Here is a 57,671-nt window from a genome sequence, read left to right as displayed (position 1 = left end):
ACTGTTGTTGAAAAAAATTTATCAAAAGAAAATAAAACGGGTGCTATGATTATGGGAACAAAGGAAACATCTGTAGTAGGAAATCGCTTTATTGACAATAAAAGTAATGTTCATGCACAAGGTATATTACTTTATGATGCAATAAAAACAAACATTTTACAAAATGAGATTGCTAATAATAGAGTAGGTATTTATGTAGAAAAGGCAAAGCATAATACTATTATGAGTAATTCAATTTTTCATAATTTTATCGGATTACAATTTAAAGATACCCGTGAAAATGAATTTACTCAAAATGTAATGATAGGGAATGTTAATGAATCACAAGCTACACAAAGCAGAGAAAATAATATCTATAAAAATTATTGGGATGCTTCTTTAAAAGTAGATATAGACGGTTCAGGTATTAGTAACATTCCATATAAAGTAGATGCCTATTTTCTTTTGTTAACACAAGATATTCCAGAATATCAGTTGTTCTTTCAATCACCAGGGATGCGTATTTTACAAAGTTTCATAAAAATTCCAGATCAATCTTTATTGGTAGACAAAGAATCTAGAATGGAACCAAAAGGTATTACGCAAAAAGGTGAGGAGGTTGCGTTTCAGTATAACATTTTGATTGTAAGTGTAAGTTTGTTACTAATGGGAAGTATATTGTTCATTTTAGGGAGGAAAAATTGATGAGAGTTAAGTATATGTTATTTACTATTTGTTTATGTATGGTATTCGCCGTAGTAGGGTGCGGTAAGAAAGAAACTAAACCAGTTGCTATTAATGAAAAAAATGATAAGTGTGATGTGTGTAATATGGCAGTAATGGATAATCAATTTGCAACTGAGGTTATTTTAGAAAATGGAAAAGCTCTAAAGTTTGATGATATTGGTTGTATGTATAAGTGGATGGATGAACATAAAAATGAAAAAACACAAGAGAAATTTGTAAGAGATTACACTACAAAAGATTGGGTTGCAGTGGATAAAGCTACATATGTATATGATAAATCAATTAAGACACCAATGGCTTATAATGTAATTTCTTTTAAAGAAAAGAAAGATGCGGACAGCTTTGTAGAAAAACATACTGGGAAAATCCTTTCTTCTAAAGAACTAGCAGAACATAAATGGGAAATGAATAAAGAGATGATGGGAAAAGAAAAGAAAGATCATGGTAGTGGACATTCTCACTAATAAGTGATTAATACTATGAAAAATTAGTGAGAAAAAGACAGCCAACTATGGTTGTCTTTTTCATTAGAGAGGTGAATAGCTATGTGGAATATATTACATTCAGAATGGCGTAGTGCAGTAAGGGGTAAACTTGCATACATGTTTTTGTTTCTTTGGATAACTATATTTTCTTTAATATTTGTTATGGAAAGAAATACCCCGGCTTTAGCAGGCTATACTAATGTAACGGGGACAATGGTAAATCTTATTTTATATATTGTACCTTTACTTATGTTAATTATAGGAGCATTCTCTATTGCAGGTGAGGTGGAAAATGGGAAATGGAGACTTTTATGTACGTATCCTTTAAAGAGTACCTCATATGTAATAGGTAAAACTATTGGCCAATTTATAGGGCAAACAGCTATTTTTTCAATAAGTTTTGGAGTAAGTATAATAATTGGTTTAGTAAACGGTAGTAATTTTGATATGTTTTGGGTGGTAGCAACGTATATCTTCTCTGTTTTATTAATTTTTTTATTTTTATTACTGGGAATAACAATCGGTTCTTTTTCTATAACAAGATGGCAAGCTTTAGCCATAAGTATCGTAGTTTGGTTCTTTCTTATTATGATGTGGCCAACGGCTTTAATTAGTGTTCTTAATTTTGTTCCATATTCAATGATTGCACCATTAATAAAAATATTATTGTTTTGCAACCCAGCAGAATTTCTTCGAATTATATTTGTAATTCAACTAGGTGGTGGAGCAATATTTGGGCAAGTATATGATCAGTTGGTCATAATTTTTCAAAGTAAAGCTGTTATTTGGATTCTACTAATATACTGCATTATCTACACAACTGTGTTCTTGTTTATGGCGGGGTGGCAAATGGAGAGGAGAAGAAAAAAATGACAGTATTAAACCTCAAAGAAGTTTGTAAAAGATATAAAAAGAAAATAGCATTATCTCCAATCTCACTTCAAAGTAAACAAGGAGAGTGTATCGTATTATGTGGTGGGAATGGAGCTGGGAAAAGTACGCTCCTTGATATAATCGCTGGAATTACAACACCGACAACTGGTACTGTTCAATTAGGGAATATAGAGTTACAGAAAGATAGAAAACAGTATTTGAGTGACATAGGTTATATGCCAGATGATTTTCATGCACAGCAAGATATGACAGTTCAAGAATTTTTATTCTTTTATGCTGCTTTTCGAAATATAGGAAAAGACAAAGTACAGGCAGTTATTGAATCAATAGGCTTAAATGAGAAAAAAAATGAACGATTACATAGACTATCTAAAGGGATGAGACAGAGGCTATTATTTGGGCAGGCGTATCTTGGTAACCCTAAAATTTTGATATTAGACGAACCAACAAACGGCCTGGATCCGTATTGGGTAGATGAGTTTTTAACTATATTAAAGACTTTAAAAAGAGATGGTACCATGATCATTTTCTCCACACATATGATGGATGTAGCTGCTGAAATTGGTGATCGGATAATCTTTATGAAGGAAGGAAAAGTCATAGAAGAAATAAAAAATGATAGGAACTTAGAAAATTTAACGATAACGTTATTACAAATGCATAGAAGATAAATTGTACATAAAACAGCTACTTTCATTACAGTAGCTGTTTTATGTACAACTTACCATTTGAAAACTAAGCAAATTATCTCCTGAAATTACAAAAATGCAAAAACAGGATTGTTAATCAATCCTTATTTTAAATGACTAATATAAGTTCTAATGAATGAAATAGTAAGATGTAATGCCTGAAGCTAATAATAGGTATTTTCATTTGTCTTATTTCAACATTCACGGCAAGCTTATGGGTTAATAATAAATCCACGGTAAAGTTATGCTTCTTTTAGCAGCAACTTTATGGGGAAAGTCACAATATAGTTTTAAAATACTGAAAATGGTCACATGAAATGTGAGATATTGTACTTGTAAAAGAGGAGGGCATTCCTATGAAAGAAACAGGTATTTTACGAAAAGTAGATAATATTGGACAAATTGTGATACCAAAAGAAACAAACAAAACTTTATAAGTGGATACAAGAGATACGCTAGAAATTTTTGTAGAAGAAAATGTGATTATTCTACAAAAATATACATCGCATGGTACTTGTCCTATCACGGGAGAAATATCTGCAAGGAATGTAAAACTGGCAGGTGGAAAGCTGCCTCTGAGTCCAGAGGGTGTAAAACAACTGCTAGCTGAACTAGAACAATACAAAGTAACGGTATGAGAAGAATAGGGGTAGAACTTGTTGGAAACGAAATTACAAGCATTTCAAAAGGATAGAGGTAAGAACAGGTTATTTTTGCAGGAACAATTGTTACAAGAAGCGTTTCAAAAGAGAAAGGATATCATGTTAATTCTGTTAAAAGGGTCACATATAATAGGAATAATAAGAGGATATGATACTTTTTCTATTTTAATAGAATTTGAAGGGAAGCAACAGCTTGTATATAAACACGCAATCTCCACGATTCGGTTCTAAAATAAAACAGTAGCCCACGGACAGCAAGTAGTCTACAAACAAATATTCTCCTAAATTATTAAAAATTTTTAGTTCCAGAATTCTTATTATATAAGGATTCTTTTTTGTATCAAAAGTATACAAGGTAAGGTAAAAAGATAAGATCGGCGAACACGATCTTATCTTTAGCACAAGGAGTAAAAAAAAGGATAACTATTATATTTTTATTTTGCTTAGATTCTTGCTGATTCTTAAAATTAAAGCCATAATCAACAAGAGTATATATTGAGAAAGTAATTACAAATTTTGTTGTAAATATTTAAAAAATGAAAATAAACTTTCACTTGCCTCTACATATTGAATTAATAGAATTTTTTTATCGAATTTTTTTAATGTCTTGAACAATTTCGTCATAAGGAGTATTTTCGACACCTGAATATTTTTTTAGAACTTTTCCATTTTTGTCAATCAGATAAAAACTTGTACCATGTATAACTTGTGTATCATTTTCTGGTTTAGTTACAAGTGATTGGAAGTTTTCTTTAGCAAACTTTTCAATATCTGTTCTTTTATATCCCGTGAGGAAATGAGTCCTACTTCCATCCATTTCATAGGCCTTCATAAATTCTGTTATTTTTTCTGGTGTGTCTACTTCAGGATCTACACTAAATGATACAAATTCTACATCTTTAATCCCGTCCGTATTCAACATTCTCTGGAGTTTTGCCATATTGGCTGTCATAGGTGGACAAACTGTTTGGCAACTTGTAAAGAAGAAATCAGCTACCCAAATTTTATCTTGTAACTCAGCTGATCCAAATTGCTTCCCATTTTGATCTGTAAATGAGAACTTCTGCACATCCCAATCAAGTGAATTGTTGAGTTTTTCATCTTTGCATGCTCCTAGAGCTATAACTATGAATATAAGTATAAGTGATCTAATGAAATTCATTTTTTTCATATGTATTTATCTCCTTTCAATTTCTATAGATTTTACGGAATGGTTATATGAACTACCCAATACTCGGTAGTATTTACTTTGGTTAATTTTTATTTTTAATAGCCGCCGAATTAATCTTAACAAAACCGAATGAATCCCCTTGTTTCAGGGTATTTATACTACTACTACTACTATGCATATAGCTTCCTCTTTGATGTTTATAGTTCACAAGAATGCTTATAATTAAGATTGTTAGGTATGTTATTAGTACATACATTGCTTCTTTATTTTACGGATTATAATAAAAGGTTAAAGGTAAATTAAAACAAGAAGATATTATCTAGTACTTTGTTATACAAAGCGCAATCTTTGATAAGAAGTATTATATGTAAGGAAAAATAGATAGTTCATTCTAGAACTTATTTACAATTATAGTAATAAATTAATCTCGGTGTGATCCTTGAATTAATATCCTTCATAAGAGTGAGAAAACACCATATATTTGGATAACGTGTTAAAAATAGAGTTAACTATAGTATAAATTAAAGATTAAATTATACATATTGAGAAAATATTTTAGAGATTGAATATTAAGATTTCCCCTATTAAAATTAAATTTGAAATGAAAGGATAATCTTTAAGCATGGCCTTTATGTAGAAAAGAGATAGGACTATTTCTATCTCTTTTTGTTATGCTGTCAGTTCATATATCTTTAATTAATTCTTTAGACACATGTAAAGGAATTTAGATTATGCCTGATATATTCCTTTTATTAAGTTAAATAAGTTAATTGATTCTAGAATTTTATAACATTAGGAGGATAGCAAATGAAAAATTATCAACTTACACAGATTTTAAGAGAAAAAAGAAATATAGACAAAAATTATTATGAATTTTTGCATGAAACAGATCTAAGTATGGGAATTTATGAATTGAAAGCAGGATCTTTAGATATGCAACAACCACATACAGAAGATGAAGTATATTATATTATCAATGGCAGAGCACAACTTGAAGTAGAGAGTGAAAATATTTTTGTGGAACCTGGTTCTATTATTTATGTAAAGGCTAACATGAAACATAGATTTCATACTATTGAAGAAGATCTCACGGTACTAGTTTTCTTTGCACCTGCTGAATACTCTTGCGAAAAAGATTTTTAATTACAACGATAATTGGATAATAAGAAAGGTAAAAATAAATATCTTTTTATCAAGTTTGTTTAAATTAGACAACAACTAATTATAGGCAAGTATGTAATTCCATTAAAGAAAAATAAATTTTTTCAATAAATAATAATCAGTAGAAAAAAACATAAATGTTAAAAATAGTAAATTAATGTTTAAAAAAGGTAAACTTTACGGCGTTTTAATGAATTCTTGTTTGTTTTTCTTAAGTAAAAATATCTAGTTGTATGACTTTTGATTTGGGAATTTTTAGTATTTTTTTACATAAAAATATATTTACGGGAAAATATTTCTAAATATTTCTAATCTATTGAACAATTAAAAGTTTTAGTATACGATTACAACGTGATATCAAGATATACAGAGAAGAAAAGGAGATTACATATGAAAAATAAAAAAATTGGAATCATCATGAGAAAAGGTTATAGCATTCATGGTGATCATATTGAAACTGCAGGAAGAATATCTGATGAACTTTACTTGTTTACGAGTGTACCAAGTAAAACAATGGATGCGCGCTTTAAAGAAGTAATTGTACTTGAAGAGGCTTCTGAAATAGATGCTGAAAATTATATTTTTACAAAAGGAAAAGATATAGGAATTAGCTTTTTTGTCACTTGGCAAGAAACTGATATTGTCTTAACTGCTAAAATTAATGAACGCTTTGGGAATAAAGCATTATCTGTTGAAGCTGCTACGACATCTCGTGATAAATCAAAGCAGAGAGAATTTATGTTAAAGAATTCTATTGCTAGTCCTAAATTTGCAAAAGTTAATTCTATAGAGGATGCAGAGAAAGAAATAGAAAATATTCCTTTCCCTGTAATTATTAAGCCTACTATGGCCGCTAGCAGTGAATCTGTATATTTAGTTAACAATTTAGAAGAATTGAATAATTCATTAGAAAAAATTATTAATCTTTCTAAAACAAATAAAGGATTCTACTTTAACCAAACACAACAATGTGTGGCATTAGTAGAAGAATTTCTGACTGGTGAAGAAATTACAGTTGATGGAGTCATTTTAAATGGAGAATTTTACCTTGGTGGAATTCACAATAAAAATAAAATGATGGGCCCATATTTCGAGGAAGATGAATACACTTTACCGTATGTTGGTGTAGATGAAGACATAGTTGTTAATATTGCTAAAGAAATATGTGGAAAATTAGCTATTGAAAACAGTTTATTTAATGTAGAACTACGCCGAGATACGCAAGGGAATTTTAAAGTTGTAGAATTTAGTACTAGAATCAGTGGCGGGCATGTTTATCGTAATATACGTGATGTACATGGAATTGATTTAGTAGCCGTTAATATTCTTGGTTTATTAGATTGTAAAGGGGATATTATGGAATTCTTCTTAACTAGATCTACAACACCAAAATCTTGTACTTGTATTAAATTTGTATATAGATCTGGAATTATAAAGAAAAATGAATTGGGAATTGTTGCTGAACAGCCAGAGTATAAAGCTTACTATCCTGTAGCAAAAGTAGGATCTGAAGTATATCATGCTCCAAAAGGATTTGATATAACGGGCTTACTTTCATTAAGAGCGCCATATAATGATAAATCTGATGTAGAAAAATTGCGCCAAAGAGCTAGAGTACTAGATAATCAATTAGATATAGAATTAGAAATTCCGGTTCATGCATAAAAACTTAAGTAAATCTGGTTGTTATATTCCTTGTTTTAAATGAGGAATATAACCGCTAGATTTATCGATAAAGTATTTAATAGTATCAATTTAAAACCGAGTAATCAAATGTGTATTATGGAAATGGAGTGGAAAATACTATGAATAAAAAAGTATCTATTTTGGGAGCACCTACTTACTTCGGAGCTAGTATAGGAGGGGTTGACCTTGGACCATATGTTGTAAGATATGGCGGTATGTCGAAACAATTAACTGAAATCGGAATTGATTTTGTTGATCTAGGAGACATTTCTCTTCCTTCAACCAATAATGAAAATTATGGAATTGTCAAACAAGAGTATTCAAATGAAGTAATTGATATATGTAAAAATATTGCTTCGACAGTTGAGAACGAATTGGAAAAAGGGCATTTCCCATTAGTTTTAGGAGGAGATCATAGTATTGCAATTGGTACTGTTACTGGAATTCTTAGAAAAATACCACGATTGGGAGTAATCTGGTTTGATGCTCATGGGGATGCAAATACATTTGAAACATCGATTTCTGGTAATATTCATGGGATGTCTTTAGCAATTCTCTTAGGATACGGTAACGAAAAATTTAAAGATTTTCTAGAGAAAGAAACTAAAATTGATCCAAAGAATATCGTACAAATAGGAATTCGTGATTTAGACCCGGGGGAAGAAGAGTTTCTCAAAAATTTAGGAGTAACAATTTTTACAGCAGAAGATGTGAGAAAACAAGGAATAAAAAGTATTATGGAAAAGGCAATTAAGATTCTCAATAATAATACAGATGCAGTTCATCTAACATTTGATTTAGATGCATTAGATCCTGAATTTGCTCCTGGAGGAGGATTGGCAGTTCCACATGGTTTAAGTTTAGATGATACAAAAGAGGCAATTGATATGCTAAGAAATAATACAAACTTAGTAGCTGCAGAGTTCACGGAAATAAACCCTATATTAGACAAGGATAATATTACTGTCAACACAACAATTGAACTTATCACTGAACTTTTAAGTAAGAAAGTTACTATGTCTAAATAAAACTTTTCCTGGAATTATTTTTAAAAATATAAAAAAACTATAAAAAAAATATAAAAAATAAAATTATATACGAGAATTTAAAAAAAACGAAAAGGACGAGTCAAATGAATAATAAAATCTATGACGTTATTGGAATTGGATTTGGGCCAGCGAACCTAGCTTTAGCAACTGCTATTGAAGAAGAAAATAATTCAATGGAAAGAATTTTTCTAGAAGAAAAAACGCACTATCAATGGCATCCGGGGATGCTTTTAGATAATACAAATATTCAAATTTCATTTTTGAAAGACCTTGTAACTCTAAAAAATCCTAAAAGTAAATTCTCCTTCTTAAATTATCTACATGAAAATGAAAGACTAAGCGATTTTATTAATCTCTCAGAGTTTTATCCGTCACGACTTGAATACAATGATTATATGTCTTGGGTTGCTTCTCAATTAGAAGATCACGTTTATTATAGTCGAACAGTAATTTCAGTAGACCCTATTGTGTCTGAAGATTCTGTCGAATTATTAGAAGTTATTGTGCAAAATACAAAAACTAATCAATTAGAGAGCTATATTACTAAAAATATTGTTTTGGCTACGGGTGGAACACCAAGAACGCCAATAAATATTGAAATGAATAATAGTAGAGTATTTCATTCAAGTCAATTTAAAAACAAAATTAATAACTTTGAACAGAATGATGCTCATAAGTTTTTAGTTGTAGGATCGGGACAAAGTTCAGCTGAATTATTTTTCCATCTAATCAATAATTATCCGAAATCAGATATTACGGCAACGATGAGACCTTTCTCATATAAAGCTGTAAATGAAAGTAAGCTTGTTAATCGTATATTTGATGCTAATATGATTGACTTTATTTATTCTTTACCAGAAAAAAATCGAGATGCTTTATTAAAACACCACAGTGATACTAATTATGCAGCTGCGGATGGAAGTTTAATAAGCCAAATTAATAAAGCTTTATATAACCAAAAATTTCATGGAGAAGATCGTTTTAGAATAAAGCCATTTTTAGAATTAACGGAGATAAAAACACTGTCTGATAAAGTGGTTGTTTATTACAAAGACATAGTTAAACATACAGAAGTTGTTATTGAAGCTGATGCTGTAATTCTTGCTACTGGGTACGAAAGTAAAAAGAACCATCCTTTATTAAAAAATCTTAACTCGTACATTTCAGATAATAGTGAAGTTTCCCGAAATTATCGTTTAGAAACAACGGATAAATTTAAACCTGGTATTTATTTGCAGGGTGTAAATGAAAGCACTCATGGACTGAGTGACACTTTATTATCTAATTTATCTATTCGGTCAAATGAAATTTTAAAAACCGTACAAGAAAATAATTCATTAACAGAAGAAAAAACTAAAAACGTGGTTTCATAATATAGGGGGTCTAAAGATGCATATTGAAAAGATAAATCCACAGATTTTCACAAATGAATATGATATTATGTGTCAACGATTATTTCCGCATTCTAATAAATTGTATGATTCACCATTTGGTGCAATGTGGGGAATCATAGAACCTGGAGAAATTTCTAAAATTCATGGACATCATGAAGTTGAAACTTTTATTATCTTTAAGGGTGAAGGAATAGTTAAAGTGGGTAAAAAAGAAGAACCTGTTACGCAAGGGGACGCCATCTTCATTCCACCATTTGAAGAACATAGTTTGAAAAATACATCAGATGAAAATTTGATATTCTTCACCATATGGTGGGAAAATGCTTTTAGTAAAAAAAATAGCAAGAAGTTAGATTCAGGTAAAAAGAAATATTTAATAACGGCCACACCACCAACGCCTAATGGTGATTTACATGTGGGGCACCTATCTGGTCCATATACAGGAGCTGACATTTTAACTAGATATTTAAAACTTAAAGGAAATGAAGTCTTGTATATGAGTGGGGCGGATGATCATCAAAGCTATGTACCGTTTAAGGCGGGACAATTAGAAAAATCTCCTAGAGAAACGGCAGATCATTTTGCTAATGAAATTGAAAAAACATTAAGACTAGCAGAAATTAATCCGGATATTTTTGTAAAACCTCATTTTTCAACATTCCATATTGAGTTTGTCAAAGAGTTTTTTGAAAAACTTTGGAATGAAGGTAAATTAGTAGAAAAAGAAGTCGACATTCTATTCTGTAAGCAATGCGATAAGCACCTTTATGAAGCTTATGTGAGAGGTAATTGTCCACATTGTGATGAATTATCAGATGGCAACGCTTGTGAAAAATGTGGTAGACCTAATTTATGTATAGATTTATTAAACCCAACTTGTAAATGTTGTGGCAGCGAACCAGAGAAGTCTAAAATTAAACAACTATTTTTCCCATTAAGTAATTATAAAACACAATTAAAACAGTACTACAAAGAATTAAAAATAGGGCCACATCTAACGGCATTATGTGAGAGAATGCTAGATGAGGATTTGCCTGATATTCCTATTTCACATGTATCTGATTGGGGAATTCCAGTTCCGGTAGAAGGATATGAAAATCAAACTATATATGTATGGTTTGAAATGGCACCTGGATATTTATCTGCGACAAACGAATTAATTCAGGATAAAAACCTTTCGTATACGTTAAGAGATTTTTGGAATAATCAAGATACAACTATCATTAATTTCTTTGGATATGATAATGGTTATTTCCATTCAGTGCTTTTCCCGGCTATTTGGCTAGCATATAGTGAAGATATAAATCTTCCTAAAACAATGATAACAAATGAATTTTATCAACTAGAGGGGCTTAAGTTTTCAACAAGCAGGGGACATGCTGTATGGGGCAAAGAATTATTAGAAAATGCTTCACATGATGTTGTAAGGTATTATTTATCTTATAGTAGACCGGAAACAGTTGAAACAAACTTCACTATGGAAGAATTTAATCATATTGTAGATACGAATTTAAACCAAGAATGGGAATCATGGTTACATGATTTAAAATGCAAGTTAGAAGCAGAGTTTGCAAATGGTGCTCCAGAATTAGAGACACTATCAGGTAATTATTTAATGTATTATCAACATGTAAATCGAATTATGAATGAAATTATGAATGCATATGAACCAAATACATTTTCACCGCAAAAGGTAGTTAGATTATTAAACGAATTAGTGAGAATTGCTAAAAAATTCTCGGCAGGAGAAGAATTTTTAACGGTATTAAAGAATAATCAACAAAGAAGAAATACTGCTATTGCGCTAGAATTATATACTGCAAAAATTTTAGCATTATTTTCTAGCCCAATTATGCCTACATTTGGTAAAATGCTATGGGGGGATTTGGGATTTAATGTTGACATGCAGTTGGATGAGGAAGTAAGCTTTTTGCCTGCTGGACAGAAAGTGGATCTTCAAGAGAATTATTTTTCAAAAACAAACGACAGTTTTTATCTTCAGAATATTTGATAATATGAGGAGGTAGTACTTACCTCCTCATATTTCCTAATAAAAAAAATATAGGGAGCTCAAATTATGAAAGAGAAAATAAAAATTGGAGTAGTAGGCCCTTTTTCAGGTCCTAGGTCTGTATACGGACAAATGTTAATTGAGGGTGTAAATCGTGCGAAGCTAAATTATGCTGATAACATCGAATGGGTTTATCAAGATGATAAAGGAAATCCAAATACCATCAAAGATATTTCTAAAAAAATGATTGAATCAGGGGTTGTTGCTGTAATTGGACACTTTAATAGTGCATGTGCTTTAAAAGCAATACCGTTTTATTCCAAAGCGAAAATTCCATTCTTAGTTCCTGCATCAACTAATTTAGAAGTTACGCTTAATAGCGAGAAATTAGTATTTAGGTTTTGTTCTAATGATTTGGTACAAGCTGAAACTGTTATTAATTTTTTGAAAACTAAAGATATTCAAACGATTACGGCAGTTTCTGATGAAACATTTTACGGGAAAAGCCTAGCAGATTTACTGTATCAAAGTGCAAATTCTTTATTTAAAGAAGTTACTAGAATTGAAGATTTTAATAGTGAAAATAATAAGCATAGCGATGCAATATTCTTTGCTGGGACACACTTTAACTCCGCAACTTATCTAAGGGAACTAAGGATGAGAGGGTATAAAGGGATTTTTATAGCTTCAGATGATTCTTATGTAGATGAATTTATAGAATTAGCCCAAGATTATTCTAACGATGCTTTTACCATAAAAGCAAAAGAGGATTATGTAGAAACATCATTTCTTGCAGCTTCGTATCTATTAGAATGTATTGAATCTAATGTAGAAAACTTAATTAATGAATTAGCAACAGGTAATTCTACAATTAAATTTTCAAGCAATGGAGATCGTTTAGGAGCTTCATGGATAATTGCACAAGTTATTGATAAATCTTTTGTTGAGGTGAATTATCATAAAACATTCAGCTGATGTAGTTATTATTGGCGGCGGCATTATTGGTGCAGCTATACAGTATTATTTAACCAAGCAAAATATTACAAATACAATTTTATTAGAGAAAAATTCCTTTAGTAGTGGATCAACAGGCCAATCCGGAGGTTTTATAAGGGTCTATCATAATGATCCGTATCTAACTGAAATAGCAAAAGAAGGAATAAATGATTTTTTTAGTATTAGTGAAGAGGTTAAATTTAAGCAGACTGGAATGTTATATGTTGAGAATGAAACACAACATATAAAAATGGAAAAGCAAATTGGAGAACTTGAAAAATCTGGGCATAAAATTAGTATCCTTTCACCTGAAGTATTAAAGAAAGAATTTAAATTTATAAATTTTCCTAAAAACAGCTGTGTGGCTTACGAGGAACAAGCAGGGTACATTAGCCCATCGTTAGCCACGAATACATGGATTGAAACATCTAGAACTAAAGGTGCATTAGCTTGTGAAGGAATCGAAGTGAAAGAAATTCTAATGGATAATAACTGTGTTGTAGGTGTTAAAACCTCCTATGGGACTATACATTGTAAACATGTTGTTGTTGCAGCTGGAGCCTGGAGTGGAAATATATTAGATACTATAGGCATTAAAATTCCAGTAAGAAGTAAAATTATTCAAATTCATTTCTTTGATGGAATAGGACAAACAGACCATCCAATTTTTATAGATGATAGTACTGGATTATATGGCAGACCTGATAATCTAGGTACTTCTCTAGTAGGATATCCAGTAGATAAGTATGATATTGATCCGGACAAAAAAATGTCAATTGACCCAAATGACTTTGAAAAAATGCTTCAAAATTCAAAAAATAGATTGCCATATCTAAATAAAAAATTATTTATAGGTGGAAGAAGAAGCTTTGATGCATATACATCAGATAATCGAGGAATTATAGAACAATTTCCACAAGCACAAGGCTTAATCGTTGCAACTGGCTGGAGTGGTGGTGGAGTAAAGTTGGCTCCTGGTATTGGTAAGAGAATAGCGAAAGTGATTACTGGAGTATAAGGGGAGAAAAGACTATGAACAATCTCGAGAATATTGAAATTTTTGAAGCAACCTATGATGATAGAGAGACTGTTATCAATTTAATTAGAATGTATATGGAATTCTATGAAAAACCTGTGCATGAAAAAAGTTCTTTAGATACATTAGTAAATACGATAATAAAAAATAAAGATTTGGGATTATTCTACGTTTGTACGGTTAATAAAGAGCCAGTAGGATTTGCTACTTTATATACCACTTTCAGTACGTTAAGTATGGGAAGAGCAATGATTTTAAATGATTTATTTGTTATCCCTGATTATAGAAAATTGGGTGTTGGGGATATGTTATTTAATACTTGTAAAAAGTATGTCCAAGACAATAATTATGCATATATGGAATGGGTTACCGCAAAAGATAATATAGTTGCCCAAAATTTCTATAAAAAGCAAAAAGCAAATAAGAGTGATTGGATTGTTTACAGTATTTAAATAGCAATCTAATAGTATTTAGGGCGGATATAACAGAATATTTTCAATGTGCAATTTTGTTATGTATTTTCCAAATCCCTTTCTTTAAACAAGTTAAAACAAATTTAAGGTCAAACAACCGATATAAGAAAGAAGGAATGTATAATGCCAATTCAATTTATATTTATAGTACTATTGGCGCTGACTCTTTGTGGGGAAGGTATGTTAACAGTAACTCTAACCTGGACAATTTTGGATAAAGGGGGATCAGTTACTCATTTAGGAATTATATTAACATTAATGAGTTTGTTACCATTCTTTATGCAAAAATATTCGAAAAGTCTTAAGATGTGGTTAACAAAAAGTCCATTGTTAATTTTCTCTGGTGTCCGTTGCATCGGTATTATTCTGATTATAATAAGTCTTTTAAATAGTGAGCATATTAATGTTTTTACTTTATATATTTTTGCAGGTGTTTTTTCTATTATTTTATTTTTATCTACGCAAAGCTTGGAAACTTATATGTCTCAAATGGTATTATCAGGAGAAATTCCAGCAGGAAAGGCTTCAAATATGTTACAAACTGCAATACAAATTGGAGCATTTGGTGGGAACGCAATAGCAGGATTTATGATGAATGTAGGTGGATTTAATAATGTACTTTATGGCTTAGCATTCTCTTTAGGTATTGGGGTATTTTTACCTCTTCTAATGCCGCTATTAAAAAGTAAAGATGTTCAGCAAAATAAAAAACCTGTATCAAATCATATTGAAAAAGTAAATCCAATAGATAATTCAAAAATATTATGGATTACAATTACTGGTATTGCTGTTTTAACAATACAACTTGCATCATTTAATTTTTTAGTACCAATTTTATTTCACGATGTATATCGTTGGGATCCTATGCAGTATGGATTTGTTAGTGCCGCAGCAGGTTTAGGGGCTTTATTAGCTACACTTGTTGGGAAATTTGAGAAATTTATTCCAAGGTCAATTTTTCTATTAATTGCTGTTTTTGATATTACTTTAGGATTAGTGCATTCTTGGTATTTAGCAATTGCCGTTTCATTTATGCTTGGTTTTGTTTTTAATCGTTCACGTATCAATCAAAGAACTGTCATGTTTGACTTTATTAAAACAAAAGAAGAAACGGTTATTTGGTCTAGTCGATCTACACTAGCATTCCAGTTTACCAAAGCCGCTTTACCTTTATCGTTAGCATTACCTATTCAATGGATTGGGATTATGAATGCAGGCCACCTGTTTGGAGTGATAGGTACGGTTGTTGCTGCTACTATGATGGTAATATATCTTAACGAACTAAATCATAGAAAAAAAATAGAAGTTTTACAACAAGAAGTTGCTCCAAAATCATTTTAATAGTAGCGTATTAAATGAAAAGAATAGCTAATGAAGTAAATTTTATAACGTCGAAACAACTTATAAATAACTAAAAGAAATGAGTACTGTATTATACAGTACTCATTTCTTTTAGTTCGCCTTTAATTATAATTAAAATAGTCAATGTCATTTACTAATTCCGATTCTAATAAGCAATTAAATTTCCACTACTCTATTGATAGATTTCTCAAATGAAACAATATCAACATTAATTCCTTATATAGATATGAGAGTATTAGATCCATTTTACTATGTATTTTGTGTAGTAATGTATTTATATTATGTTTTAGAGTTTTAAACTTAATTTATATTGTCAAAAAACTACACCCAAATTGTTAGGGGTGTAGTTTTTAGTTATGGTGTTTATTATTAGGAAAATTCGCTTATAACCTTAATTCTCTGTCAAATCATAATTAGTATTTGTTTTGAATATTATAAGATTAGATACTATTTGAGCTACAGAAATATAATTATCAATAAATTCTTCTAATTCCCTCAAATCAGCTATTATGATTTTAGCAATAAAGTCAGTCTTTCCTGTAACTCTATAACAAAATTCAATATTTGTTTCAAGTTGAATACAATCCATAAATTCCTGATATTGTCCTTCTTTAACTTTTATTTCTAATATTGCTTGTAAAGAATTTGTAGTTGTTTCTTTATTGCTATTTTCCGTTCCAATCATGTTAGTGGATTTAGTTTGAATAACGGTATTTTTCATTTGATAAAAAATCCTTTCAAATTAGTTTCAAATAGAAAAAATATAACCTTTTTCCATTACAGATGAAATGGTAAGTCGAAGTAGGGTTTAGTATTATAAAGGTATTCAGATATAGATATAAGATATTATATGGTAAAAAATTTTAAAAGGAGGAATTTATATTATGAAAAAAGCATCGGATGATCAAAAGTTATTGAGTATCTATTTTCAACAAATTGTAAAAGCAATTATTCTCATGAAATAGTATAACATTCTATCATTCATTAAGAAGTATATTATTGAAAAAATTTAATAGACCTTGGTAATTGTAATAGTTTTCCAAACGCTAAAGAGCAAATTCATAAGACTGAAAATATTGAGAAATAAGAAAAGTTAGTCACTTGATATTGGATTTATTACGCGAAATGTTATAATACATATATAAGCATTATTTAAAAAAGCAACTCGAACCCCAATCCGAGTTGCTTTTTTATCGTTTTCCGACAGAAGACTCCTTCCTCAAAATGTGAAGGTGTGAAACACCAATTTTTAGGTGGGAGATGAATGTCGGTTGGCATAGGCCAACATGTTTGCTATCATTTACTTGTACAGATTGCTCTTTGAAAACTGAAGATATGAGGTTGGTTGCAGAAAAACGTTGCAACCGTAAAATCTTCAACGTTCTATCGCTCACACTTGCCGAAGTTGCGAAAACCAAGCTAAAGTAGGGAGTGTGGTGAGTCAACGTACAAGATACTTATGTTCTCACCGTAGGGACTACGGGTAGAGCCTGCTAAGATAACTGGTGGATAATCGGTGTTCGCAGGAATCTCCCACTTCAAACAGTCCGTTAGGACGTTAAGTGGTGAGTAGTTCAATATCTGTTTAATTATAAAATAACAACTAATTGAGTTGTTATTTTATAATATGTGATTGTTTGAAAATTGAATTTTTATATGCAATATTGCATATAAAAGCCTTTGTTTAACATGTTATAATTTTGTTAGTAAATTATTCATCCATTAATTTACTGCTATTCATATCAACAGATATGAAAACCCTAAATTTATAAATAAAAAGAGAAGAACTATGGTGGGTTCTTCTCTTTTTATTTATAATTATTTATTACTTTTAAAAAAGTCTATAGAACCTTAGTCATTTTAAATTTGCTAATAACCATTTTAAATTATTAGAATATTTAGCAAGTTTGTATTCTAATCAAGTGTTTTTGTACAAGTATGAGATATAAAAATTCAATTAAAATATGACATGCATAGTGAGAAATTTTTAGGTTGAAGTATGTGAGAATAATGATTATACCTATGGAATAGGTTTAGATGGAACAAATACATGATTTTTATTTATTTGTTGCAAATTTAATAGATCTTTAAAAATGAAGTTTACTTTTAAGGTATTGATTATCGTGATTCTGTAAAATTAGAAAAACCAATATGCCACTTATACGTGCATTTGATTAGCGGTCTTATTTGTTTCCTACTATTCTCCATTTGTTTATGAATATTTGATAAAAGAAACTAAAGAATTAACAAGGCAATCATCGTAGCAGTTTAATTTTTTGCAGAAAAACGGACAAAAATCCTATAGAAATGAGAAGAAAACAATCTTGTTATCCTAAGGCATTGTGTAAAATTTTAATTTGTCCCACATTTGTGTATCTTGATTTTAATAATATATTATTAATTGTTTATATTCATATCTGGTATTTAAGACTTAGGGATTTGCTAGCTTATTAAGGCTATATCTGATTAAAGATTAGAATGAATTTGAAATAAATGGGGTGTTTATAAAAATTTAGGTGTATAAAAAACGAAACCTTTATTTCATAGCAAGTAGGAAGAGTAAGCGTATAAGCATGCTCTTAAAAAAGGTAGATTTTTATGAGCGAAGAGTCTTTTATGTCTATCTAGTTAAAAAAATTATCTTATTAGTAAGAAAATTAAGAAGGACCTGATGTATTAAATCAGGTCCTTCAATTAAAGCACTAGAAAACAAACTGTCACCATTATAATAACAATAAAGGGAATTCAATTCAATATGTTAAATGTTGAGAAATAAACGATAATAATTCCATTGTATCGTAAATAAAAGAATACTTACTTCTCGTAATTATTGCCACAATAGGTAAAGTGGATCATACTAGCAATAATTAGACGCCTGTGAATCAGCATCACTATTTAAATTTTTACCAGAGAGCAATTTATTTAATTGGAAGAAAAAAAGGAAGGGTCCTATTTGACTCCTTCCTTTTTCTCATACATACATAACAATTGTTGACAACTTATGAAATAATAGCATTCATCGCTATTAAAATATAACATTAAAAACAATTAAGTAGATATGTAATTATGCATACATCGTGTTATTTCATGAATGGGAACAAAACTATTTATCTCTTTCGGGTTGGAAACAAATAAATTTAGGTATACTTAGGGTAAAAACACCTGATCATTGATTGTTGATTAAACCATATTTCTACATATCTGAAACAAGTTATTTCATTGGATTGCATGTTAAACAGGGGAAGGGCTTTATTAAATGTAGATTGTTCCTTAGTTTCTTGCTCGTGATTTTACTAGTAGGATGTATCGGAAAAGAAGTCACGTTATATACGATTCCAAAAGGGGTATTAGTCAGTGCCCCCAAAGACACGCTCCGTTTAAAATTTCCTATCCTAATAAATTATCATTCTAAGTAGATTCTTTCTCTTTCAAACAATTCCATTGAACAAAGTTAATTCCGCCATACGTATCGTGTGGCATGGTAAAGGGGAGCGCATATATCGGTGCAATCATTGAAAAAGTCAGGAAAAAATAATTGTGTTTTTAGTGAGATGTAACATAGTACCAATTTTTTTCTATTTTCATTATATCTCTAAAGATACTATTAAAATCGTCTTCATTTGGTTTGACATCATTGGGCGAGTAAATAAATCCAGAAAAGTTGTCTATTAGGCCACGATAAGTATAGAAGAAAACTGAAGCATTTTTGTTTCCATAGTGGACAATTACATCTCCTCCCCCCTTTGAGGTAGCTTTAAATTTTGGAGGCAAATGAATTTGGTTATTATCATAGGATACATTAGGGATTAATTTTTTATGTTCTATAAGTTCTATAACTTGTTTACGATCATCTTTGTAAATTAAAAAATCTAATTTTGTATATATCTTTGTAAAGGGGGTATATATCCAAATAATTATTATGATTAATTGAATAATTAAAGGTTTCGGATTTTTATATCTAGCAAGATGTATAATTGATAAAATTAATAATATGAAAAACCATCCATGAATTGCTATTGAAAGAAATGGCATAACAAATGGAGTAAGGAATTGAGTTAAATACCATTTTAAAAAATGATAGAATATTAAGATAATACCGCTTATCATTGTGATTTTGGTTAAATTTTTTTTCATATTTTGTATGTCCTTTCACTTTTAAATAATATGTGATTGTAGTGATTCATTTTTTCATTTATTCCTTAAATGCCGAGTATATATCAGGTTTAATAATATTTTAAACTAAAAAAGAACAAGTTAAAAATAAACTTGTTCTTTTTTAGTTTAAATTTATATAAATTAATATCCTTTGTTATAATAATCTATACCTAGTTGAATCATTTCTTGGTCTCTAGGATCATCGAAAAATGTTTTATAGTATTCCCATTCCCAGGTCCATTCTTTTATTTGATAAGCGCCGGCTCCACCTTTAAGCTCAAAATCTGTAAAACCAATTGCTTTACCTACATATCCAAAGTGGAAATTCCCGATGTCTTCCCCAGTCAATGTTCTGTTATCAAAAGTATATTTATTCCCATATCCATACTTTAATTTATAGTCCCATGGACCTCCTGATTTTACTAATTTTACAAAAACAGTATATCTAAAAGCTCTTGATGCAGCAGCACCTTCAAGAGGGTTATTACTCTTTTTTGCAATTTCGTCAGCTGATGCTTTTACAACTTTCATACGATTCTTATTGGCCTTCATTAAACTAGTAAAATCACTGGTAAGATCCGGATAAGTAGTTGGCTTAACTCCATCACTTCCTGGACTAAAGTTATATGGTTGTAATTTTAATCGAAGTCCTAATTCTTTCTCTTGTCTTAAAGTATCTTGAGCAATTTCATTAGCTAATTTCTCCGCTTGAAGTTTTAGCTCGGGAGATAATTCGTAATTTTCTATATCTTGCAATTGTTGTTCTGCTGAACCTTTGATTGAAGATTCAGTCGCTGCTGAAACTGGCGTTAAAGTAAAACTAGAAAAGAAAACACATGATAATCCTAAAACTGCAATACTTTTCTTCACGACTCCACCCCTATTAATCTAAGTATTTACCATAAATTGTATTATATTTTAAGTTTATAATATTTTCAATATATTTATTTTAATAAAATATCTGACTATTGTTCTCAATATCTATTTATTTAATAAATCACTTATGGTATATTCAGGATATTAATGTAAAATAATAGAATTCAGGAAAGAGGAACATGTATGAATAAGAAGCGTTTATTTGTTTCTGTTAGCGCGCTTTTATTAGGATTTTTCTTAAGTGATCCAATTAATTCAAGAGCAGAAGAAACAGTAGAAATTGTGACAAAAGAAGATGCACAAAGTAAAGCAGAGTTTTATTTAAAAGGGATAAGTAAAAAATCTTATCCAGAATGGAAAGAGGCTAATTTTAGTGAAAGTAAAACTTTATATGATTTAGAGGGAAAAGTTAAAGGGTATGTATTTCAAGTAAAAAAAGAGAATAAAGATTTTGGATACATTATTGTTAACAGTGATAAAAATGGTACTCCAATTATAGAGTCTACAAGGGAAGGTACTAATCCGTATAAAGGGATAGAAGAGGGAAAAGCAATATATACAGGACCTATTCAATATTTAAAGAAAGAAAAAGAGAATGTTACAAGCATTTCAGGGGATCAAACGCTGAGCATTAAAGAAGCTAAAAAAAATGGGGAAGAAAAAGAGTTACAGCATAATAATAAAAATGATTCCAACAAAAAAAATAAGACCTTTATGAAATCTGCACCTACATCCGATCATGAAGAATTCAAAAAAATAGAAGGTGTACCAGATTATAATTGGTATAAAGGGTGTTCACCTACAGCGTTAGCAAATTTAGTTGCTTATTGGGATAAGCATGGATATCATAATTTAGTAGCAGATAATGTAAGTGTTGATCAATTGATAAGTAATTTAGCAATTGAATTAGAAACAGATGATAAAGGAAATACATACACATCTAAAGTTGCTCCAGCAGTGTGGAAATATTTTTCTAGGCTTGGATATTTCCCACAGGCTTATCAGGATAATAGTCCGTCATACGATAGATTTGTAGGAGAGATTGATATGGGAAGACCACTCTTAGTCTCTACACAATCTGACCCACTTTATAAAAATCATATGATGACTGGTGTAGGATATCAAAAAGTCTTTATTCCTGAACTGAATGAAGAATTTAAAGAAATAATTGTTCATGATACCTGGCATACGACTCCAGTAGATGTACATATAAACTATGATCAATATTCTAAATATATTTCAGATTATCAAATTATTAATCCATTCCCAACTGGCTGGCTTACAAATTCTATTTATCAAGAGGTAAAAAAGGAACTGGAATATAATTATCTTAATGGTAGTCCGTTTGGTGTTAGAAATGATGATTTTATGGCTAAATATGATCAATCGCAGACATTACGGGCTGGAGACTATTTTTTCCAAGCCCTTGCAGATGATTATGTGAGAGTTAATTTTGATGGGAACTTAATTATCGATGGATGGAGTGATAGTTCCACTGGGGTTATTCAACGTGCATTAGTTACAAACTTAAACAAAGGGCACCATTATATTACTACAGCATTCCAAGAGAATAAGGGAATTGCAGCAATCTTTTCTCACGTTGTACCTTTTGATTCTTGGTTGGCCTATTATTATAATAATAAGGATCTAGTAGGGGCACCTTATAAGTCGAAAATAATTGCTCCACAAGGCCTAGAAAAGAGTCTAATTGAAGATAATGGAACCGGATTTCCAATTTGGGGCATTAACCCTGATAATTTCTCTGCAAAATATACAACAGTAAAGCGTTTACCTGCAGGGGATTATATAATTCGAGGAAAAGCTGACGACGGTATTCGTGTATTTGTTGATGGTAAACTTGTTATCGATCGTTTTTATGCAGCTGGCGGATTCGTTGAAGATGCTAGAAAAATTAACATTCAAGATAATGCAGCAAATGGATTATTTGGGAAGAAAAATGAGAAAGATGTACATCTTATAGAAGTACAGTATTTAGAAGAAGGCGGTAACAGTAATTTAGAGTTTAACATTGAACCATACAAAGAATCTGTGGAACACCCTACTTGGACAGCAGAATACTATAATAATACTGAATTAAGTGGTACTGCAATAGTGACTGGAGGAGAAAACTCTAATGCAAGAATTGATAAATTGAACTTTGATTGGGGGGCAAAATCACCAGGTGCAGTACAAGTAGATAATTTCTCTGCAAGATTTACAAAAACAGAGACATTTGAACAAGGAAATTATTATTTTGAAGCAATGGCAGATGATGGAGTCCGTGTATACGTAGATGATAAAAAAATTATTGATTCCTGGGGATCAATAGGCGGGAACGACGTAAGATCGGTGACAGTCCCTATTACAGCTGGGGATCATAAAGTAAAAGTAGAATATTTAGAGTTAAGTGGAAACGCTAAGTTACGCGTAGATTATAGAAAAGTAAACTAGTATTTATAAGTCTTTTAATGGAAATAAAGAGGGAAGCGATTCTCTCTTTTTTCTGTGAAGGGAATTGAGTTAAAATAGCTTTAATTTTTCAAGAATTATCATTAGAAATCTTCATTGGGATAAACTTTCATATAATCAAAATGGGAAAGAAGTACTAACACATAATACTTGGGAAGGAAACAACCAAGATAAAATGGTTCATTACTCTACAGTAATACCACTTTCACCGAATTCAAAAAATGTAAAAGTCGTAGCGAGAGAATGTACAGGTCTTGCATGGGAATGGTGGAGAACAATTATTAATGAACAAAATGTTAAAGTAACAAATGAAATAAAAGTTTCAATTGGAGGAACAACTTTATACCCAACTGCTAATAGTAGTCATTAGGTAGAAATGAAGCACCCTGTAAACAGGGTGCTTTTTTACATGATCACAAGTATATCGGGATTTTTTGCAAATATAGCATACTCATCAGATAGCGATGGAGTGTAGACTCATTTAGTAAACTTTGCAACTGAACCACTAATTTTAATTTTTATAGATTTGCAAGAATTTTGTTATATTCAAGTTAGCGTTTTTTGTATATCTATTTCTGTATCTGATGAATTACTACATATCAATACACTTCGGTATTAATATAAAATTCTGTATGTTATTCGAGGTTTTAAATAGTTTAAATAAATTTATGAGAGAACTGAGATGGAACAATGATTTTTTTAAAAGTTATTGCATATATTTTATTAATTGATACTCCTACCCCTAAAGGGTCAGCTGACTAACGTCAGTGGGGTTCTTGCTACCAAAGGCGAAGTCCAGTTCTGGTATCGCTGACATGCAAGATTGCGGTGTGCTATCACCTAACTAAGAAAAATCTGATATGTATCAAAGTGTGTACCTATCTTCAAAAATTATAATTGTAATCAACAAATAAGAATGATCTGTGAGAAAACTTAGGGGAAAAAGGAGTGGAGAAATCTTGATACATCAATATGAATTGAATTTTTCAGTGATGTATAGTGGTAAAGTATCAAGCTCACAATCTACGGTGATTCCAGCAAGTTCTTTAGAGGAAGCAAATGAAAAATTACTATCAGAAGTTAAGCGGCGATTAGGGGATTGTAGTATAGAAATTAATTCAAAAAGTTTATATGTTTCAAAAGATAGTCGATATACCATTGAATAAGATAATGAAAAACTTCCCTAGAAAGGGAGCTTTTTTTATAGCAATCTCACAAAATAGAAGTATATATTAATAGATTTTTTTATACTTCTTATAATATCTATTTGAGTATTTCACCGGAGTGTCCCTCATAAAAAGAATCGTTTTCGTCCCTAATAGATAAAAAATTTTTTTCTTCATCTTTTGTAGCTATACGAACAAAGTAATATCTATTCAAGGATTACCTTAAAATAACATTTTCACATGTAATTTTAAAAATATATATAGATTTATTTATGAGTTATTTGTATAGTTTAATTGTCTGTTATTTTTTTTAATTCATTTTTTTGAGTGCTCCAGAAATGGAGCCTTTTTTATGCAATAATCCACTCTCCTTAGGTTATTAAGTAGATCCATATGTGTTTTACTTTCTCTAATTAGGGAATCCGTCATATGTTCATCAACTTCATATTTTGAGATATTCCCAAAATCAAAAAAGAAAACTTTATAACTCTACAGTTATTTATGAGGATTCAGCTCATCTTTTACATTTTAGGGAAGAGTGTATTTCTTAGTTTGATGGCAATGTGACATATTAAATTTTATGAATAATTTAGAAGTATTTTATGAGAAGTATAAGTTGACTAAAATAATTATCTTATACTCCTTGCTACAAAAATAATGACAATATTGAATTTCTCTTATTTTTTTATGGAATAAATTTTGCAGCTAATCAAAACTTAGAAGAAACGATAGAAAAACTCAAAAAAATAACGAGTAAATTTAAAGTATAATAACAGCTTACTTATTCTATATTTACCAAAGATCGCGTAGAAGAATTAGAGGAGTCAATGAAGAGATGAAAAAAAAGAAAAAGCTATTGGACTTATGGAAGACAATCACATTATTAGTGTGTACAGTTGTAATGTTTTCTTTACTTGTGACAGACATATTAATTAGTCATAATGTAGAACGGGCAACGGAGGATAGCCAAGCAGAGAAAGCAAAAACGATTGCACGTATTGTGGCGAATGATTCAGTTGTAATCGATGGTTTAACAGGTAAAGCAGATACTTCCGCAATCCAAATGTATACAAATAAGCTATTAAAAAATACAGATGTTCAATTTATTGTCGTTATGGACATGGGCGGAATAAGAAAGTCTCACCCAGATCCCAAAAAAATAGGTCATCATTTTATTGGAGGAGATGAGGGACCTGCATTGAAGGGACAGGAACATGTTTCACTTGCAGAAGGAACTTTAGGGGTTTCTATGCGAGTATTCGTACCTATTTTTGCTGAAACAGGTGAGCAACTTGGTGCGGTCGCTGTTGGCATTTCAGCTGATAATGTGGAAGAGAGTGTGAAAAAAAGTAGACATATTATTTATATCGGTGTTGGAGTAGGAATATTAGTTGGTATTATGGGTGCGATATTGCTAGCTAGACATATAAAGAAAAGTTTATTTGGTCTTGAGCCACATAGGATAGCGAAAATTCTTGAAGAAAGAAATGCGATGTTACTTTCGGTGAAGGAGGGTATTATTGCTGTAGATAAAGATGCCAATGTAACTTTAATTAATAATGAAGCAAAACGAATATTAAAGAAAGGTGGACTCACGGGAGATATTATCGGTAAAAATCTTGAAATGTATACGCCGAATTCACGTATAAAAGAAGTGTTGCAAACAGGAGATGTACAATTAAACGAGGAACAAACTGTTTATGGAATTACAATTGTTACGAATCGGGTTCCTTTATATGTAAAAGGAGAAATAGTTGGTGCAATTGCAACATTTCGTGATAAAACAGAGATTAGACAATTAGCAGAAGAACTAACTGGTATTAAGCTATATGCGGAAGCATTACGGGCACAATCTCATGAATTTATGAATAAAATGCATGTCGTCTTAGGGCTTACACATATGAAACAGTATGAAGAATTGCAGAAATATGTTAGTCGTATGGTATCAGAGCATCAATATGAAATTGGTGGTGTTATGAAAAGAATTAAAAGTCCAGTATTTGCTGGTTTTTTACTAGGCAAACTTAGCTATGCTAGGGAGAAAAATATAAAGTTAATTATAAGTGAAGAATCGGACTTACCAGATATATATGATGATTGTATCATTCATGAACTTATTACGATTGTTGGAAATTTAATCAATAATGCATTTGACGCAGTAATGAATTGTGAGAAAAAACAAGTTGAAGTTGGAATACAACATGGAGATGCCTTAATGATAACAGTACAAGATACAGGCAGTGGAATACCAGAAGATATGCTGGATAAATTATTTACAAAAGGTTATTCCACAAAGGGAGATAATCGCGGTTATGGCTTATATCTTGTAAAGGAAAGTACACAGCGAATAAATGGGGAGATTTATATTTATTCATCGTTAGGAGAGGGAACTAAGATAACAATTGAAATACCTAATAGTAGGAATGAGGGGCAAATATGATTAAAGTTTTAATTGTAGAAGATGATCCGATGGTAGCAATGTTAAATACACATTATTTAGAACAAGTAGGAGGGTTTGAACTTGTTCAAGCAGTTAACTCAGTAAAATCGGCGATAGAAGTATTAGAGAAATCGCGAGTAGATTTAGTCTTACTTGATATTTTTATGCCTGAAGAGACTGGATTTGAGCTTTTAATGTATATTCGAAATCAAGAAAAAGAAATCGATATTATAATGATTTCAGCTGTACATGATATGGGGAGTATTAAAAAAGCATTACATTATGGCGTAGTAGATTATTTAATTAAACCATTTACATTTGAACGATTTAAAGAGGCATTAGCTATATATCGAGAAAAGCTTACTTTCATGACAGAACAACAAAAAATTAGTCAATCGGAATTAGATTCGTTAATTTTACAAAAGGAAAAAAGAGAGCCTATTGTCACTAAAGAGCTTCCAAAAGGATTAACGAAACAAACGTTACAATTAATTTGGGAGAAAATAGAGTCACTGAATGGACGGACGTTTACAACAGATGAAATGGCACAATTAGTAGGAATTTCAAGAGTTTCTATTCGAAAGTATGTCATGTTTTTGACTGAAATAGGAATATTAGAGAATAAAATGGTGTATCAGCATGTGGGAAGGCCGGTGAGTAAATTGAGATGCATTGACCAAAATAAAATAAGTTTTTACGTATAAGCGACTTATGATAAGTCGCTTATATTTTTTAAATTTCTTGTTGAGTGATGTAAGACTACTTATTTAGTAAGATAAAAAAATTGTCGAAAAAAAGATATAATTGTCAAATTATATTGCAGTAAGACTTGTTCGATGTTAAATTCTTATTAATAAGAAAAAAGGAAATGGGTTCGTTTCATTCTCATACCCTATATTTTGTAATTATTTAGTATAAACAAGGTTGAAAATTTCTTTCTTCTGGTATGTTTTATATTTATTAAACAATAGTAAGATTTCTGATTTTATATTTCTGAAATTTCAGAAATATAAAATCGCCAGGAGATCGAAATTAATTACATTCGTTCAACAAAAGGATTTTAACGGAACAAATTGAAAAAGAAAGGATTATTTATATGCAGAAAAGGAATCATTATATATTTCAAAAACCGATGAAAGTAATTGCGACATCTGCTATTTTGACAACTACAGTATTTACACCTATTATAACAAACAATTTAAATGTACACGCTGAAACAGTTAATCAACAAACTACAAACCAATATGAACTAAGGGAGTTTGAGCTACCAGCTACAGGAAGCTATCAGGATGAAGCCACAAGAGAGAGAAGAAGTGAACAAAAAACCTATATACCAACTGGAATTTATATAAAACCGAATGAAGAGGTTACAGTTGAAGTATCAGGAACGAATAAGATTAGAGCAATTATTGGAACACATGGCTATGATAAAGAATGGGGAAAAGAAATTAAACTTTCTCCTGGTACGAATAAGATTTCATCTCCAAATGGTGGGTTATTAGGACTTGATAATAATCAAACTACAGGAACAGTTAAGGTAAAAGTCACACAAGGTGGGAGCCATATTCCACTCTTTGAACTAGGGAAGCATACGAAAGCAGACTGGATGGCGATGATGGACAAGTATCCAAATGCACATGCTGTTCAATTAAAATCAAGGAAAGCAGTACTTACGGTTACTCAGGATAGTGCTAAGAAGCATATAGTGAATCAAGATCCTATCCCGTTATTAGAAACATATGATGAAATGATTCGAGCGCAAGATAAAATATCTGGATTATCTGAAACAGATCCTAATCCTTTACATCGTTCGACTGAACGTATTTGGGCCTTTATAGAAAATCCTAACAGACCAACATGGGGCATGTATGCAAGTCTAGATGGAGCTGCATTTACTACTGCTGGTAACGCAATTGAAAGTGCTTTAAATGTAAATAAATTTGGATGGGGACAAATGCACGAAGCGGGACATGCAAGACAACAACACCCATGGACGTGGAATGATTTAAGAGGGATGGGTGAAGTAACAGTTAATCTATATTCTTTAGCTGCACAAAAGCGATTATTCCCGAATCAACCGACGCGCTTAGAAAAATCAGGTGATTACGATAAAGCTTTTGCATACTTAAAACAAATAGATAAAGACTATAAAAATATAAATGACTTGTTTGTGAAACTTGTTATGCCTTGGCAACTTCATCTCGCATATGGTGAAGACTTTTATCCGAATCTTCACAAACTATATCGAGAGTTACCAAAGGATCGACTTCCAAAAACGGATGAAGAGAAAATTCAAGCATTCATTTACAATACATCCAAAGTAGCGAAACAAAATGTACTCCCGTTTTTTGATCAATGGGGACTGAAAGCATCACAAGAAACGCGACAAAAAATAGAAGCTTTGAACTATCCGATATTAACCGCACCTATTTGGGAAGCAACAGATTCTAAACCTGTAATTGTAGAAGAAACTCCAGATATGGAACCGAATTTTACAGTACCTGTTGGAGCGACAATTACTATAGGTAATTCATTCGATCCAATGTCAGGAGTGTCTGCTACTGATAAGGAAGACGGAGACCTTACTAATAAAATAACAGTTGACGGTAAAGTAGATACCTCTAAAGCAGGCACTTACGAGTTAACATACACAGTTAAAGACTCTAAAAATCATAAAGTAAACGCGAAACAAACGATTACGGTTAAAGAAAAAGAAGAAATAAAAGATGAGGCGCCATTACTAAAAGTGCCCTCAGAAACTAAAATTTCGGAAGGGGATAAATTCGATCCAATGAGAGATGTAAGTGCTACTGATAAAGAAGATGGTGATCTTACATCAGAAGTAAAATATGAAGGTGAAGTAGATACAAATACACCTGGCACTTGCACGATTAAATATACAGTTAAAGATTCTGCAGGTCATTTGGCAACTCAAATACAAACTGTAACAGTTAAAGAAAAAGAAAAACCTATTGAGATTCAAGAGCCTGAGTTAAATGTACCTACTGAAGTGAATATGAATGTAGGAGACAAATTCTCACCAATATCTGGGGTTAATGCTATTGAGAAGGAAGATAGTGATATTACTGATAAAGTAAGACATTTTGGTGAAATAGATATATTTAAAACTGGTACTTCCGAGGTAAAATTACTTGGTCGTGACTCTGGTAGTAATGAGGTAATTACAATACAAAAAGTGGTAGTGAAAGATAAAAAAAATGGTATTAATAATATCTCTAACAACAGTAATTCTGATGAAAAAGAAGATACGTATAAAGAGCTTCCAAAAGCAGGTACAAGTACAAATAATAGTGCAGCAATAGGCATATTGATGGTTCTTGTAGGTATGATAATTACTTTTGGTTGCAAATTTAAAAAGGTACTAAAATAGTTGTACCTCAGTGCATTTAATAAAAGTAAGACTGAATCAGGAGCTCAAATTGAAACAATGGAGAGATTGATTGACACTCCCACGTCTAAAGTAGGATTAAAGTCCTGTGTGGGCTTTCTCGTATCGTAAATTCTGTAATTTTTTTGTTACCTTCAAATGAATCAGCTATATGTTAAAATATTTATATTCCTCCTAATCAATTCATGTGATTAGGTGAGCCCTAAAGAGTCCCTATCTCCTAAGGGCTCTTTTCATAAAGTCTATTATTCTATCTCATTTCTCTACTCTATCAAGCAAATTGAACCATACCACAAATTATTATCCTCAATATCAGATGCCTTGAAATCTCTCTTCAGGATATTAGGTACTTCCCCCTTGATACGAGAGTATTAAGCCATTATTAGCACTGTTTATAGTTATGTAGTTTTTACATAATTAAAATTGATTAACTATCTATATTTTAGTATTTATTCTTACAAAGATTCAAGTATACATTAGTTCTTGGGGCCTGTGTAGCAATGGAACCAAATCACGCAATAAGCATTAGCGGACATCAAACGTTTATTTTTCTACACTTTATGTCCACTAATATTAATTAGTGGACATTTAAAACAATACCGAAGGTCGGTGTAGTATATGGCTATTCGTTAAGAAGATTTCAACGCTCAAAAAGAAAACTTGCAGATTGGGAGAACATTGATTGTACAGAAATAGATGATGAACTATTATTGAAACAAGAGCTAGAACAATTACAAAATGAAGAAGGATATGTATCAGGAGAAGGCAGGAACTTGAGTTCGGGATACAAGTTGATTTACCATAAGTTCGCAATAAAATTTATTGCAAAGTAAGAAAAAGGAATACAAAAAAGAATTGCTGAAGGGCTGAAGAGGCTTCTTGAAATCTCCCCTAAAGGAGATATTAGAAGTATGAAGGGTTACACAGATTTATATCAATTACAGGTTGGAACCTTTTGAATTTTATTTGAAATAAATTATAATAAGAAAGTCATATACATACAAGCCATCGGAATTCGTGGTGACATCTATAAATAATACTAACATGTATTTTTAAAAAGGAAGGTCTTTCAAATTAAAGAGCCTTCCTTTTTTGTGCACGGATAATGCCCGCTAATGCTCATTGCGTGATTTGCTTCAGACCCCACGAATCACCAAGTAATAGAAGATATGGCTAAAAAAGTAGCATAGATTTAACTTTTTTGTGTCTAAAATATTAACTCCGATCTAGCTTCCACTTAGGAACTGTGCCTAAAACAAAATTCTCTTTCATTATTTTTCCCTCGGCTTATTCATGAGTCGAGGGTTTCTTTTGTGAAACATTACAAAAATGTAACGTTAATGTAATGTAGTTCCATCGATACTACAAATATAACCGGATAAAATAAGTTACATAAGACGAAATCCCAAAAAGGAGCGTTACCAAAAGGAGTGCTACAAATGAAAAGCATATTAAGTGTTGAAAAAATTGAAAAGTATTATGGAAATAAAGATAACGTAACAAAGGCAATTGATAATATCAGCTTTAAAGTAGATGAAGGGGAATTCGTTGGAATCATGGGACCTTCGGGAAGTGGTAAAACTACGCTTCTTAACTGTATATCAACTATTGATAATGTTACTACAGGAAAAATAATCATCAATAATAGTGACATTACTAGGTTAAAATCAAAAGCATTAGATAAATTTAGACGAAATGAGTTAGGCTTTATATTTCAGGATTTTAACCTATTAGATACTCTTACAGCATACGAAAATATTGCTTTAGCGTTAACAATTAAAGGTGAAAAAAGTTCAGAAATAGATGGGAAAATAAAAGCAGTAGCAAAGTATTTGGAGATTGTAGAAGTTTTAAACAAATATCCCTATCAGATGTCAGGTGGACAAAAACAAAGGGTTGCGTCAGCAAGAGCAATCGTGACAGATCCATCCTTAGTCCTTGCGGATGAACCAACCGGAGCGTTGGATTCTAAATCATCTAGATTATTACTGGAAAGATTTGAGAGTCTAAATAAAGATTTAAAGACAACAATTCTTATGGTTACGCATGATGCCTTTACAGCTAGCTATGCTCGTAGAATCCTTTTTATTAAAGATGGGAAAATCTTTAATGAGTTAGTCAGAGGAAATGATTCTCGAAAAGAATTCTTTAATAAAATTATCGAAGTAATCACACTGCTTGGAGGTGATGATAATAATGTACTCTAAGATTGCCGTAAGTAATGTAAAGAAGAGTTTTAAGGATTATGCTATATATTTCTTAACACTAACATTAGCTGTTTGTATATTTTATAGCTTTAATTCAATAGAGTCACAAAAGGCGCTTACTGAACTGAAGTATTCAGGTTCATCATATATAAAAACATTAACTAGTACATTGGCTGGTATATCAGTATTTGTATCCATCATATTAGGAAGTCTTATATTATATGCGAGTAATTTTTTAATAAAGAAACGTAAAAAAGAATTAGGAATTTATATGACCTTAGGTATGGGAAAAAGAAGAATATCTAGCATATTAGTAACAGAGACCATAATAGTTGGGGCTATATCTTTAATTAGCGGACTTATACTAGGAATTGTAGTATCACAAGCCTTATCTAGCTTGACTTTAAAGCTATTTGATTTACCGATGAATGAATATAAATTCGCAGTTTCGACTGGTGCTATAGGTAAGACTATATTGTACTTTGGTATCATGTTCTTACTTGTTATAATCTTTAATGTATTTGTTATTTCTAAGTATAAAATCATCGATTTGATAACAGCAAGTAAGAAAAATGAAGAGGTAAAATTTAAAAATCCTATTATACATCTAATGGTATTTATTTTATGCGTAATCTCGCTTGGCTATGCATATAAAACAATACTGAAAATAGGCTTTAGGATAGATAATCCTATGTTCCTGCTAGCAATAATCCTTGGAATTTTAGGTACAGTATTATTTTTCTTTAGTTTATCTGGATTCATCTTGTATATAGTAAAGAAAAATAAAAAGATATATTTAAAAGAGTTAAATATTTTTATAATTAAACAAATAAATAGTAAGGTGAATACGAATTTTTTATCCATGTCTCTCATTTGCTTAATGTTATTTCTTACAATAGGGATATTGTCTACCGGAATAAGTTTTAAACAAGCTACTGAAGAAGGACTTGAACAAGTAACGCCTTTTGATGCTAGTGTTAGGTTGTACAATGTTAGTCAAAATAACCATGAAGATACGTTAAATAAGATTAAATCTAAAATAAGTAAAAATGAAAAATATATAGTTTACAATGAATATGATGCAGAGTTAAGCGTAGGAGAATTGTTGAAATCTCGAGATAAAAAGCTTCAACCATTTAACGTAAGCTTTGTTAAGGTATCTGATTATAATAAAATTCTCCAATTAAAGGGTGAAACAGAAATAAATTTAAATAAGGATGAGGTTTTAATCTCATCAGATAAAGGTCCAGTAATTCAACCAATTAATAAAAAGTTAAAAGACAGTAAAAAACTTAATATTAAGGGAAAGGAATATTCGGTAAAACAAACTAAAGTTATAGAAGAAAATCTTCATACTACTAGTGGTTTTACAGATAATGTATGTACAATCATTATAAATGATGAATTTTTATCAGGTTATAAGATTCGTATGTCAGTATTTAATGTAAATTATTTAGATAAAAACAGAGAAGAATATAATAAAAAATATGCTAAAATCGACCATGACTTTTTTATGGCTGGATATCGGGATAGAGGTATGCCACAGGGGGTATCAAAGGATCAAACATACTCAGAATCCAAGGGGTTCACAGTTATGGTGCTGTATATCGGAATATATATTGGAATCGTGTTCTTAATTACTAGCATGGCTGTATTAGCTCTTCAACAATTATCAGAGGCCAGTGATAGTATAGAAAGATATAAAGCCTTAAAGAGAATTGGTGCAAACGAAAGAATGATTAACAAAACAATTTTTATGCAAACTGGCATATATTTTAGTCTTCCGGTTATTCTTGCATTGATTCACTCAGTGGTGGGAATTAAGATGATGAGTGACACGATAAGTAATGTGTATCAACTAGATATTACCCTTCCAGCGCTAATGACTGCTTTCATATTTATTATAGTATATGTAGGATATTTCTTTACAACATATATAGGATATAAAAATATTGTTAAGAGTAATTTATAAAGAGATTGATTGTAGACAAGGCTTTAGTAAAATTCAGCAGTAAAAATAATAGAAGTAAAAGGTGATTATTTTGAAAAAAACGCTAATTGTTTTAAGTATTTTAAGTGGACTGTTATTCGCAGCAGTTGGAGGCTGGTACGGTTATAATAAACTGAAGTATGAAAAGTGTTACGTTAAAATAACGGAAAATGGAAAATCAGACGGCACGGCCCCTTCGAAGGAATTCGTTAGTTATAATCTTGTGGCCTATGATAAAAACGGAAATGAGGTTCCTGTGAAATTTTGGGCTAAAAAAAAGCTGAGAGTAAATGCATATCTTGCTGTTGATGTATTTAAACCATTGAATAAGGATTCAAATGATATAAACTCATATAAAGAGGTAACAGCGGAACAATTACCTGAAAAAGTGAAAGAAAAGTTAAATATTAAATGATAAATAAGGATTCATGTAAAGAGGTATTTACTGAAAAGTAGGTACCTCTTTAATATAATCAAGAATGTAATAGGTGAAAATCCCTAATAAAACTAAATATGCACTTTCATATTTAGTAGTTAAATATAGCTGTATATTTATATAAAATATTAGAGATAATATAATGAAAGGTGAAATAGATCGGTGGGGGAATTATATGAAAAAAATTATGATTATTGAAGATGATGAAGTGATTAGAGAAGAATTGCAAAACTTTTTACAAAGATATGGATACGATGTAAAAGCTCCTATAGATTATATTAATATTATGCAGTATGTTGAAAACGAAAATGCAGATCTTATATTGCTAGACATAAATCTTCCTGTGTTCGATGGATATTATATATGTAGAGAAATACGTAAAAATTCAGATGTTCCAATTATAATAGTTACAAGTAGGGACAATGAAGTAGATGAATTAATGAGTATGAATTTAGGTGCAGATGATTTTATTACAAAGCCCTATAATACAGAAATATTATTAGCAAGGATAACAAATATCATGAAAAGAACATATGGAAGCTCGAAGACGAGTAATATGTTAAGTTACATGGATTTCCATTTAAATCTTTCCAATGCAAGCGTTATGTATAAAGATCAAGTGATAGAGTTAACGAAAAATGAAGTGAAAATCCTTTCCTATTTAATAAACAATAAGGGAAATATCGTAAAAAGGGAGTTCCTTATGGAACACTTGTGGAAATCAGATTATTTTGTAGATGACGGTACTTTAACTGTGAATATTACTAGATTACGAAAAAAACTTGAGGAGCTTGGTATCGAAAACCCAATCGAAACAAGAAGGGGATTGGGGTATATCATGCCATGAGTATAGGTGAATTCATTAAAGACAAAGTGATAGTAATTATGTCTAATCTGCTGTTATTTTTTATATTATTAGTTGTGATGGTTATGATGGATTTTCATGCCCTTCTCATATTCTTTGTGTTTTGTATTTGGTTTTTGCCCTTATTTTCGTATATGGCTTTAGAGTGTATACAGGCTAAAGCATATTATGATGAAGTTGACAGCATATTAGAAAGTTTAGATAAGAAATACCTACTTCCAGAAGTAATAAAGGAAGCTCATTTTATCCATGGGGAAAAACTAAACCATATACTGAAGCAGGTAAGTAGAGATATGCATGAGAAGGTGAAATACTATAAAGATATGCAGGCAGACTATAGGGAGTATATAGAAACATGGGTACATGAGATTAAAACCCCAATTGCTTCTACAAAGCTAATTATTGAAAATAATCAAAATGAATTAACGAATAAAATAGACCTCCAGATCGATAGGATTGAGGGATTTGTAGAACAGGTGTTGTATTATTCACGAAGTAACAATGTAAGCAAAGACTACATTATTAAACCCATTCAACTTAATGATGCAGTAAGGAATGTCGTGAAAAGAAATTATAGGGATTTCATTCATAAGAAAATCAAACTAGATATAAAAGATATCAATGAAATTGTATATAGTGATAGAAAATGGTTCGAGTTTATGCTCAATCAGATAATAGGGAACGCTGTAAAATATGCAAACAGTGAAACGCCCATGATCAGCATATATTCAGTTAAGAAAGCTAACTCAGTCATGTTAACTATAGAAGATAATGGAGTAGGGATCGTAGATAAAGATATAAATAGAGTATTTGAAAAAGGATTTACAGGTGAAAATGGTAGAAGATTTAGTAAAAGTACAGGTATGGGCTTGTATCTATGTGAAAAGCTTTGTTCCAAGCTAGGCATAAAAATTACGATTGACTCTAAGGTAAATATAGGAACTAAAGTTACATTTATAATTCCTTTGTCAGATATGATAAACTATGTAGATTATTTATGAATCTTTAAAAAGGAAGGTCTTCCAAATTGAAGAGTTTTCTTTTTTTGTGCACGGATAATGTCCGCTAATACTTATTGCGTGATTTGGTTCCATTGCTACACAGACCCCTTCTTCGCCAAGGTTCCCAAAATAAAAATATATCCATAGGGAAGCGTGTAGAACCTTGCTATAACGATAATAAGAAAATACAGCCAATATATGTTAGCTATATGCCTGCATTGCAATTGTAGGATTAGCAAAAACAAAATAATAATTTGGAAATGCTGCATAAATTGTATGAACAAATATTAATAATCCTATCTATTGTTGAAGAGAACTAAAAAAAGAGGTTGTCCCTAAAAAGTCGTTTTTTAACGAATTTTTGAGACAACTTCTTTTCTTACATATTGTAAGTTAAATTTGAGAGTAAAATAAAATTAAGCATGTTATTATTTTGTAGAAATTCCTACATACGATGAAATATCAACATTTAATGCTTCTGCTAAGCGAATACCATATTCGCGATCTGCACGGAAGAAGTTACAAATAGCTAGTAGTTTCGTACGCTCATTTACGTCTTTCAAGTCATTAGTTAAGTTTGCAATTAAGTTGTCTTGCTCTTCTTTAGAGAATGAACGATAACGCTCACCGGCTTGTTTGAAGTCGTTCGGTTTCTCATTTTTTTCACGAGATACATAGCCTCCTACTCTCATAGTTGAATCGCGGTATGTTGGGTCTTCAACTGGATTTTCAGTATGGCGGCTCGGTTCATAGTTTATTGTAGATGGGTTTTGATTTACTTGCATCGCACCATCACGTTGTTGATTACGAACAGTTGCGTATGGGCAGTTTACAGGGATTTGTAAATAATTTGCACCAAGTCGGTAACGCTGTGTATCTGGGTAAGAGAATAAACGACCTTGTAATAGCTTATCTTCAGATGGTTCAATACCAGGTATAGTTGCACTTGGTGTAAAGGCCACTTGCTCTACTTCCGCAAAAAAGTTTTGTGGGTTACGATTTAGTGTCATTGTCCCTACTTCAATGAGTGGGAAACAATCTTCTGGCCATACTTTTGTTGGATCTAATGGGTCGAAATCTAAAGAATCCATTTGATCTAATTGCATCACTTGTACGTATAGATCCCATTTTGGATGATTTCCTTTTTCAATCGCATCGAATAAATCGCGAGTTGCATGATTGAAATCTTTACCTTGTACTTGTTCCACTTCTTTTGCACTTAAAATTCGTACACCCTGCTGTGGTTTCCAGTGATATTTAATGTAAACAATTTTACCTTTTGCATTAATCCATTTAAATGAATGGACGCCGAAACCTTCCATTTCACGATAGTTTGCTGGTGTACCATAATCAGAAAATACCCATGTCATCATATGAGTAGATTCTGGTGTTAACGTCATGAAATCCCAATAACGATCTGGCGTTTGAATATTTGTATCAGGTGCTGGCTTTAAAGAATGCACCATGTCAGGGAATTTAATTGCATCACGAATGAAGAAAACTGGTAAATGGTTACCTACGATATCGTAGTTTCCTTCTTCTGTATAAAATTTAACAGCGAACCCACGCGGATCACGTGCTGTCTCCGGAGAGCCTTGGCCATGAATAACTGTTGAGAAACGAACGAATACAGGCGTTTCAGTTCCTTCATTTTGTAAAAATGCTGCCCTCGTATATTGCTTCATACTGTTTTTAGTTACAAATACACCGTGAGCACCTGCACCACGTGCATGTACAACACGCTCTGGAATACGTTCACGATCAAAATGAGCAAGCTTTTCTACTAAATGATAGTCTTCTAATAATACCGACCCACGGCGACCAGCTGTACGAGAATTTTGGTTATCTCCAACTGGAGCACCTTGGTTTGTTGTTAAGCGATTATTTGGATTCATGATGTGGAACCTCCTATTTATAAACGATAATAATTTTTTCATAATAATTATTATAATTTAATATATATTTAGTTTTATTGCTTGTCAATAAATAAAAATCGTTTTTATTTCATTTTTTGAAATAGGATCCGCGAATCAATCTATAAATATATCTTGTATATTTACCATAGCCAACCTAAAATACTCTGCAAGAAATCCATGACTCTGTCTTATCACCTGAAATTATCCAACCGATTAGTAATCTTCTAAACTAGAGCATACTAATAACACATCTTTTCTGCTGTTTCATTCTCCTTATATTTATATAAATTAATCCGTATGAGTACTCGTCCATCATTTTGGAATTTTTTTAAAACCGCTCCAGTGGGAACTATATGCTCAACTAAGTAATTATTTCATGTTATGTAGTATGTATATTAAGTTGTAATTATTATAAATTGATAATTGATAAAAGTAAATAATTTGTCGATAAGTGTCATAAAAAAACCAATATCAATTCTTTTTTTATAATTTTTATAAAAAAAGAATTGATATTGCATGGAGATTATATTAATATCATTCGAGGATATTATGTACTATTTGGGTCCACCGCCAGCATTTTGGAGCAACCAAGCTTCTTAAATGAAAAGATCTCTAGCGTACGATATTCGCCTTTAGGCTAGGAAGATATTAATTTCTTAGGAGAATATACGTTCGGGATATTACACCCAATAAGTTTACATTGCTTATGTCTTCTGAATATTAAAGAGCCGATTTGCTCATAACGAGGTAAATTGGGCTCTTTTCTTCTCTGACTTTTCGTAGCTTGTTTTTTTTTCTGAAATAAACGTTAATTACGAGGAGAGAATGCCGATGCTTAGAAAATACCGAAATATAGGGAGTTTATTATTAATTCTTACTCTGCTAATTATAGCCTGTGTATTACAGGCCTTGGGAGAGGAGAATGGGGAATGACGGATGCAATTATAGAAATTTTTATGAAATTCATTGTGATTTATTGTATAGGCTGTTTTGGTGGTAGTTTGTTATGGAAAACGAAAACAGATTGAAAGATAAGGAGATTCACTATGAGCCTTCCCACCCAAAAAAAGATGTTGCAGCGGGTTAAAAAAGAGGCAACGTCATACTGTAATGTTGATCCTTTAGCTTTTGCAATAGGGATTAGAAATGGATTTTTAATGGTAATGCCATTTTGGTTAGTTGTATTGTATTTAGTTATATAAAAACGCCATAACTACGAAAGGGTGGGAGAAATGATTGCTTCGAATGGAATTATAGATATCCATTCGAAAAAGCAGGCCCAAGAATTCACAATGGAAATGACAAAACAAATGCTTCATGAAACCGTTGGATTCAAGTGGGGGAGAAATGCATAATCATTTTTAAGTGGAACCATCTTTGATATTAAAGCTAAGTATAAAGAACAAGCTCATTTATCCGAACTTAAAGTGTTTGTTGTACAAAGTGAGAAGAAGGACAGCTTTTTAGAAGATATCACTAGCCATTTGAGATTATCCTTCCTCTCATTCATGCTTTTTAAATCATGTTAGCTTGAAGAATCAATACGTGCTCTTTGTTCCTATCCTTTCTGGATCGTATATGAGGGCAATAGAGGGGGGGAATAACAAAATGAGTTTAATTACTCCACATTATTTGCTTGTAGGTGGATGTTCGAAAGACAAAGTGTTACAGGCACATAAAAAAGCAAAAGAAATATTTAATCAGAATAACGAAATAAATAAATTGATAAGTCTGTTGAAAAGCGACTCCTTTTTTATACTTTATGATGGCAGCCATCACAGATGGAAAAATGAAGATGAATATATGAAGGCGAAAACGGCATATGTTCAATACCTTGTAGAGTCTGATATTCAGTTTGTAGAAATGGCAACACAAGAATTAATTTCTTGAAAGCATGCAAAAGGTCCAAAAAAACTAGAACAGCACATCTATCATGTAAAAAGAAAAAAACGGCGCATCATTAATCAGCTAATCGATTGGGGAGTTTCAAGAGGCTCAACTTTATTCAGGTGAATCAGAAGAGAACTTGTATTATCTAGTCAAAGCGTTTTGAGGTGTATATAAAAACGTGGGAATTTAAGAGCAAACGATGAAAAATATTTCGTTTTCACGTAATAAATTATGTGGTCGTAGAGTTGACAGGGGAATGAGATTAAGGACGAAAAAGTCCTATCACTTAATTAATATAGAACGAATAAACTAGGGATACCACTCCATGTCCACCAACTTAAGAATCTTTACTAGCTCCACGTTATTCTTTCTAAAAGACTAAATCGAAAGGATGACAGTTTTTTTACTAGATTTTTAAGTTGATGGACATATATAGTGACTCCTAGGAGTTGATACATATAAAAAAAGTGCACATGTATATAAAATTTTTTGAAAATAAACTACCAGAATCTTAGAACTTATATCAAACCAATAGCCGTTTATCAACAAGAGTAAAGGAGCGGTGAGTATGACAACAATCTTAGTATTAGAAGATGATATAACCATCCGTAGTTTTATTACATTGAACATGCAGCGTGCTGGTTTCAATGTTTTAGAAACCGATACAGGTGAAAAAGCTCTTGAACTTTTAGAACAGAATAATGTTGATATTGTAATACTTGATGTTATGTTACCAGGAATAGATGGATTTCGGGTATGCAAAAGTATACGAAAAAACAATGAAGATATTGGTATTATTATATTAACGGCACTTGTTCAAGAGAAAGATCAGGTACACGGTTTGACAATTGGGGCAGATGATTATATTAAAAAGCCATTTAGTATAATTGAATTAGTAGCACGTGTACAATCATTGCTAAGAAGAATTCAAAAAAATAAAAAGGAATTGGAATTGATTCATTCGGGGCCATTTCAATTAAATCTTCTGCTAGGAGAATTATATAGGAATGAGATAGTAATTGATTTAACTCCAACAGAGCATATTATTTTACGATATTTAATGGAAAATTCCATGAAACCAATTTCACGTAATGAACTCCTAAATAAAATATGGGGTATAAATTGTGTAGGTAATACAAAAGTCATCGATGTGAATATCAATCGTCTTCGTCAAAAGATCGAAACTAGTCCTTCTAATCCTGAGTTTCTCCTTACGGTACGAGGAAAAGGATATAGATGGAACGAAAACAAACATTGCAACTAATTTGGCAGAAAATCGATTCGCTTATACTTTTTTTTAATTACAAAAGTATTTACAAAACTTACAAAAACTATTTTTAATATTGAAAGCATTTTAATATTAGTGTTAAGAAAACAAATTTGGGCAATAGGGCAATTCAAAAGAACGTCGAAACAGTATCATTTTCTGATGGGAATGAATTGAAAATTAAATCTATTTCTTTAAGATTATAAATGTTAAAATCGATGTTTTATCGTTATATGTAGTATCGGCTACTATTATTTCTGAAGCATCTGTATATAATAAATTACCAGTAGATATGATTGATGGATATGCAGTTTTTTGATAAATAACCCCTACAAGAAACAAGTTTTTTGTGGATAGCTTGTTTTCTTTCACCCTTACAGAACTGTCATCTTTATCATTTTAGCCAAGAAGACTCCTTCCTCAAGGAACGCGAAGTGAGTAGGTGGGAGATGAATTGGCTTCGGACAAGAGATGGCAGGAAGCAATCTTAATTGTTCGACATACATAAACTGTTACTTCACTATCTATCGAATGTATGTTTGTTGTATAATAGACACATGCCGAAATGGAGGTGAAATGAGTGATGATTAATAAAGCATATAAATTTCGTATCTATCCAAATCAAGCACAAGCAACCCTAATTAATAAAACAATTGGCTGTTCTCGTTTTGTATTCAATCATTTCCTATCTCTATGGGATAACGCATACAAAGAGACAGGGAAAGGTTTGACATATGGTACATGCTCTGCCAAACTTCCTGCCATGAAGAAAGAATTTGTTTGGCTCAAAGAAGTGGATAGTATTGCGATTCAGTCGTCTGTTCGCAACCTTGCGGATGCTTATACACGCTTTTTCAAAAAACAAAACAGTGCCCCGTGTTTCAAATCTAAGAAAAACAACGTACAATCTTACAACACAAAACAAACAAATGAAAACATTGCCGTTGTAGGAGACAAAATAAAATTGCCAAAACTAGGTCTTGTTCGATTTGCCAAAAGTCGTGAAGTAAAAGGACGTATTTTAAATGCTACAGTTAGACGGAACCCTTCTGGCAGATACTTTGTGTCCTTGTTAGTTGAAACAGAAGTACAAGAACTTCCGAAAACACATTCTTACATTGGAATGGATGTGGGACTAAAAGATTTCGCCATTTTGTCAGATGGAACAATCTATAAAAATCCGAAGTTTTTTCGATCATTAGAAGAGAAGTTGGCGAAAGCACAGCGTGTTCTTTCTAGAAGAACAAAAGGATCTTCTCGCTGGAATAAACAGCGAGTAAAAGTGGCTAGAATTCATGAATACATGGCAAATGCTAGAAAAGATTACTTGGACAAAATCTCAACTGAAATCATCAAAAACCACGATGTTATCGGTATAGAGGATTTGCAAGTATCGAATATGTTAAAGAATCATAAGTTAGCAAAAGCAATTAGTGAGGTATCATGGTCACAGTTTCGAACCATGTTGGAATACAAAGCAAAATGGTACGGCAAACAAGTCATTGTCGTATCGAAAACATTTGCTTCCAGCCAATTATGTTCTTGTTGTGGATATCAAAACAAAGACGTTAAAAATCTCAACCTACGTAAATGGGACTGCCCTTCTTGTCGTACACACCATGATAGGGATATTAACGCAAGTATTAATCTAAAGAATGAAGCGATAAGGCTTCTAACCGCAAGGACTGCGGAGATAGCCTAATAAATTAGAGTTCAATAGAACTCTTTACTTAGGAATCCCCCTCTTCTAAACGAAGTGAAAGTGGGGGTAGTTCAAGTAAGGTTATTAGATAGTTTATTTAGTTTTTAAAATTAATAATAGGATTATAGCAATCAACAATAACTTTTTAAAAATTATAGGAGTGTGTTAATAATGATCGTAACAACAACTAATACTATTCAGGGTAAAGAAATTATTGAGTATATAGACATCGTAAACGGTGAAGCAATTATGGGTGCAAATATCGTACGCGACATATTCGCTTCTGTTCGTGACGTTGTAGGTGGCCGTTCTGGTGCTTATGAAAGTAAATTAAAAGAAGCTCGTGACATTGCCATGGAAGAAATGAAACAACTTGCAACGCAAAAAGGAGCAAATGCAATTGTTGGTATCGATGTAGACTACGAAGTCGTTCGTGATGGAATGCTAATGGTTGCAGTAAGCGGTACAGCTGTACGTGTCTAAATAGAAAGCAAAATATAACCTAATTGGTGAACTGCAATTCTAATTGTTAGACATAACTAACAATTAGAGTTGCAGTTTTTTATAGAAAAATACTCTTTGAAAAAAATTAGTTACATAGAGGTTCTGGCGAATAGCTAACAATGTATCAAATAAGTCGATACATTAGGTGTAGGGTTTACACAATCGCTATTAACTATTGGAATTTCTGGCATATCCCAAAAAGGATTCTTGCGAAAGTACATGAAGGGAGTCAATTCCTTGGTAGAGGTCAATTCCTACTACTAGAAACCACTGATTCGGTTAAGCAAAGTTACTTAGGTAAGAAACCATCAAAGGTGATCTTGGAATTATGTCTAATATGAAAAAGCCAAATGCAACATTTTCAGATGAATTAAAGGAAGTAAAAAAAGAGAATAAGAGTGTCTCAAGCATACCAGGGTATGTTGAAAAAATAAAAAACTAATTAAATCAAAAAGATGATGCAGAATAAATTATTAATATTATAAACATATATCGATTCAAAAGGAGATGTTTAGTTTGTTAAATTATGAAAAAGACGCAGAAGTTTTTAAGGCATTAGCTCATCCAGTAAGAATTGAAATTTTGAAAGAATTAATTATAAGAGGGGCATGTAATGTAACACAAATTGTAGGTATACTGGGTATCCCACAATCTACTGTTTCACAGCATTTAGCAAAGATGAAATCTCAAAAATTAATTAGAAATGATAGAAAAGGATTAGAAGTCTACTATAGTGCCCAAAACAAAACTATTAATTCCATTGTTGAAATACTACTAGATTACAAATCTACTAATTGTAAGTAAAAAATAATAATCTTTGTTCCAGAACCCCCTAAGTCAATCAAGGATTCTTAGCGGATTGATGAGACATATGTAAAAATTAAAGGTCAATGGATGTACTAATACCGTGCTGTTATTTAAAGTTAATACAATTAATTTTCATGTTTCAAATACGTCAATGACTTCTTATGATTAAACTACCCCCACTTTCACTTTTTTAGAAGAGGGAGATTCCTAAGTAAAGAGTTAGGCTATCTCCACAGTCCTTGCGGTTAGAAGCCTTATCGCTTCATTCTTTAGATTGATACTTGCGTTATAAACATTTTCAGTCTTCCTTCTTTTTAATTAACTCTTTTACAAAACCTTTTACTTTCTCTTTTTCTACCTCACTACATTTTATTTCTTCAAATTCAGTTAGGTTTATATGGATCTCTTGTAATAGTTCATAAATATCTTTCATACTATCTCACCCCCTAAATTCTTTCTTATTTTAATTTTTTATGCAATTAAGAAAGTGAATCTAAGGCATATTTAGTAAAAATTTATTCTTTCCGTATTATCGAAATATTTAATTTGTAATATGTAACGTTAATAATGGATAGACAATTTCTTATACCTTATATAACGTATTAAACAAAGTGATTTCTCACACTTACCACAAATTTTTTTTAGATCGCATACCATACGATTCCATGCTAACAAAAAATTGAAAATGTCTATTTCTTAAATTGCATTATTTAAAATACTTTCCAATTACTCCCCTCTATATTTGTAAATACTTACTTGATTGAAAATTTTCTTTTTAAGTATCACTATTTTTATATCAAATAATTACAGAAAATTCGGAATTTTATTTAAAAAATTTTGAATGTGTCTTTCTTGAAAAAAACTGTGATAATATTTAAAAAAACGATTTGAAGTTAATATTTCCCACCCTATTTTTAATTGAATTATTTTTTCATTTGAGTATCTTTACCTTATTTACTTCCTATTTGTTAGTTTATTGTATTCTGTTCTATATATTTATTTTTTAATGCGGTTGTTTAAAAATAAAAAGGTAGTCAGTCTGCAATATCTAAATAAATTAATTAGATGTTAAAGGGGGAAAAAACATTGAAATTGAAAAAAACTGTAAGTTCATTAGTATTAAGTGCTGCAATACTTGGTTCAGGAGCAACAGCAGCATTTGCTGCAACACAAAATGTAGGGGGGGGAACATGGAATTATGGAACCGGTGGTGGTTCAGTTTGGTCAAATTATTACCACGGAAGCAAAGTTCACAAATCTTCAGTAATCGGACAATATTATTATAGTTCTCCATGGACGAACCCAGGTTATACTTCATATGCAAGTGCACCTGATACAGCTGGTGTAGATGAATCTTATTGGTCTGTTAAATAAAAAGTAAGAAAAATCCTAGAACTCGTGGGTTATTACCTGCATGTTCTAGGATTCTATTTTATGTGACTTATATACATATAGATAAGCAAATTATTTTTATTAATATTTGAAGACAAAGGGTATTCTATCTTCATTTGAATTCTAAATGAAAATAGAATACGGAAAATGGAGACTGGTATGAAAAAAATATTAATTACTTTAGTACTTGTAGCCTATGCTGTATCTTCATTTGTATTTACTAAGCACTTTGAAAAAAGAGAAATGGTAAATATAAATTTTTCTGATAAAAATGGAATTCAAGTGGTTGAATTGAATAAAGATGAACGCCCGGAAGATAAACTAAGAAAGATTGAGGAATTATCCAAAAAGGAAAAAATCAACATCTATAAATTATCATATAAACCGATTAAAACTTCAAAAAAACAAAAAGTAACTATCTATGCAGCTATCGGGGATGAAACACAATTCAAACAAAAATATCCGCTAGAATGGGGAGAGATATTCACTCAAGATCATTCCGCAGCAAGTTATTTGTCATCAAGAGATACGAAAGATAAAGAGCAGGTTGGAAAGATAAACATATTTTCACCTGAACTTATGGTGGAAATTAGGCCTATAGAAGCGGCAAAAGATGAAAACTTGAGAGGCGCTTATTTTGTTGATAGTAACAATCCAAACGTTGTTCAAAAGGTAAAAGAGAAATTAAATACCGAAATCGGGTTCAAAACGGAAGAGTCAGAACGAGTAGGTGCTATGAACATCCTAGAAAATCAGGGAGTTGATAAGTACTTTATTATAGTTCTTACTATAGTTCTGTTACTCATCTTCCTGAGTTTTTTATATTATATATTATTAAATTATAAAAGTTTGGCAATTAGAAAACTGTTTGGATATACGGATAGAGAACTGATTTTTAAGCATCTATTAAAAGAAAGTATTCAAATTCATACGTTATCCTTAATGGTAGTTATTATAGGACAAGTAATATACTTGTTTTTTTATAATGGGATGAGTAAATTCTTAGATTTTGGTAGTACATGGATTGTGTGGCAATTAATTTTTTCAGGTATTTCTATTCTAGTTAGCCTACTTCCTTCTTTAATGATATATCATATAAAAATTCTGGAACTATTAAAAAATAAAAAACCATTAAAACTAGTTCAATTTTTAAATTATAGTTCAAAGTTTATCTTTTCGATTTTTCTAATTATCTTTTCTTTTAATCTTATAAATTATTATCAAGATCTAACTGTACAAAACTCTAACCAGGAACAATGGGATACAACAAAAAATTATAGTTTTTATGAATATCAAAGTAATATTATAGGCGACCGCACAAACTGGGAATATGAAACTGGAATTAAAAGCAAGAAACTATTTGGAATAACTAACCAAAAAGGGGCTTTGCTTATAAAACCATCAGATGGTATAACGTACAAAAAACAGTTAGAGTATAACAATTCTTTAAACAATACTATAGGAGATGTTAAAGAGTATGATCCTCATGGCGGTAACACCCTTCAAGTGAATTCTAATTATTTACATGATAATCCAGTTTATGATTTGAATGGTAAAAAAATCAATATCGATGCTGATTATGGTGACTATTTAGTTATATTAGTTCCCAATAAATATCGCAGCAACGAAGCTGATATTTTAAAAATGTATAAAGAATGGTATCAATTCACAAGGTTTATTGATGAAGATAAACATAAGGAAAGCATAGGAGAAAAAATTGAACCACATAAACAGGTTGAAATTAAACTTCTCTATATCCAAGATAACCAAAAACATTTTTTGTATAATCCTATGCTAGAGGTTAACAACCAAAATTATAGCAAGGGCGCTATATTGATTGTTGTTAACTCAGAAAATATGGGTGGAGACAGCTATTTAAGTTATTTAACTGGGCGTTATTTTTTCCCAAAAGTAGATAATCCAAGTCAGCCTTATAAAGAATTAAAAGAAGACATTAAAATCGCAGGTCTCCAAGATATCATTCTTACAACGCCGTCATTATATAGTATTGTAGATGATTATCTCTTTAAATTAAAAAGCGAACTTCAATTTACTCTTCTTTTTGTAACATTATTACTTAGCATAGAGATTATTATTACTTGTTTTACAATTTTAAATTATTTAGAAAGAAATAAATTTATTCATGCCGTTCAAAGAATCAATGGCTTTGATTTTTATAAGCGACACAGTAAAATCTGTTTTCTCTTAAGTCTTTTTTGGTTAATAATTTATTTAGGTGCATTAACATTTAAATTAGCAACCTATACAATTATTTCACTTATAATTCCAGCTTATTGGTTAGTTGAATTATTAATTGTTTATTTCATCATTCGATTTGTAGAAAAGAAGAAAAATAAGGACGTATTAAAAGGAGCGTAGTTCAAGTGGAAATTGAGCTAAAAAATATATCTAAGAAATATGAAAATAAACAAGTGCTTGATAATTTTAATTTGGTTGTAAATAAAGGAGAAATGATGGCTATTACGGGTCAAAGTGGAACCGGAAAATCAACGCTATTAAATATAGTAGGTCTTTTAGAAGAACCAGACTCTGGAGATGTAATCATACAAGGAATAGAAAACGCTTGGAAGAGCGAGAAAAAACAAATCGAGCTTTTTAGATATACAATAGGCTATCTCTTTCAAAATTATGCATTAATTGATAATGAGACTGTGAGCAAAAATTTAGATGTAGCACTAGAATATGTTAAGTTACCTAATAAAGATGACAAGAAAAAAGAAGTTCTAGAAAAAGTTGGGCTACTAGACAAATTAAACAGTAAAATTTATCAACTTAGTGGTGGAGAACAACAAAGAATAGCATTAGCTAGGCTCATGTTAAAAAAGAATGATATCATCCTAGCAGATGAGCCAACTGGATCATTAGATGAAGTGAATCGGGATCAGGTGCTGAGTATATTAAAGTCATTAAATAATGAAGGAAAAACAATTCTAATTGTTACTCATGACCCTGAAGTGTCTAAAATATGCACTAACGTTGTTACACTATAAATTTTGAAAATAAGGTATTAACGGTTATGGTGCAAAAAAATTCAAAATAATTGTAATGAAAAATCCCCCATAGATCTTATACCTATGAGAGCTGCCTAAGGTTATTTCATATTTGACTTAGTTCTATTGTAATAGGCTTTCGCCATACATGAGAAACATAAAGATCCAAAAACTAACTCTCATAACAAGAAATTCTTTAACCTTTGCTGAAAGGATATGTACGCTTATTTTATAAAAAAGAATGCTCCTTTAAATAACAAAAAGGGCATTCTTTTTTTAGTGGCTTTATTCTCCAGTATCCAACTTCATTTTAACTGAGGCTTTAGCCTTTTCTGGTAGATGTCCTTTAGATCCGAGTCTGAAAGGTTTCGTTTTTGTGCAACTATTTGAATTAACGCAAGTTACGTAAGCTTAAATTATATGCTACATCAAAATTATATTCACCTAGAAAGTTTATATGCTCCCAACCTAATTGAGACACATGTAGCATTAAATCTTTCAGTGAAAACAAACAATAAAATCACCTTATGAAAGACTTTTGTAATATTTACGTAAGAGATTTGAAAGGTTTTTAAATTAAGATAACCTTTCGAACGTAAGATTCGGATTAATAAATAGAAAAATAAAAAGCGAGGAATGACATTATGAATGGAAAAGAAACAAAAAGGGTAAAAAAATTTTTTCCTGTAGGAATTGGAAAGAAGGTAATCCCTGCAACAGCGGCATTAGGTATTCTTTTTTCTATGGCTCCTGTTGGAGAAAGTAAGGCTAGTGCAGGGATAGGTACGGTAGTAGATATAACTATTACTGTATTAGGTGCTGTAGCAAACACTTATGAAGCACTTGGAATAAGCCCAGGGGATCGAGACCCAGGTACTCACATTGATGTATATGCAGAAAACGAAACTTACCAAGCTCCTAGTTTTAAATCTGGGGAATTTAATATTTCTATGTATCATACACAAGGTGATTTGAATTTTCTTAAACAAGTTAAAGTACGCTATCCAAATGGAAAAATTGAAATTCATCAACTAAAATCTGGACAGCAGCTTAAAATTACTGAAGCAGGTGCAATTATAGATTTAAACCCTAATGCAGCAAATGTTTCAGAACACGATCTTCTTTACATTACACAAGCACAATTAGACGAAGGAAAGACCGGAGTTGTGATAAATCAAGGCCAACATGCATTTGTAGAAAAAGCATCTGGTAAAAACCCAAGATTTCTTGGTCCACTTTACAAAAAATATTCCGGTGACTCCTTTGGCGATTGGACGGTGATTGCTAGAAATTCAGATTACCTATTTGATCAGATAGCAAATAAATTATCAGATGAACAAAAACGATTGATAACATTAACTTCAAAGCCAGTATCTAAAGATGTCCTTGACAACTATGTTAATATTGATCCTAAAGCTCGTGCAGATTTTTATGATCGATTATCTGATGTATTGGCGGAGCGTACTAACGTCCTAGAGACATCTATGGCACTGCCATTCATTACACTAAATGACGGTAAAGGTTATCAAATTATCCCTTATAAAAAAGGAACGAATAAAGTAATCGTAAAGACAGGTTCAAAATATCTTTCAGGAAAAGAAGGAAACGGACTTCAATATTCCGATTCGCTTGGCGATGATGAAGTGTTTGAACTTGTTCAGATAGGAAATTCTAACGATGGTAAATTTCAATTCCGTTTGAATAACAAAAATGGGGTAAGTCTGGCAGGTAATCAATATACTTCTCAATTTGGTACTGATTGGAGTTTCAAATCTGAAATTCGTTTCTCTGATAAAAGCAACAATGAAATTAACAATTGGTTAATAGAGTGGTATCCGGGTAAAGAAAATGAGAAACAAAATTATGACAAAATAGAGATTATATCTAATGAAAAGGACCCTACTAAATATAGTGCAAAAGATTCCTCTGGAAACGTGATAAAGAACAGTTGGATAAATCGAGGTACTGGTTATTCCTTTGCAGATGCTGAAGGAGTCATTTTGACAGGCTGGCAAGAAATTAAGGAGAAGACTTATTATTTCTCATCCCCTTATGGCTACATGGTTACTGGAGGAGGAAGTGACTCACTAATTGATGGGAAGTACTATAACTTCAATGACTCCGGTGTTCTGCAACGATCAGCATGGAGAGACCTATACTATTCTGATGCCTCTGGAGCGTTTGTTAAAGAAGGCTTGAAAGATATAGATGGGAAAATTTATTATTTCCAAAACTTCGTGCCAAATAAAAAAGAAATACGTTTAGAAGATCAAGATGTCATCCTTCACTTTTCCGACAAAGGTGTGCTGGAGAGAGTTTCTAATCTAAATGGGGAAGCTATAAACAACGCTGTTAATGTTAAGCTTGACAACAAAATATTAGCATTTAATAACGACGGTTCAATTTTGAAAACAGGAATCAACAAAAATGCGAACACAATAGCATATTATAGTTTAGAAGATGGCGCTTTCTATACCGGCTGGAAAATGATAGACGGTAAAAGATACTATTTCACAAATGGCCACAATACTATTTTCAATAATTATGAAAACATTGACGGGAAAAGATTTTATTTCCATGAAGATGGATCTGTTAACCGAGCAGGATTTGAAAAAATCGACGGTAAACTATATCACTTTGACAATAACGGCGTAGTACAAACGGGCTGGCAAACTATCGATAATAAATATTATTACTTCGATGAGAATGGGGCAGCTAAAACAGGATGGTTCCAAGTTGGTGGTGGATATAGACCTTGGCCTCTTGCATATGGATACCTTTGGTATTGTGCTAGGGAAGATGGTTCCCTTTATGCAGACGGTTGGTTTAAAATTGACGGTAAAGATTATCACTTTGACCAATGGGGACATAAAATGTAATAACATAATGATAGTTTGAAAATTTAGCCTATACGTATAAAAATGGATCATGACATGGACTGATTATATTTTCCATGTTATGATCCGTTTTAATCTTTTTAGATATACTCCCTCTTATTAGTTCTCGATTCTATTCTTTGAGACTAAATAAAAAATTCGAACTAGACTTAAGTTCACTTGAAGCTGAATATATATTGGAGTTTATGATGAAAGAAATTGGCCCACTTGTATATAATCAAGCTGTAGAAGATGCATGTAAAACATTACGTCTTCAGATGGATGTTATTGAAGAAGAAATTTACGTGCTACAATTTCCAATAAAATAGAAATGATACACCCGAGCCCCCTTTTTTGTAGAAAAAAAGGGGGCTTTTGTCATCTCATAAATCCTTAACATAGGAAAATCAGTTATTCAACTTTTAAAAAATGTCTTAGCTTAGGTTTTATATCATTTAGTTGGCGGGTATCTCGAAGAGAAGTTGGTAAAAGCACAGCGTGGAGATTTCATTTAATCTATATCATATTTTCGCTTACAACTATTTCTAACTTTTACTTTCAATGCATTTTTTAACCAATTTTGGTTAAGTTATTTTCATAGAGGTTATTGCTAATTCAATGGACATATTTGCATATCAGTATGCCTGATTTTTAAAATATAAATTTCTTAAAAACTTTATGTAACTTCTTTCTGAAAGGAAGGGTATTATCAATTGAAACCTTATGAAAAAGTACCTGATGAATCTATAAAATCTTTACAGGATTTAATGCAATTACTAAAAAAATCTAAAGATTTTATAACATTGGAAATCAATTCAAACAATTCCTCTATAGTCATTTCATATTTTAGAACATTAATCGATGTGAATATATTCCATGAAGAGATTTTAACTTATATAAAGGAGAAGAGCTTCGATTCATTACAAGATATTCAGTCTGTCTTACCCTTTGAAAATTCAAAAATAACAAATCAAATGGAAGATATTCAGGATAGTATTTTAAGCGGCTATATACTTATTCAGTTCGATACAGATAAATTAAATGGCTTGTTAATAAATGTGTCAAAGAAAGAAAAAAGAGATATTACAAAAGCTGAAATTGAATACAATATCGTGGGTCCACAAATCGCGTTTGTTGAAGATTTAGATGTAAACTTAAATTTAGTACGTAGAAAGCTTCCAACACCTTATTTACAAATGAAGGAATTGAAGGTAGGATCTCTTTCTAATACAACCGTTGCAATTGTATATATTGAGGGAATTGTAAATGATCAAAATCTACAAGAAATTATAAAACGGGTGAGTCAAATAAAAACAGACCACGTTTTGGATAGCACGTATTTGATTCAGTTAATTGCAGACAATCCTAATTCTATATTTCCTCAATTTTTGAATACAGAACGACCAGACCGTGTAGCAGCTGTATTGGCAGAAGGGAAAATTGCACTTTTTGTAGATGGCTCACCTTACGCTATCACCCTTCCAACAACATTAATTGACTTTTTTTCTACGACAGAAGATTACACCATGCCTTGGATTATTGCCTCATTTTTTCGACTGTTAAGGATTTTTGCTTTTATCTTTTCTGTTTTAACGACTCCATTATATGTTTCGATCTTAACATATCATTATGAGCTTATTCCAAAAGAACTTCTTGAAACGTTGATCATATCGAGAAGTAAAGTACCTTTTCCTCCATTAATTGAAGCACTTTTTTTAGAAATAACGATTGAATTACTGAGAGAAGCGGGGACACGTTTACCAACTAAAGTGGGTTTAACTGTCGGTATAGTAGGGGGTATTGTAATTGGACAAGCATCGGTGGAGGCAAGTCTTACAAGTAACGTACTTATTATCATTGTTGCACTTTCAGCTCTTAGTTCATTTACAGCACCAATATATCGAATTGGTAATACAATTCGAGTAATTCGTTTTCCTTTTATAATAGCTGCACACCTGCTGGGCTTATTAGGAATTGTTTTAACAAGTTCTTTCCTTTTAGCACGCTTATTACGTACAGAATCATTAAGACGTCCTTATTTGTTCCCTTTTTATCCCACACGCCCTACAGATTGGAAAGACAGCATTATACGTCTGCCAATCTCAGCGATGTTCCGACGTCCAATTTTTTCAAGATCTAAACAGCGTTTTCGTTTTAATCCAGAAGAGGTAGAGAAAAATAAAATCATATCACGAAATGATTTTGATGACTGAATTTAACAGGGAGGAGCATTATGAAACAGATCCCAATTGAGTATCAAGTATCTCCATATATGGTGTTTTTTTTAATTATTACTATACAGATGGGGGTTGGTATGCTTGGCTTTGAAAGGATTAGTGCAAAATTAGTTGGAAATGATGCATGGATTAGTACGCTACTTTTTGGAATATCTGTTAATCTTATGATTTGGATCATATATCAGATTTTAAATCAGGGTAATGGAGACATCATTGCAATCAATCAAAACGTACTTGGAAAATGGATTGGTGGATTGTTCAACTTCATTTTTTTATCCTATATTGTATTGTTAGGTGCAACAACACTACATACTTATATCGAAATAGTACATGTTTGGATGTTTCCTTCAATTTCATCTTGGGTTATAGCGGGGGCTTTTTTAGGCCTATGTTATTACATTGTAACTGGAGGATTTCGTGTAGTTGCCGGAATCGGCTTCTTTGGAATCGTTATCCCAAGTATTCTAATTTTCACATTTTTTTATCCTTTGCAGTATGCAGATTTCCGAAATTTATTTCCAATTGCACAGCATTCATTCCTAGAAATTATGAAAGGAATGAAAGGAAATATGTTTAGTTTTTTTGGATTTGAAATGTTATTGTTGTACTACCCATTTATTAGAAAGGCAAAAACGTCTCAAAAATATGCGCACTATGCAAATTTAGTAACGACTATTGTCTACACATACCTTATGATTTTAACTCTTGCGTTTTTTAGTGAAAAACAACTCGCGAGCGCGATATGGGCATATTTAAGCATGATTAAAATTATACAATTTCCCTTTATAGAACGGTTTGAATACATTATTGTTTCTTTTTGGGCTTTTTTTATATTACCCAATGTTTCCTTTACACTATGGGGAGTAAGTCGTGGTATAAAAGAGGCACTAGGAATAAAGCAAAAATATGTTTTGCCAGTCATCATCGTATTCATCTTTGTTTTATCATTTTTCTTAAATAACCGTAATAAAATTAACTTATTAAATACTTGGACAGGTCAAATTGGCTTTGTATATATATATGTATACCTACCTGTACTATGGCTAATTCAAACCGCCAAAATAAAGTTAAGGAGATAAACATGAAGCGATGGATACTTTTCCTTATATTAAGTGTCTTCTCAATAGGTTGTGCTAAAACGAAAATCGTGGATGACATTGATTTAGTTCAAGTTGCGGCATATGATACTGAAGCAGAAGGTAAGCTAAAAGGAACCTTTGCGATTGCAGCTTATAAAGGAGGCGGGGAAGGTGAAACGAAAATCTATTCAGCATCAGGCCAGACTGGTAGAGAAGTTCTTGCAAGAGCATCCGAAAAATCTTCTGGACCTCTAGAGTTAGGTCAATTGCGTGTTATTATATTTAATGAAAAAATAATTGAAAAGGGAATGCAGGAAATTTTAGAGACTTTGAACCGAAATCCCAGTGTAGGAAATGCAATTTATTTAGCAATTACAAATGTAAAAGGTGAATCACTATTAAAGGGGAACTATTCTAAAGAAAAAGAAATTGCTTCCTATCTATCTTCTTTACTGGAGCAAAATATGGACAATGGAACGCAACCAAAAACAAATTTTTTTATGTTTTTAAACCAACTTGATGATGATGCGAGAGATTCATATTTACCGATGATATCTAAAAAAGATAACGTGTTGGAGTTAAATGGAATAGCACTTTTTAAAAGATGTAAAATGGTTGATACAGTGAAACCTAAAGATTTATTTGTATTTAAATTGTTGACAGATACTTTTAAACAAGGCACATACCAATTCAAACTACCTGGTTCTTCAAATACTTACGCCACGATAGAGAATATAAAGGCTAGAACAAAATATAAGATGGAGGGGAATAGCAAGCATCCATTCGTAAATGCTCATATTCAAGTTAAAGCTGAAATTCAAGAATTTACAAAAACAAAAAATCTAGATAATCCTAAAGAAATAAAAAAATTAGAAAAAATTATGGAAACAGAAATAGAAAAAAAAGCAACTACATTGATAAAGAGATTTATTAAAAAAGGCACAGATCCTATAGGACTTAGAAAACTTGGTAGAACTCACGTAAGAAAATGGAACAGTCAAGAATGGGAAGAATCCTATAAACATTTACATTTTCGTGTAACAGCTGATGTAAAGGTAACCCAATCTGGTGTTACAGAATAAATAAATCAAATAAGATATGGAAAATTTCAATAAAAAACATGGTCTCGCAGGAGATTAGGGAGAGAGAAACTAGTAACAAAGCATCTCATAAACATCAAGATGCTTTGTTACTAGTTTTTATTTATGAATTTTTACATGGTATTTTTCTAATATAAGTACAGCCAACATTTCGGAATTTTTGTATGCTAAGCGAATTTTAACCTAAAAAATTCGAATTCCTGTACGTTAAGTGAAGTGACTTTTCATTCACATAATCTGTATTATTTGAAGTTAATAAAGTATGTTACACTCTTTTCTTTAAGAATGTTTCCATAATATCCTTCTGGAATCTTTCATAATCAAACTGAAAAGCTACATTATGTGTTTTATAGCCTGGATTAGTAACAAAACGAAAGTCTGCAATGCTTTGACCAAATCCTTCTCCTTGATCAGGAATAACTTTAATGGGTACTCTTGAAAGGCTAACAGCCTCTTGATTCAGCAAATACCACACTGTTACAAAATCATGCATAGGGCTTCCGCTTATACCAGGATTAGACTTGGAGTAGAAATTATAATAATAGTCTAACATAGGTTTGATGATGAGTCCTGCAAGATCCTGTGTATCCCGATGAAATGCATCGATTTGCTGGACCATTTCGGGTGTAACAATCGCATGTTGAGTTACATTTAATGGGATAATTGTTAAGTTCTTCGCATGCTGCAGAATTAAATTTGCTGCATAAGGATCTGCGTAAAAGTTAGCTTCAGCCACGGCAGTCACGTTACCTGGATAGAAAAAAGCTCCGCCCATGCAAATGCATTCTCTTACGTTACGCATTGTTTCTAAATTCAATACAAAGGTCGTAGCTAGCGAAGAAAGTCTTCCCAAATTGATAATTGTAAGGTCTTCTAAATTTGAATGTATAATTTGATAAATATCATTTAAAGGATAAACTGGATAAGAAATTTCAGGGGGAATGATAGGTCCTAATCCGACTTTTCCATGTACCTCAGGGAAATAGTGAACCAATATACCTGTCAACGGTACAGAAGCACCAAGGAATACAGGTATCTCTTTTTTTCCCGCTATGTACTTCAAATAGTTAATATTTCTTAT

48 protein-coding genes and 3 pseudogenes (2 of these 51 only partly in view) are annotated in these 57,671 nt (G+C 31.5%); 43 read left to right on the top strand and 8 right to left on the bottom strand.

Annotated elements, in window-relative coordinates; translation table 11 throughout:
* The 6 genes from ACUN26_RS28380 to hfq all read left to right on the top strand — a co-directional run.
* Positions 1 to 684 carry the 3' portion of a right-handed parallel beta-helix repeat-containing protein gene (locus ACUN26_RS28380; RefSeq protein WP_000732095.1) on the top strand. It extends 594 nt beyond the left edge of the window, so 684 of the gene's 1,278 nt are visible here — the last part of the coding sequence; the start codon falls outside the window, past its left edge; its stop codon occupies positions 682 to 684.
* The gene (locus ACUN26_RS28375; RefSeq protein WP_001264234.1) at positions 684 to 1,190 is read left to right on the top strand and encodes a nitrous oxide reductase accessory protein NosL; all 507 of its coding nucleotides are present in this window, start codon (positions 684 to 686) and stop codon (positions 1,188 to 1,190) included. Before ACUN26_RS28380 ends, ACUN26_RS28375 begins: the two co-directional genes overlap by 1 nt.
* Before the next feature lie 81 nt (positions 1,191 to 1,271).
* Complete coding sequence (locus tag ACUN26_RS28370; protein ID WP_000267183.1) at positions 1,272 to 2,084, top strand: ABC transporter permease; 813 nt, start codon at positions 1,272 to 1,274, stop codon at positions 2,082 to 2,084.
* Positions 2,081 to 2,776 (top strand): ABC transporter ATP-binding protein, encoded by a 696-nt coding sequence (locus tag ACUN26_RS28365; protein ID WP_000217363.1) that lies wholly within the window; start codon positions 2,081 to 2,083, stop codon positions 2,774 to 2,776. Before ACUN26_RS28370 ends, ACUN26_RS28365 begins: the two co-directional genes overlap by 4 nt.
* A gap of 455 nt (positions 2,777 to 3,231) precedes the next feature.
* Positions 3,232 to 3,432 carry a hypothetical protein gene (locus ACUN26_RS28360; RefSeq protein ID WP_000381150.1) on the top strand — a complete coding sequence of 67 codons (201 nt, stop codon included), beginning with the start codon at positions 3,232 to 3,234 and terminating at the stop codon, positions 3,430 to 3,432.
* 21 nt (positions 3,433 to 3,453) lie between these two features.
* Entirely contained in the window at positions 3,454 to 3,687 is a 234-nt protein-coding gene (gene hfq / locus ACUN26_RS28355; protein WP_000448509.1) for an RNA chaperone Hfq, read from the top strand.
* A 355-nt stretch (positions 3,688 to 4,042) separates the two neighbouring features.
* Here hfq and ACUN26_RS28350 read toward each other — a convergent pair whose 3' ends face one another.
* Positions 4,043 to 4,627 (bottom strand): SCO family protein, encoded by a 585-nt coding sequence (locus ACUN26_RS28350; RefSeq protein ID WP_000738663.1) that lies wholly within the window; start codon positions 4,625 to 4,627, stop codon positions 4,043 to 4,045.
* An 807-nt stretch (positions 4,628 to 5,434) separates the two neighbouring features.
* On the opposite strand from ACUN26_RS28350, the gene ACUN26_RS28345 reads away from it, so the two are divergent.
* The 9 genes from ACUN26_RS28345 (at position 5,435) to ACUN26_RS28305 (ending at position 15,774) form a co-directional block, all read left to right on the top strand.
* Positions 5,435 to 5,770, top strand: a complete 336-nt coding sequence (locus tag ACUN26_RS28345) for a cupin domain-containing protein (RefSeq protein WP_000800965.1) — start codon at positions 5,435 to 5,437, stop codon at positions 5,768 to 5,770.
* Positions 5,771 to 6,178: 408 nt separating this feature from the next.
* Positions 6,179 to 7,453 (top strand): ATP-grasp domain-containing protein, encoded by a 1,275-nt coding sequence (locus ACUN26_RS28340; protein WP_000791267.1) that lies wholly within the window; start codon positions 6,179 to 6,181, stop codon positions 7,451 to 7,453.
* 140 nt (positions 7,454 to 7,593) lie between these two features.
* A complete protein-coding gene (gene rocF / locus ACUN26_RS28335; RefSeq protein WP_001036989.1) occupies positions 7,594 to 8,502 on the top strand; it encodes an arginase in 909 nt (302 codons plus the stop codon).
* Positions 8,503 to 8,606: 104 nt separating this feature from the next.
* Positions 8,607 to 9,896 carry a lysine N(6)-hydroxylase/L-ornithine N(5)-oxygenase family protein gene (locus ACUN26_RS28330; RefSeq protein ID WP_001060353.1) on the top strand — a complete coding sequence of 430 codons (1,290 nt, stop codon included), beginning with the start codon at positions 8,607 to 8,609 and terminating at the stop codon, positions 9,894 to 9,896.
* Between the two features lie 16 nt (positions 9,897 to 9,912).
* Positions 9,913 to 11,928, top strand: coding sequence for a class I tRNA ligase family protein (locus ACUN26_RS28325; RefSeq protein ID WP_000546773.1), 2,016 nt, complete (start codon positions 9,913 to 9,915; stop codon positions 11,926 to 11,928).
* 66 nt (positions 11,929 to 11,994) lie between these two features.
* The gene (locus ACUN26_RS28320) at positions 11,995 to 12,903 is read left to right on the top strand and encodes a branched-chain amino acid ABC transporter substrate-binding protein (RefSeq protein ID WP_000659948.1); all 909 of its coding nucleotides are present in this window, start codon (positions 11,995 to 11,997) and stop codon (positions 12,901 to 12,903) included.
* On the top strand, positions 12,881 to 13,942 hold the full coding sequence (locus ACUN26_RS28315) for an NAD(P)/FAD-dependent oxidoreductase (protein ID WP_306472735.1): 1,062 nt from the start codon (positions 12,881 to 12,883) through the stop codon (positions 13,940 to 13,942). Before ACUN26_RS28320 ends, ACUN26_RS28315 begins: the two co-directional genes overlap by 23 nt.
* 14 nt (positions 13,943 to 13,956) lie before the next feature.
* On the top strand, positions 13,957 to 14,412 hold the full coding sequence (locus tag ACUN26_RS28310) for a GNAT family N-acetyltransferase (RefSeq protein WP_001061014.1): 456 nt from the start codon (positions 13,957 to 13,959) through the stop codon (positions 14,410 to 14,412).
* Positions 14,413 to 14,556: 144 nt separating this feature from the next.
* The gene (locus ACUN26_RS28305) at positions 14,557 to 15,774 is read left to right on the top strand and encodes an MFS transporter (protein WP_001122313.1); all 1,218 of its coding nucleotides are present in this window, start codon (positions 14,557 to 14,559) and stop codon (positions 15,772 to 15,774) included.
* 412 nt (positions 15,775 to 16,186) lie between these two features.
* Here the strand turns inward: ACUN26_RS28305 and ACUN26_RS28300 are convergent, their stop codons facing one another.
* The 3 genes from ACUN26_RS28300 to ACUN26_RS28290 all read right to left on the bottom strand — a co-directional run bounded on the left by ACUN26_RS28300 (position 16,187) and on the right by ACUN26_RS28290 (position 20,820).
* Complete coding sequence (locus ACUN26_RS28300) at positions 16,187 to 16,516, bottom strand: Lrp/AsnC family transcriptional regulator (protein WP_000799647.1); 330 nt, start codon at positions 16,514 to 16,516, stop codon at positions 16,187 to 16,189.
* Positions 16,517 to 19,338: 2,822 nt separating this feature from the next.
* Positions 19,339 to 19,929: a hypothetical protein gene (locus ACUN26_RS28295; RefSeq protein WP_000739921.1), complete on the bottom strand. Its 591-nt coding sequence runs from the start codon at positions 19,927 to 19,929 to the stop codon at positions 19,339 to 19,341.
* 162 nt (positions 19,930 to 20,091) lie between these two features.
* Positions 20,092 to 20,820: a polymorphic toxin type 44 domain-containing protein gene (locus tag ACUN26_RS28290; RefSeq protein ID WP_000748151.1), complete on the bottom strand. Its 729-nt coding sequence runs from the start codon at positions 20,818 to 20,820 to the stop codon at positions 20,092 to 20,094.
* Positions 20,821 to 21,009: 189 nt separating this feature from the next.
* On the opposite strand from ACUN26_RS28290, the gene ACUN26_RS28285 reads away from it, so the two are divergent.
* From ACUN26_RS28285 to ACUN26_RS28230, 12 genes and pseudogenes are all read left to right on the top strand, one after another.
* Positions 21,010 to 23,277 carry a PA14 domain-containing protein gene (locus ACUN26_RS28285; RefSeq protein WP_001036224.1) on the top strand — a complete coding sequence of 756 codons (2,268 nt, stop codon included), beginning with the start codon at positions 21,010 to 21,012 and terminating at the stop codon, positions 23,275 to 23,277.
* Positions 23,278 to 23,392: 115 nt separating this feature from the next.
* Positions 23,393 to 23,665, top strand: a pseudogene (locus tag ACUN26_RS28280) (thiol-activated cytolysin C-terminal domain-containing protein); the annotation flags it as partial.
* Between the two features lie 589 nt (positions 23,666 to 24,254).
* Positions 24,255 to 24,461 carry a hypothetical protein gene (locus ACUN26_RS28275; protein WP_000581810.1) on the top strand — a complete coding sequence of 69 codons (207 nt, stop codon included), beginning with the start codon at positions 24,255 to 24,257 and terminating at the stop codon, positions 24,459 to 24,461.
* An 835-nt stretch (positions 24,462 to 25,296) separates the two neighbouring features.
* Positions 25,297 to 26,901 (top strand): sensor histidine kinase, encoded by a 1,605-nt coding sequence (locus tag ACUN26_RS28270; RefSeq protein WP_000727460.1) that lies wholly within the window; start codon positions 25,297 to 25,299, stop codon positions 26,899 to 26,901.
* Entirely contained in the window at positions 26,898 to 27,605 is a 708-nt protein-coding gene (locus ACUN26_RS28265) for a response regulator (RefSeq protein WP_000598686.1), read from the top strand. The genes ACUN26_RS28270 and ACUN26_RS28265 overlap by 4 nt, the downstream gene beginning before the upstream one ends.
* A gap of 392 nt (positions 27,606 to 27,997) precedes the next feature.
* Positions 27,998 to 30,292, top strand: coding sequence for a M60 family metallopeptidase (locus tag ACUN26_RS28260; RefSeq protein WP_001172106.1), 2,295 nt, complete (start codon positions 27,998 to 28,000; stop codon positions 30,290 to 30,292).
* Between the two features lie 860 nt (positions 30,293 to 31,152).
* Positions 31,153 to 31,347, top strand: a pseudogene (locus tag ACUN26_RS28255) (type II toxin-antitoxin system RelE family toxin).
* 402 nt (positions 31,348 to 31,749) lie between these two features.
* Entirely contained in the window at positions 31,750 to 32,517 is a 768-nt protein-coding gene (locus ACUN26_RS28250; protein ID WP_000836176.1) for an ABC transporter ATP-binding protein, read from the top strand.
* Complete coding sequence (locus ACUN26_RS28245) at positions 32,507 to 34,489, top strand: ABC transporter permease (RefSeq protein ID WP_000286995.1); 1,983 nt, start codon at positions 32,507 to 32,509, stop codon at positions 34,487 to 34,489. The genes ACUN26_RS28250 and ACUN26_RS28245 overlap by 11 nt, the downstream gene beginning before the upstream one ends.
* A 61-nt stretch (positions 34,490 to 34,550) precedes the next feature.
* Positions 34,551 to 34,922 carry a YxeA family protein gene (locus tag ACUN26_RS28240; RefSeq protein ID WP_002039923.1) on the top strand — a complete coding sequence of 124 codons (372 nt, stop codon included), beginning with the start codon at positions 34,551 to 34,553 and terminating at the stop codon, positions 34,920 to 34,922.
* 196 nt (positions 34,923 to 35,118) lie between these two features.
* Positions 35,119 to 35,790 (top strand): response regulator transcription factor, encoded by a 672-nt coding sequence (locus tag ACUN26_RS28235; RefSeq protein WP_000723288.1) that lies wholly within the window; start codon positions 35,119 to 35,121, stop codon positions 35,788 to 35,790.
* Positions 35,787 to 36,809 (top strand): sensor histidine kinase, encoded by a 1,023-nt coding sequence (locus ACUN26_RS28230; protein ID WP_000021943.1) that lies wholly within the window; start codon positions 35,787 to 35,789, stop codon positions 36,807 to 36,809. Before ACUN26_RS28235 ends, ACUN26_RS28230 begins: the two co-directional genes overlap by 4 nt.
* 428 nt (positions 36,810 to 37,237) lie before the next feature.
* Here ACUN26_RS28230 and ACUN26_RS28225 read toward each other — a convergent pair whose 3' ends face one another.
* The gene (locus ACUN26_RS28225) at positions 37,238 to 38,704 is read right to left on the bottom strand and encodes a catalase (RefSeq protein ID WP_001069196.1); all 1,467 of its coding nucleotides are present in this window, start codon (positions 38,702 to 38,704) and stop codon (positions 37,238 to 37,240) included.
* A gap of 1,091 nt (positions 38,705 to 39,795) precedes the next feature.
* On the opposite strand from ACUN26_RS28225, the gene ACUN26_RS28220 reads away from it, so the two are divergent.
* From ACUN26_RS28220 to ACUN26_RS28205, 4 genes are all read left to right on the top strand, one after another.
* Positions 39,796 to 39,927: a hypothetical protein gene (locus ACUN26_RS28220; RefSeq protein ID WP_002039926.1), complete on the top strand. Its 132-nt coding sequence runs from the start codon at positions 39,796 to 39,798 to the stop codon at positions 39,925 to 39,927.
* 30 nt (positions 39,928 to 39,957) lie between these two features.
* The gene (locus ACUN26_RS28215; protein WP_000562068.1) at positions 39,958 to 40,080 is read left to right on the top strand and encodes a hypothetical protein; all 123 of its coding nucleotides are present in this window, start codon (positions 39,958 to 39,960) and stop codon (positions 40,078 to 40,080) included.
* A 253-nt stretch (positions 40,081 to 40,333) separates the two neighbouring features.
* On the top strand, positions 40,334 to 40,615 hold the full coding sequence (locus ACUN26_RS28210) for a hypothetical protein (protein WP_000053164.1): 282 nt from the start codon (positions 40,334 to 40,336) through the stop codon (positions 40,613 to 40,615).
* A gap of 568 nt (positions 40,616 to 41,183) precedes the next feature.
* A complete protein-coding gene (locus ACUN26_RS28205) occupies positions 41,184 to 41,879 on the top strand; it encodes a response regulator transcription factor (RefSeq protein ID WP_000207757.1) in 696 nt (231 codons plus the stop codon).
* Positions 41,880 to 42,068: 189 nt separating this feature from the next.
* On the opposite strand, the gene ACUN26_RS28200 is transcribed toward ACUN26_RS28205, so the two are convergent.
* On the bottom strand, positions 42,069 to 42,224 hold the full coding sequence (locus ACUN26_RS28200; RefSeq protein WP_277496084.1) for a hypothetical protein: 156 nt from the start codon (positions 42,222 to 42,224) through the stop codon (positions 42,069 to 42,071).
* 238 nt (positions 42,225 to 42,462) lie between these two features.
* On the opposite strand from ACUN26_RS28200, the gene tnpB reads away from it, so the two are divergent.
* The 4 genes and pseudogenes from tnpB to ACUN26_RS28180 form a co-directional block, all read left to right on the top strand.
* Positions 42,463 to 43,584, top strand: coding sequence for an IS200/IS605 family element RNA-guided endonuclease TnpB (gene tnpB, locus ACUN26_RS28195; RefSeq protein WP_000973303.1), 1,122 nt, complete (start codon positions 42,463 to 42,465; stop codon positions 43,582 to 43,584).
* Positions 43,585 to 43,755: 171 nt separating this feature from the next.
* Positions 43,756 to 44,067 carry a heavy metal-binding domain-containing protein gene (locus ACUN26_RS28190; RefSeq protein ID WP_000637486.1) on the top strand — a complete coding sequence of 104 codons (312 nt, stop codon included), beginning with the start codon at positions 43,756 to 43,758 and terminating at the stop codon, positions 44,065 to 44,067.
* Positions 44,068 to 44,604: 537 nt separating this feature from the next.
* A complete protein-coding gene (locus tag ACUN26_RS28185) occupies positions 44,605 to 44,892 on the top strand; it encodes an ArsR/SmtB family transcription factor (RefSeq protein WP_000935902.1) in 288 nt (95 codons plus the stop codon).
* Between the two features lie 51 nt (positions 44,893 to 44,943).
* A pseudogene (locus ACUN26_RS28180) lies at positions 44,944 to 45,043 on the top strand (DDE-type integrase/transposase/recombinase); the annotation flags it as partial.
* 150 nt (positions 45,044 to 45,193) lie between these two features.
* On the opposite strand, the gene ACUN26_RS28175 reads toward ACUN26_RS28180, so the two are convergent.
* Entirely contained in the window at positions 45,194 to 45,328 is a 135-nt protein-coding gene (locus tag ACUN26_RS28175; protein WP_000653177.1) for a hypothetical protein, read from the bottom strand.
* Positions 45,329 to 45,981: 653 nt separating this feature from the next.
* On the opposite strand from ACUN26_RS28175, the gene ACUN26_RS28170 reads away from it, so the two are divergent.
* The 8 genes from ACUN26_RS28170 (at position 45,982) to ACUN26_RS28135 (ending at position 56,572) form a co-directional block, all read left to right on the top strand.
* On the top strand, positions 45,982 to 46,269 hold the full coding sequence (locus ACUN26_RS28170; protein ID WP_000768886.1) for a lactococcin 972 family bacteriocin: 288 nt from the start codon (positions 45,982 to 45,984) through the stop codon (positions 46,267 to 46,269).
* 177 nt (positions 46,270 to 46,446) lie between these two features.
* Positions 46,447 to 48,666 carry a DUF1430 domain-containing protein gene (locus tag ACUN26_RS28165; RefSeq protein WP_000722047.1) on the top strand — a complete coding sequence of 740 codons (2,220 nt, stop codon included), beginning with the start codon at positions 46,447 to 46,449 and terminating at the stop codon, positions 48,664 to 48,666.
* A 5-nt stretch (positions 48,667 to 48,671) separates the two neighbouring features.
* The gene (locus tag ACUN26_RS28160) at positions 48,672 to 49,298 is read left to right on the top strand and encodes an ABC transporter ATP-binding protein (RefSeq protein ID WP_000402084.1); all 627 of its coding nucleotides are present in this window, start codon (positions 48,672 to 48,674) and stop codon (positions 49,296 to 49,298) included.
* Between the two features lie 644 nt (positions 49,299 to 49,942).
* Complete coding sequence (locus tag ACUN26_RS28155; protein ID WP_001013441.1) at positions 49,943 to 52,177, top strand: N-acetylmuramoyl-L-alanine amidase family protein; 2,235 nt, start codon at positions 49,943 to 49,945, stop codon at positions 52,175 to 52,177.
* 137 nt (positions 52,178 to 52,314) lie between these two features.
* Complete coding sequence (locus ACUN26_RS28150) at positions 52,315 to 52,503, top strand: DUF2164 family protein (RefSeq protein WP_223268719.1); 189 nt, start codon at positions 52,315 to 52,317, stop codon at positions 52,501 to 52,503.
* Positions 52,504 to 52,887: 384 nt separating this feature from the next.
* Positions 52,888 to 54,387, top strand: a complete 1,500-nt coding sequence (locus ACUN26_RS28145) for a spore germination protein (RefSeq protein ID WP_000805991.1) — start codon at positions 52,888 to 52,890, stop codon at positions 54,385 to 54,387.
* Positions 54,388 to 54,407: 20 nt separating this feature from the next.
* Positions 54,408 to 55,490: a GerAB/ArcD/ProY family transporter gene (locus ACUN26_RS28140; protein ID WP_000809704.1), complete on the top strand. Its 1,083-nt coding sequence runs from the start codon at positions 54,408 to 54,410 to the stop codon at positions 55,488 to 55,490.
* Positions 55,491 to 55,492: 2 nt separating this feature from the next.
* On the top strand, positions 55,493 to 56,572 hold the full coding sequence (locus ACUN26_RS28135; RefSeq protein WP_000832867.1) for a Ger(x)C family spore germination protein: 1,080 nt from the start codon (positions 55,493 to 55,495) through the stop codon (positions 56,570 to 56,572).
* A 283-nt stretch (positions 56,573 to 56,855) separates the two neighbouring features.
* Here the strand turns inward: ACUN26_RS28135 and ACUN26_RS28130 are convergent, their stop codons facing one another.
* A protein-coding gene (locus ACUN26_RS28130) for a nucleoside hydrolase (RefSeq protein ID WP_001170301.1) crosses the window boundary here: on the bottom strand, positions 56,856 to 57,671 show its 3' portion. Its footprint extends 135 nt past the window's final position; the window shows 816 of its 951 coding nt (coding positions 136-951); its start codon lies off the right edge, out of view — the gene reads right to left on this strand; its stop codon occupies positions 56,856 to 56,858.

The sequence above is a fragment of the Bacillus sp. WC2503 genome, from assembly GCF_052682895.1.
This window is presented reverse-complemented; position numbering and strand designations above follow the sequence as displayed.

Excerpts from the sequence above, each read along its gene's own strand:
- ACUN26_RS28375 (WP_001264234.1), top strand. The coding sequence starts at position 684 with ATGAGAGTTAAGTATATGTTATTTACTATTTGTTTATGTATGGTATTC.
- ACUN26_RS28370 (WP_000267183.1), top strand. The coding sequence starts at position 1,272 with ATGTGGAATATATTACATTCAGAATGGCGTAGTGCAGTAAGGGGTAAA.
- ACUN26_RS28365 (WP_000217363.1), top strand. The coding sequence starts at position 2,081 with ATGACAGTATTAAACCTCAAAGAAGTTTGTAAAAGATATAAAAAGAAA.
- ACUN26_RS28350 (WP_000738663.1), bottom strand. The coding sequence starts at position 4,627 with ATGAAAAAAATGAATTTCATTAGATCACTTATACTTATATTCATAGTT.
- ACUN26_RS28345 (WP_000800965.1), top strand. The coding sequence starts at position 5,435 with ATGAAAAATTATCAACTTACACAGATTTTAAGAGAAAAAAGAAATATA.
- ACUN26_RS28340 (WP_000791267.1), top strand. The coding sequence starts at position 6,179 with ATGAAAAATAAAAAAATTGGAATCATCATGAGAAAAGGTTATAGCATT.
- rocF (WP_001036989.1), top strand. The coding sequence starts at position 7,594 with ATGAATAAAAAAGTATCTATTTTGGGAGCACCTACTTACTTCGGAGCT.
- ACUN26_RS28330 (WP_001060353.1), top strand. The coding sequence starts at position 8,607 with ATGAATAATAAAATCTATGACGTTATTGGAATTGGATTTGGGCCAGCG.
- ACUN26_RS28325 (WP_000546773.1), top strand. The coding sequence starts at position 9,913 with ATGCATATTGAAAAGATAAATCCACAGATTTTCACAAATGAATATGAT.
- ACUN26_RS28320 (WP_000659948.1), top strand. The coding sequence starts at position 11,995 with ATGAAAGAGAAAATAAAAATTGGAGTAGTAGGCCCTTTTTCAGGTCCT.
- ACUN26_RS28310 (WP_001061014.1), top strand. The coding sequence starts at position 13,957 with ATGAACAATCTCGAGAATATTGAAATTTTTGAAGCAACCTATGATGAT.
- ACUN26_RS28305 (WP_001122313.1), top strand. The coding sequence starts at position 14,557 with ATGCCAATTCAATTTATATTTATAGTACTATTGGCGCTGACTCTTTGT.
- ACUN26_RS28300 (WP_000799647.1), bottom strand. The coding sequence starts at position 16,516 with ATGAAAAATACCGTTATTCAAACTAAATCCACTAACATGATTGGAACG.
- ACUN26_RS28295 (WP_000739921.1), bottom strand. The coding sequence starts at position 19,929 with ATGAAAAAAAATTTAACCAAAATCACAATGATAAGCGGTATTATCTTA.
- ACUN26_RS28285 (WP_001036224.1), top strand. The coding sequence starts at position 21,010 with ATGAATAAGAAGCGTTTATTTGTTTCTGTTAGCGCGCTTTTATTAGGA.
- ACUN26_RS28270 (WP_000727460.1), top strand. The coding sequence starts at position 25,297 with ATGAAAAAAAAGAAAAAGCTATTGGACTTATGGAAGACAATCACATTA.
- ACUN26_RS28265 (WP_000598686.1), top strand. The coding sequence starts at position 26,898 with ATGATTAAAGTTTTAATTGTAGAAGATGATCCGATGGTAGCAATGTTA.
- ACUN26_RS28260 (WP_001172106.1), top strand. The coding sequence starts at position 27,998 with ATGCAGAAAAGGAATCATTATATATTTCAAAAACCGATGAAAGTAATT.
- ACUN26_RS28250 (WP_000836176.1), top strand. The coding sequence starts at position 31,750 with ATGAAAAGCATATTAAGTGTTGAAAAAATTGAAAAGTATTATGGAAAT.
- ACUN26_RS28245 (WP_000286995.1), top strand. The coding sequence starts at position 32,507 with ATGTACTCTAAGATTGCCGTAAGTAATGTAAAGAAGAGTTTTAAGGAT.
- ACUN26_RS28235 (WP_000723288.1), top strand. The coding sequence starts at position 35,119 with ATGAAAAAAATTATGATTATTGAAGATGATGAAGTGATTAGAGAAGAA.
- ACUN26_RS28230 (WP_000021943.1), top strand. The coding sequence starts at position 35,787 with ATGAGTATAGGTGAATTCATTAAAGACAAAGTGATAGTAATTATGTCT.
- ACUN26_RS28225 (WP_001069196.1), bottom strand. The coding sequence starts at position 38,704 with ATGAATCCAAATAATCGCTTAACAACAAACCAAGGTGCTCCAGTTGGA.
- ACUN26_RS28220 (WP_002039926.1), top strand. The coding sequence starts at position 39,796 with ATGTTGCAGCGGGTTAAAAAAGAGGCAACGTCATACTGTAATGTTGAT.
- ACUN26_RS28215 (WP_000562068.1), top strand. The coding sequence starts at position 39,958 with ATGATTGCTTCGAATGGAATTATAGATATCCATTCGAAAAAGCAGGCC.
- ACUN26_RS28210 (WP_000053164.1), top strand. The coding sequence starts at position 40,334 with ATGAGTTTAATTACTCCACATTATTTGCTTGTAGGTGGATGTTCGAAA.
- ACUN26_RS28205 (WP_000207757.1), top strand. The coding sequence starts at position 41,184 with ATGACAACAATCTTAGTATTAGAAGATGATATAACCATCCGTAGTTTT.
- ACUN26_RS28190 (WP_000637486.1), top strand. The coding sequence starts at position 43,756 with ATGATCGTAACAACAACTAATACTATTCAGGGTAAAGAAATTATTGAG.
- ACUN26_RS28175 (WP_000653177.1), bottom strand. The coding sequence starts at position 45,328 with ATGAAAGATATTTATGAACTATTACAAGAGATCCATATAAACCTAACT.
- ACUN26_RS28165 (WP_000722047.1), top strand. The coding sequence starts at position 46,447 with ATGAAAAAAATATTAATTACTTTAGTACTTGTAGCCTATGCTGTATCT.
- ACUN26_RS28155 (WP_001013441.1), top strand. The coding sequence starts at position 49,943 with ATGAATGGAAAAGAAACAAAAAGGGTAAAAAAATTTTTTCCTGTAGGA.
- ACUN26_RS28140 (WP_000809704.1), top strand. The coding sequence starts at position 54,408 with ATGAAACAGATCCCAATTGAGTATCAAGTATCTCCATATATGGTGTTT.
- ACUN26_RS28135 (WP_000832867.1), top strand. The coding sequence starts at position 55,493 with ATGAAGCGATGGATACTTTTCCTTATATTAAGTGTCTTCTCAATAGGT.